Here is a 57,671-nt window from a genome sequence, read left to right on the forward strand (position 1 = left end):
GGCCCAATACTTTGGCAGTATCTTCAGTAGATTCTTTTTTACCTAATTGGATATCATTTGCTCCAAGATATTCAGGATGTGCACCTAAATCAATTGCAGCTGTAGTAAATGCAGCGCGGGTACGAGTAGAAGTTTTTTCAAATAATAGAGCAATATTTTTGCCTTCTAAATAGTGATGTGGAATACCGCGTTTTTTAAGATCTTTCAAATGTTCAGAAAAATCGATTAAATATTGAATTTCTTCTTTTGTAAAATCTTTTTCTGCTAATAAGCTTCTGCCTTGGAATACTGATTCTTTCATAAGTTGAGCTCTCCTTTAGTTAAATTTCACTTGGTCCGCTAAGGCAGCTTAAAGCTGCCCGCAGAACCAATTCATACCTTTATTTTTTTAAATCTTCACGTACTAATGGTTGACTCATGCAACGAGGACCACCACGACCGCGTGATAATTCTCCTGAATGGATTTCTAACACTTTGATACCATAGCTACGCAAAATTTCGTTTGATACATAGTTACGATTATACGTTACCACTACACCTGGTGCAATTGCTAAAGTATTTGAACCATCATTCCATTGTTCACGAGGTGCAACGATTGCATCGCCATCACCCGTTGGAATTAATACTAAATCATCTAAGTGTAATAAATCTTTTAATGTGCCGTGTAAGTCATTTGTTTGTGTGATTGTAATATCATCACCATTTGGTTCTAAGATAAAGCAATCGATTTTACCGTCAGCATCTTGAATAGCTGGATGAATAGTAAATTTGTCATAATCAACCATTGTAAATACAGTATCCAAGTGCATCATAGCGCGATTATTTGGAATTTTAATAGCTAGAACTTTTTCAAAGCCAGCGTTTTTAGCAAACATATTACGAGCCAATTTTTCCAAAGTTTTAGCACTTGTTCGTTGTGAAATACCAACAGCCAATACTTCATGACTAAGAACTAATTCGTCCCCGCCTTCGATATGTCCTTCAGCTTCGCGATCTAACCAAACATCAACTTTACCAGCAAAACGTGGATGATGTTTTAAGATATATTCTGTGAATAGTGATTCACGACGACGCGCTTCAAAAGTCATTTTGTTAACAGTCATCCCGTTACCAATTGAAGCAGAAGGGTCGCGTGTGAAGTATAAGTTAGGCATTGGATCCATATAAAATGGATATTCATCATCAGCAGATAAATCTAGTAATGAACGAGATTTAACGTCGATTTCTTTTGTGCGAACACCTGCCATGATTTTATCAACCATGTCTTGTGTATCCATGCTTAGTAAATATTCAAACAAGCCTTGACGTACTGTTGCAGAATCAATATGAGATTCATCTAAAATGCGATTTAAAAATTCTTCTTTCACATTCCCAGCATCAATTGCTTCTGTTGATAATTTTTCTAAATAAAGTGTTTCTGCCCCATTGTCTTGTAATACTTTGGCGAACTCGTCATGCTCAGCTTGGGCATTTGGCAAATATGGAATATCATCAAATAGTAAACGATCCATAATGTCTGGAGTTAAGTTTTCAACTTCTACGCCAGGTCTTTTCAATAGAACAGTGTTCAGTTTTCCAATTTCGGAAAACACGTGAATTGGTTTGTCCATTTTTTATTGCCTCCTTGTTATTGATTACATTAATAGATTAACCCTTAAAAGAAAGGGTTTTCAAATTTATTCGGCATTACAAACGAGAAATATTTCACATTATATTGGTTGTTATTTATATTTACCCGTATAACGGATAAAACAATCATAACAAGGACTATATTTATTCATTTTTAACAAAAAAAAAATATTTATTCATTTGTATTTTTTTTTTGCATATAAAATTATTTTCTTTATTATCAATGATTATTAAAGTTGAAAACGCATACTTTTTTATCGTTTTGTATATTTTCGATATACACCAAGACCTTTTATTCATTTTTATCAATTTCTTTCAATAAAAATTCGAATTAGAATTCTTCATTATTTTTTTGTAGTCAAACCCCCTTTTACAACGAGTTCGCTCTTTACAAAGCCTTAGAAAAAGGCAACAATATAAAATAGAGAAAAAAAGAGCAAAAAGGAGTTAGTCAGTTATGTATGCGGATAAAGTAGATTACCAATTTTCTCGTCTAAGATACCAAGCAGATTTTGAACATCTCACTGAGGAAGAATTCCAACTTTTAAAAGCAAATGTATTATTGCGTTCTTATAAAAAGGGACAAGTTCTTTTTGATGAAGGAGATGCCAGAGATCGCCTTTATTATGTAATAGAAGGTCTAGTTAGAATTGAACGATATGATGAAAGTGCTACTTATTACTATTATGATTATGTTTCAAACAACAGCGTTTTTCCCTTAGGCGGCGTATTTGAAGCAGAAGTCTATACACACAGTGCACAAGCCATGACCGATATTGAAACTTTCTATTTTCCGACCCAAATCTATGAACAAATTTGTCAAAAAAATAATGAGCAATTACTTTATCTTATTAAAAAGCAAAATAAAATTATCGAAAGCCATCAATTAAGGCTACAAACCGGTCTAACTTCAAATGCCCATGACCGCGTGACGCAAAATCTCTACATATTAAAGCGAGAATTAGGACAACAAGAATCTAAAACAAAAGTCACGATTCCTTTTCCAATTACCTTAAAAGAGCTTGCCGTCAATAGTGGTACAACGCGCGAAACAGCCGGTCAAGTGATTAAAAAATTAAAAGAAAAAGGATTCATTGACTACGATAAAAAGATTTTTACTTTTTATGAAGATGCAATCAAGTAAATTTTAAACAAAAAAACGGACACCTAGCATGGGCTAAGTGTCCGTTTTTAAAGAAATAAAGTCAGAAAGAGTCATCTTACAATTATTTGATTTCATTTCCCCCAAAAATCCATCACCTTCAAGAAAATCACTCTTTCTTGACTACACTGGTATTGTATCTCTTTTTTCATTATTATTTTTTCAAAGTCAAGCACGCTTAAAAACATATTTTGAAAAAATATTAGGCTAATGCCAAACCAGGCTTAGCATTTAATCGATAATCACTAATATTTTGTTTTCTTAGCTCCACATGAGCCGCTGCTCCAATCATCGCTGCATTGTCCCCACATAAACGCAAAGGCGGTACAATCAGTTCGACCCCAGGAACTTTTTTTGGTAACTCTTCACTTAATTGTTCCCGCAAGCCTTGATTAGCCGCTACCCCGCCAGCAACTACTAATTGTTTAACCGGCCAATTTTGGCATGCTTTAATAGTTTTTGTAGTCAAAACATCAATGACACTAGCTTGAAAACTAGCCGCTAAATCTTCTTTACTTAATTCTGTCCCTTTTTGATTGGCATTGTGAACTAAATTAATAAAGGAACTTTTTAAACCACTAAAACTAAAATCATAATTATCGTCATGAATCATCGCTCTAGGAAAATTAAATGTATCATTGCCCAGATGTGCAAGAGCATCAATTTCTTTGCCACTGGGATAAGTTAAGCCCAATACGCGACCAACTTTATCATAAGCTTCTCCTGCTGCATCATCCCGTGTTTCTCCGATAATTTCATAAGCTCCATCATCTGCCATATAGACAAGCTCTGTATGCCCACCACTCACTAGTAAAGCCATCAAAGGAAATTGCAATGGTTTTACTAAACGGGCAGCATAAATATGTCCTGCCATATGATTCACTGGGATTAAGGGTAATTGATGTGCCCAAGCAAAAGCTTTAGCAGCTGCTATTCCAATTAGTAGTGAACCTACTAAACCCGGCCCATAAGTTACTGCAACTGCAGTTAAGTCTGCTGGTTTTACTTGGGCCTGTGCTAAAGCATCCTCTAGGCAAAGCGTAATTTGTTCCACATGATGACGGCTAGCAACTTCTGGCACCACACCGCCAAAACGTTGGTGACTTTTAATTTGAGAAGCGACAATATTACTTAATATTTCATGGCCATCTTTAATCACAGCCACACTTGTCTCATCACAGCTGCTTTCCACAGCCAAAATTAATTCAGCATTCATATTATTGCATTGGCCCCACTTTCTTTAACATAATCAAGGCATCTTCTACCGGATTTTGATAATAATCAGCCCGTCGACTAATAACTTCATAGCCATGAGCTAAATATAAATTTTTAGCAGAAAAGTTTCTAACCCGCACTTCCAAAAAAATCTGGTTAATCTTGGGAACTTTATCCACTAATTTCATTAAAATACCACCATATCCTTTATTTTGTGCTGTAGGATGGACTGCCAGGTTAGCAATTTCAATTTCATCAACAACTTTTTGATAAGCTAAAAAAGCGACAATCTTTTCCTTTTCTTCTATTACAAAGTAATGGGTCAAATCATTTTTTAAATCCGTTAAGTACTGCTCTTTTTTCCAAGGACTTCCCGTTTGATAGGCAGCCTCTGCCAAGTTATACAATGAATCGGCCAATTCCGTCAAGTTGTAGTCATTTTTTTCTTTAATCTTAAAATCACTCAATGTATTTCACCATATCTAAAGCATCTTCGTTTGTTTGATCGTAGTAAGCTGTCTTGATAGCCCGGGAAACATAACCTAATTTCCGATAAAGACGCTGAGCATCTCGATTGCTCAAACGCACTTCTAAAGACATCGTTACACATCCATGCTTATGGGCAAAGGATTCTAATTCTTGTAATAAAAAAGTGCCAATACCCACGCCTTGAAAATCTGGGTCAACAGCAATATTGGTGATATGCGCATCATTACCAATAATGCGACAGCCCCCAAAAGCAATTAAAGTTTCATTTTCCACACACAAATATAAATGAGGTAAAGGTGAAATTAACTCCGTCAAAAAAGCCGATTTAGTCCAAGGTAATTTTCCATGATAAACTTTTCTTTCCACAGCTAAAAGTGCTTTAATATCTTCATTTGTCACTTCGCGAACAAGCCACTCCGCATGGTCGGGATAAGACTGTGAGGAATAACCGGCTGATTTAAAAGGCGGTTTAGGAAAAAGTGCTTTAAATTTTTTCAACATAATTCTCGTCCCCAGTCCAATCTTGATGGGCTGCTATCCACTTTTCTTCTGCTTCTACACGTTTCAAATACAACGGCAAAAAAGCATGAATGTTGGCAACAGGTTCTTTTTTTGATCCCAATTCTGCTAATACGGCCCCGCTAGGAAGTTGCCAATGAGGAATATGATTTATCTTGGCTTGGGGTAACATTTCATTGATCTGATCCAAAAATTTTGCAGTATCTTCCCCCACAAATAAAATATCACTTTCATCAGCTAATTGTTGCACTAAATCAGTGAGAGCAATATGAGTGTCTGCTTTGATATTTTGCAGTTCATTTTTATGCCACTTATAAAGCCCAGTGTATACATTATTTCTTCTTGCATCAAACAAAGGAACAATAACGCCAGAATAGTTGCGGCAGTTTGCCGCTAATAAAGCAAGACTAGAAACACCAACTAACTCGCAATGTAGCGTGTCTGCCAATGTTTTTGCGGTAGTCACCCCGATACGCAGTCCGGTGTAGGAACCAGGTCCTTGGGCTACGACAATGCGATCAATGTCCTGTGGTGTTAATGCTACTTTTTCCATTAAGTCAGCAATCGCGGGCATTAAAGTTACGCTATGGTTTTTATTAACATTGGTCGTGATTTCTCCTAACAAATTATTTTTGTCCATCACGCTGACAGTTAATGTTTTATTTGATGTATCAAATGCCAATATTTTCACAGGGCTATCCTCTCCTTTAACTCTAATGTATTTTACCACAATTTTAAAAAAGTTAAACACAAGCTTATAAAAAGTAAGCAAAAAAATGTTAGCGTAGAAAATAAGATTCTGCGCTAACATTTTACTATTTTGATATTAATGTCGATTCTCTTAAAATCAATTTAGTCCCAATGGTAATTTTTCGCGGTACAGGGGCTTCATCTTTTTCAATTTGCGTCATTGTTTCTAAAGCCAATTCTCCCATCCATTCAGTTGGAACTTGAATAGTAGATAATGCTGGTGTGACATATTTTGCCACACTAACATCGTTAAAACCAATAACCGAAATATCTGCCGGTACAGTTAAACCCGCTTCATGAATTGCTTTTAAAGCGCCAACTGCCATTGCGTCACTTGCGGCAAACAAGGCACTGGGGCGTTCTTTGGTCGTTTGCAAGAACTCTTTTACTGCCTGATATCCCCCCTCAACGGTAAAATCACCGGTAATTTCAAATTGCGGCTTTAAAAGTCTTAATTGCTGTAATCGTTCCTTAAATAAGGCCAAGCGAGGATCTTTAATTTCATTATGAAAATCTTTTGTGAACTCGACTCCTGCTAAAATCGCAATTTTCTCATGTCCTTCTTTGATGAAGTGATCAATAACTAAATCTACGGCCTGGCGAAAATCAACGACTAAAGAATCAAAACCAGCAGACATTGCATCATAATCGACAAATAAAAGCGGCTGTGCCATTTTCTTTAACATTTTAATGTGTTTTGCATCAAATTTACCTAATGCAATAATACCGTCTGTTTTTAAGCCTGAAAGTTCTGATAATGACTCTTTTACCAAGTGAATGTTTAATTCTTCGGCTTTTCTTTCAATTCCCAAACGAATGGCCAAATAATATAGATCTGCTAACTCTTCTTCATCGTTATACCATTGCACTAACCGGATAACTTGTTCCGCCTTTTTTTGTTTATTTTTATATTTCGTATAGTTTAAAGCTTCAGCAGCTTCAAATATTTTTCGTTTGGTATCTTGTCCAACTGCTAGACCCGTATCATAATTTAAAACCCGAGAAACAGTGGCGGAAGAAACATTAGCTTTTTTTGCAATATCTTTAATTGTCGCCATTTTACACCTCCTTAGATTTTTCAAAGTGTTTCGTAAAATCAACTAAACCTGCTAAGCTTTCATCTTATTTATCTTTATCGGGAATATTCAAATATTGTCAATTTTTAAAGAGTAGCAGCAAAACGTAAAAAGGCATTTTGTCCAACAACATCCCGTTTAAAGACACCGGCGTCTTCTAAGACACGGGCAAAAATTTGACCTACTTCTTCACGAATGACTGCCATGGCATTTTCTTTTTTAAATTCGTGGCGCAACATCATTTCATCTGCCCATACTTTATGATATGCCGCTATTTCATTTGGCATATTTAATACATATTTTTCGACTTCTAACAACTCAGGTAATAAGCGGGGGGGTAATACTGCTAGCCCCATCACTTCAATCAGTCCAATATTTTCTTTTTTAATATGTTGCACATCCGGATGGGGATGAAAAATTCCGTCTGGAAATTCCGCTGAAACATTATTATCCCGTAAAACTAAATCCACTTCATACAATTCACCATTTTTTCTCGCAATCGGTGTAACTGTGTGATGGGCGGTTCCGTCTTCACTATATGCTTTTATCGATACACTTTCATCTGAATACTGCTTCCAAGCTTGCAAGATATACTCACAGGCATTAATCATTTCATTTTTATCCATTCCTTGCAGACGTATGACTGATAATGGCCATTTAACAATTCCCGCTTTAATATTTTTGAAAACACTCAAGCTAATTTCTTTTTCAATTGGGGCTTTGGCCATAGCAAAAGTATGCTTTCCACCTTGATAATGGTCATGGGATAAGATGGATCCGCCGACAATTGGCAAATCTGCATTGGAACCCACAAAATAATGTGGGAAAACCTCAATGATACTTAACAGCCGTTCAAAAGTTGCTCGACTAATTTTCATAGGACGATGCTCTTCTGACAAGATAATGCAATGTTCATTATAGTAAGCATAAGGTGAATACTGAAATCCCCAACTCTCCCCATTTAAATTCATTCGAATAATGCGATGATTGGTACGGGCTGGATAATCCACGCGGCCTTTGTAGCCTTCATTTTCCATACACAGCATACATTTAGGATAGTTAACTGTTGCCACACTGCGCATAGCAGCAATTTCTTTGGGATCTTTTTCTGGTTTTGAAAGATTGATAGTAATTTCCAAATTACCATATTCTGTTTCTGCAGGGAAAACGACATTCTTAGCAATGGCTCGTGTTTTGATATAGTCATTTTCTTGACACAATTGAAAGAAATAATTGGTTGCATCTTCTGGCTGCTTCGCATAATGCTGGGCAAAAAAAGCATTGACTACCGATGGAGGTGGCGTTAAAAAGTCCATTAATTGCGCTTCTAATATTTCTTTTTGCGCTAGACTATCATCAATCACGCCATTTTCTTTTGCTTTAGCAATTAATTTATCTAATAATACCAGTGAACTTTCCGGCTGATTTTCAAAAACAACTTTATCCAGACTATCTTCACCAATTAATGCGATAATACGGTTTTGGAGATAGAGGCGATCTAATTCCATATAACCACCGGCTTGAATTGCTAAAGTTGTAAAATCTACCACTGCTTGGCTGATATCCATCATTTTACCCCCTAGTCTTCATAGCCATGAGGATGACTAACGTGCCAATCCCAAGCAGTTTTAATAATATCTTTAATATCTGTATAGGCGGGTTGCCATCCTAAAATTTCTTTTGCTTTATCACTAGAAGCTACCAACGTCGCCGGGTCTCCCGCACGACGTGGCGCAACTTTAGCGGGGATTTCTTTTCCTGTTACGAGTCTTGCTGCTTCCAACATTTCCTTCACAGAGTAACCATTATTACTACCTAAGTTAAAGACATTACTATCGTTTCCTGCTTTTAAATATTCCAAAGCTAAAATATGAGCAGCAATTAAGTCTTCTACTTGAACATAATCACGAATACAGGTACCGTCTGGGGTTTTATAGTCATCACCAAAAATTTGCAGGGCTTCTCTTTGGCCTAAAGCAACTTGTAAAATAATCGGGACTAAATGTGTTTCTGGATTGTGATCTTCTCCAATAGAAGCATCTGATTTTGCTCCGGCAACATTGAAATAACGTAATGCCACATATTTCATACCATACGCGTTATCGCACCATTTCATCATTTTTTCCATCATTAATTTACTTTCACCGTAAGGATTTTTAGGAGCTGTTTCAGCAGTTTCTTTAATCGGCACAACTTTTGGTTCACCATATGTTGCTGCAGTAGACGAAAAGACAATATTATTTACATTATTTTCCTGCATCACTTCAAGTAAAATTTGCATGCCATAAACATTATTATTAAAGTATTTCAAAGGTTTTTCGACCGATTCACCGACTAAAGAACTAGCAGCAAAGTGAATGACCCCTTCAATTTCTTCTTTTTGAAAAACATTTTCTAAAAAAGACTTATCCCGCACGTCCCCTTCATAAAAACGAGCCGCTTGGTGAATTGCTTGTCTATGACCTGTTAATAAGTTGTCAACCACGACAACATCATATCCTTTTGTAATTAACTGGTCCACAGCGTGGGAACCAATGTAACCTGCTCCCCCTAATACTAAAATTGACATAATAAAACCTCCAGCTTTTTATTTTAATTTACGGGCACCGTCATCAATACTCGCTTTGTAAATATCCGTATCGTATCCAATCTTTGCTTTGTATGTTGTTTTTACATTTTCAGTAAAATTCGCAAATGCACTTGCTTTAACTAATGCAATCGCACAGCCACCAAAACCTGCTCCTGTCATCCGCGCACCTAATACACCTGTTTGCGCTTGAGCGGCCGCAACCAAAGTATCCAATTCGCTGCCTGTTACTTCATAATCATACTGCAATGATTTGTGAGATGCATTCAATAATTTGCCAAATGTGGCTAAATCACCTTTGACTAAGGCAGCTTTTGCCTTCTTTGTCCGTTCATTTTCAGTTACAGCGTGTTTTGCTCGTTTAATTAAAGTTTCATCCCCAATTAGATTTGTATTACTCAAAAATTCTTCTTCTGATAATTCACCTAATGATTGGATCGATAATTTAGTTTGCAAACGGCTTAAAGCATCTTCACATTCACTACGTCGTTCGTTATATTTTGAGTCGGCTAGTTCACGGCGCTTATTGGTATTCATAATAGCGACCACATAATCTCCAAATTCTGCTGGCACCATTTCATATTCCAATGTATTGGTGTCCAATAAAATAGCATGATCTTTTTGTCCCATCCCTATTGCAAATTGATCCATAATCCCGGAATTCACACCAATAAATTTATTTTCTACGCGTTTACCCGTTTGAACCAATTCAATCATTTTAACATCAAGTTGGAATAAATCTTTCAAAATAACACCAGTTAGCAGTTCAATCGATGCCGAAGATGAAAGTCCCGCCCCATTTGGAATAGTACCATAAAAAAGAATTTCCATGCCACTTTCAATGGCAAAGCCATCACTTTTTAAAAAGCGCACCATCCCTTTTGGATAGTTAGTCCAGTCGTGTTCCTTTTTAAATTCTAAATCATCAATAGAAAATTCAATAATTCCTTTTTCAGAAAAATTTTCTGAATATAGCCGCACTTTTTTATCATCTCGTTTACGCGCTAAACCATATGTTCCAATTGTAATTGAAGCAGGGAAAACATAACCACCATTATAATCTGTATGTTCGCCAATTAGATTAATTCGCCCAGGAGCAAAGTACTCCCCACTTGCTTGTCCGCCAAATTTTTCATTAAAAATTGTTTGCAACTCTTTCTCCATCAAAAACACCTCGTCTATTTATTTAGTAAATTTATTATAATTTATTTACTAAACTTTTTCAAACTTTTTTTATATAAAGTCAAGAGTAATACGTTGGAAAAAAAGAAGCAAAAAGGCTTATAACTTTTATTTTTAGATAACTTGTTACATAATATAATAAAAGCATGAACGGAGTGATTGAGATGAAAAAATTTGTATCTGGTGTTTTAGTGGGTACGTTAGCTACTGTTGCAGCTGCCGGTGCTTTTGTTACCGCGGTTAAAAAACAAGTTATCGATCCAATTGATGAAAAAGAAGCAATGATTGAAGAAAATCGAAAAAAAGCGATGCGTAAACGCGTTGCACGTTAAAAAAGCACACCCAATGGGTGTGCTTTTTTAACAGGTAAAGGGACGATACAATTTTTAGCAAGGAATAATGCCGTTATACCACGGTTGTTGCGATTTAGCCTCACAAATTAGCTCTCTACGGCAATAAGTCGTCTAGATAAGATGCTAAAATGATTGCTTGATTATGGGATGAATCTTTTGCTCCATATAATAAAGTAACAGACTCTTTTTCTTCTATCAGATTTAACAGCTTCTTCACCACGTTTTTATTTGGCTCTGCTTGTAATTCCGCTAAATACCGCTTCTTAAATTCCTCAAATTTTAACGGATCATGATGAAACCACTTTCTTAAATCGGTGCTAGGAGCAATCTCTTTTAACCAAAGGTCTATATGCGCATCAACTTTCTTTATTCCCCGCGGCCAAATGCGATCTACTAAAATTCGAAAACCATCACTTTTTTCATAATCGGCATAAATTCGTTTAACTTTGATCAACAGTTTCCCTTCTTTCTAATTCTCTACATGTGACACATATACTTATACTAATATTATACCCGTTTTCTTTTAATAAAAAATGTTTCCTGTCCTTTCCTTAACTGTAAAAGATGTGCTTTTCTACATCAAATTAGACTGTTTTTTAATTTTAACATCAATAAAAAACCTTCTTAGGAAAAGGAACGCTAAAAATAGCCAGTAGCTTTTTGCTACTGGCTATAATTAAGAGGAAGATTACGTAGCGCTGCTTATTTCACAGCCCCTTCTGCAACACCTTTGATGATTTGTTTTTGCATAATAAAGTAGAAAATTACAACTGGCAAGACTGCAATTACTAAGCCTGCCAATGCTAAATGCCATTGTTTTGTATATTGTCCGAAAAAGAAGAACATCTTCAATGGAATCGTTTGAGTTTCAGGCGAATTAATTACTAATGATGGTAATAGATAGTCATTCCAAATCCACATCGTATTCAATACAGCCACAGTCACCGTTGTCGGTTTTAGCATTGGGAAAATCACATGCCAAAACACTTGGAATCGAGAAGCGCCATCGATAATCGCTGCTTCATCCAATGCCTTAGGAATTGATTTTAAAGCACCATGATATAAGAAAATAGACATGCTACCACCAAATCCAAGATACATAAAGATAATTCCGACTTGATTTAACATTTGTGCTTTACCAAAAAGCGAGACTAATGGAATCATAACAGATTGAAATGGTACTAACATGGCTGCAACAAAAGCCATGAAGATAATTCCACTCAATTTACTTTTCGTCCGCTCTAGCGCATAGGCACACATTGCAGAAAAAATAATGATGACAATCACGCTGACAACCGTAATCAATAATGAATTAAATAGTGTTTTTAAAAAGTCTAATTGTTGAAACGCTTCTGGATAATTATCCCAAGTAAAGTTTTCTGGAATTTTTAAAGGATTCGTAAAAATTTCTTGTTTCGATTTGAAAGAGTTCGAAATCATTAGATAAAAAGGTACAAGCCAAACTAGTCCTAAAAGCAGTCCTAAAACGGCACGTAAAAGTTGACTTTTTGTCATATTTTTCATTATGCTTCGACCTCTTTTCTTTTTGTAACATAAACTTGTGTTAATGAAATAATCGCAACAAATAAGAAGAATACAACTGCTTTAGATTGCGCATACCCCATTTTATTTTCCACAAATGCAGTATTGTAGATATTCATAGCTACCATTTGCGTTGAATTGTAGGGCCCACCATTTGTTAAAGATAAGTTTTGGTCATACAATTTGAAACAGTTAGAAAGTGTCATAAATAAACTAACTGTGAAACCAGGCATAATTAAAGGAAAGCGTACATTCCAAAATTTTTGCCAAGGTGTGGCGCCATCCAAATCTGCTGCTTCTAACAACGATTCGTCTACCCCTTGTAAATAGGAGATGTAAATGACCATAATATAACCTGACATTTGCCAGCACATGACAATAACCATTGCCCAAAAACCAGTTTGAGTAGTTGACAGCCATGTCTTTAAGCCCGGATTACCAAAGAAGTCCCCCATGGCAGAAAATGCATTAATGAAAATAAATTGCCAAATAAAACCTAAAATCAAGCCACCAATCAAATTAGGCATAAAGAAAATTGTCCGTAATAGATTAGCACCTTTAAATTTGCTTGTCACCAGTAGTGCCAAGCCTAACCCAATGATGTTAATTAACACAATCGAAACAACAGCAAATTTTACGGTAAACCAAATTGCATTGCGAAAACCTTCATCATGGATCAATTTTTGATAATTTTCAATGCCAACAAAATTTCCTCTGGCAACGGCATCCCAATCGGTAAATGAATAATAAATACCATATAAAAATGGTACCACGACAACTAAAATAAGTGCGATTACAACTGGTGCTGCAAATAAATAAAACCACATCTTCCTTTGATGTTTCATACGCTAACTCCCCCTTATAAGAGAAAACACGAGAGAGCTTCAGATTCTCCCGTGTTTTCAATGTAAGCTTAATTATTTCCGTTCGTCTGCCCATTTATCTTGCGCAGATTTAACAACTTCATCCCAAGATGCATCACCAGCAACATATTTTTGAATTTCGGCGCCTAAAGTTTGTTCGCCCCATCCAGCTGGATAGCCCATGAATACCCAACCAGTTGTGTTACCGTCTGTATAATAAGTATAAACATCTTTTGAAAGTGGATCAGAAATTTTATCAGTATCGTAGCCTTTATACGCAGGTACAAATTTGAAGTCTTCTAAAACAATCTTCTTACCTTCATCAGAAGTATATAGATAGTCTAAGAAATCTTTAGAAGCTTTGATTTCTTCATCACTTGCATTTGGATTAACACCCCAATACATTGGTACGCCAACTGGAATTGTTCCTTCTGTTACACCATCAATTGGAATTGGTAATAAACCGATATTTTTATTCGCAAGATCTTTATTAATACCTTCAATTGTTGGATATACCCAGTTACCTTGTTGTGTCATTGCAACTTTTCCATTTGAGAATAATTGCTCAATTTGTTGTGAATAATCTAAACTGTTAGTAGGTTGAACAGAGTATTTATTGCTAATATCAAGATATTTTTTAAATTGATCACCATATTTAAATTCTACAGTTTTAGATTCATACGCTTTCATTACATCGTTATCAAACTCTGCATTTAAGAAAGCATTTGATCCATGTAAACCTGTAATCCATTGTTCTTTTGCAGCTAATGCAAATGGTGCATCAATCCCTAACTCACTTTTTTTGCTATCTAAAGTTTTAGCCGCAGTTTCTAAATCGTCTAATGATTTAATTGTTGACGCATCAATACCAGCTTTTTCAAAAATTTCTTTGTTGTAAAGGACACCATAACCTTCAATGTTGTATGGTAAACCTAGAACTTTTCCATCTTTTGTAGCACCTGTTAAAGTACCATCTAATGCTTGTTTAGCAGATTCTGTATCACTTAAATCAGTTAAGCTATCTACCCACATGTTCACATCTTCTGGTCCACCAATATTATAAATATTTGGTTCGTTACCAGATGAGAATTTTGATTTTAGGGCTGCGCCATAATCTGAACCGCCACCAACTGTTTCAACATTAATCTTAATGTCTGGATTTTTTTCTTCATACTCTTTGGCTAGCTTTTCAAACTGATCTTTGAATTCTACTTTAAACTGAAAAATATCGATTTCAGTTTGGTCTGATGAGCCACCACTGTTGCCACTTACACTGTCGCCTGAATTTCCACACGCAGCAATAGTTAATGCTACACCAGATAGTAACAATCCTGCGCCCACTTTTTTCCAAAATCCCTTCATTTCTGAATCCTCCTTCATATTGTCCCTTATTTCTTATTACATTTATATTATGCAATCGTTTTCTTTTTAAATCAATAGTTTATCTGTTTGTTACCGGTAACAAAATATAAATAACATTATTTGATTTTTTAAAATGCGATAAAAACAACGATATCAACAATGCAACCGATTGCTTTAAGTATGTATTTATTTGCGCTGTGTCCTAGTTTTTCCATTATTTTTCATCCACAATAAAAATCAGAATGCAACAACTAAATATTTAGGTTGAAGCTATAAATTTTCAAACATTCTTTTTGTACAGAAACCATCTTAATTGAACAAAAAGCAACCCCATGATTAGCTTTTTAACTAAGGAAGTGGAGTTGCTTTACTTAAACCTTTATTTTGACTTTTGATTTCAAAATTTTCTTAACGAGTAGACTCTCGAACAACTAATTCAGGTAAAAAACGACGATATCCTTGCGTTTGTCCATTTTCCTCAATTTTTTTAACAAGCATCTCACCACAAGCTTCCCCCATTTTTATAATGTCTTGTTTCATTGTCGTCAGTTTAGGGGAACTGACCTGATCAAGAAAGACACCGTCAAAGCCAATAATACCAAAATCTTCTGGCACTGCTCCTCCACAATTTATTAAAGCGCGCTCAATCCCGATTGCCAGACGATCAGAAGAACAAATGAAACAAGTATTTTCTTTAAAAGACCCCCAGTGTTCTTCGATAAAAATTTCACTTTGGGTGGAACGATTTTGCAGTCGAAAAATTTTGGGGGACAAATTATTTTCTGCCATAACATCTAAATAACCTTCTTCTCGCTCATGGGCAAAAGGTTCCGCAACATCAATACCTACAAAAATCAAATTTTCATAACCGGCTTTTAACGCATATTTCGTTGCCGTCGCCGTTCCGTAACGGTTATCACTATCAACAAAGTCAATATCTTGATTATTTTCTCCAAATAATATGACTGGTTTTGTTAAGGTATGGATCCAGTCAAAGTCTTGACTTCGTACACCAGTCAAAATATAACCATCACAAGAGCCATGATCGATACCGTTACTAGTAACTAATTGTAAAGAATAATGTGCTTTGCCCACAGCACGGGCAATTCCCATCAACAAATTCATATAATAAGGTTCTGTTGTATCTAGTTCTTCTAAAATATATAATTTTATAATTTGAGAGCGATTTGAGACTAACGCTTTTGCAGCAATATTAGGATGATAGTTCAACTCTCCCATTGCCTGATAAACTAATTTTTTAAGCTCATTTGTTACTTGCTCGGGATGATTTATTACGCGAGAAACAGTCATTTTCGATACATTTGCAAGTTTTGCAACATCAGATAGAGTAGCCATTTTATCTCCTTTAAGTTAACGCTTAGCAGTAAAGCTATATTTTATTATTTTTTATATGTACTATTTACAGTTTAACAAAAAAAACTGCACCGGAGAATGCCCCGCTGCAGCTTAAAATTAATTTTTCTTTTTTACTTTACCTTCCCAACCTTGGTAGCCACCTTTAAGCAGATAAAGGTTCGTATATCCCGCTTTTCGTAATTTGTTTGCGGCCCGCACTGCAATAGCACGTTTTTGATCGTAAATATAAACAGGTTGGTCTTTACGAATACTACCAATTGAGTTTTTTAAAACAGAATAAGGAATATTTCGAGCCCCTAAAATATGACCAGCATCAAACTCATCTTTTTCACGCACATCAATTATTTGAGCTTTTCGCATCCCGTCACGAAATGTTTCTTGATCAATGGTCGTGGCAGATTTTTTTGCCATTATCCGGATATATAGTTCATTAATCCCGATTCCTAATAAAATGGCAATTAAAACAATATCAATAATAATAATGGGAGACATTTTTTGCTTTCCTTCCTACTTTACAAAATCTAATGCTAATGAAGCAGCTCCAATAACGCCCGCTTCATTACCTAATTGTGCTAATTTAATACTTGTACTTTCAGTTACTTGTGGGAAAGTGAACTCAGCAAAGTATTTTTCTACACGACTGCGCAAAAATTCACCTGCAGCAGAAACACCACCACCTAAAACAATTGCTGATGGATTTAAAGTGTTGCCTAAATTACCACAGGCCAAACCTAAGTAAAAGCAAACTTTGTCCACTACCATTAAAGCAAACTGATCTCCGGCTTCAGCGTATTCAAAAACGTCTTTAGAAGAGATATCATAACCTTCATCCAGCTGCGCTTTTAATTTAGAATCTCCCGCATATTCTTCTGCTAAATGACGCGCAACGCGTACAACACCTGTAGCAGAAGAAACTGTTTCTAAACAACCTTTTTTACCACAGGTACACATGAAACCATCAGGATCAACCGTTACATGTCCGATTTCACCGGCACAGCCGGCTACACCATGCAATAGATGTCCTTCGGCGATAATACCACCACCTACGCCAGTACCAAGGGTAATAAAGACTACATCTGGGTTATTCTCCCCTGCTCCTAACCATCGTTCTCCAAGCGCAGCAACATTGGCATCATTATCAATAGCAAAAGGAATAGTTGTTCCGGCTTCGATTTGTTCTTTAATAGGTTGTAAAGTTGTCCAGTTTAAATTATAGGCCCCAATTACTGTACCAGCTTTACGATCTACACTGCCAGGAGTTCCCATTCCAATTCCGACAAAATCTTCTGGTTTCATATTGTATAAAGCTAAATGATGATTAATAGATTCCACAATTTCTGGTACGATATGGCTACCTTCATCTAAAATGTTGGTTTCGATACTCCACTTTTGTTGAATTTCTCCTTCAGTGGTTAAGATCGCAAACTTTACAGTTGTCCCCCCAAGATCAATTCCAATAATTTTTTTGTCCATGTACAATTATCCTTTCTGTCGACTTTCTTCAATGCGATGTTCTCGTTTTAATATGCGCCAACAAGTTAAATATGTATCGTGGTCGATTAAGCGGCCATCGTACAATTTTTTTAATTCAATTAACATCAATTCGATATCATAGATACGCTTGCCAACATAAATATAAATACCAAAACGTTTAAACAACTGTTGAACATCGTAAAGAGTTTCCATTTAACACACTTCCTCGCATATTATACAGGCAATCCATATTTTTTTAAACCATATAAAAGACAAATCACTAAAAGAAATCCAAAAACAACACCTGAAATAATTCTAGTATGAATTGAAAAACGACCGTGATTTTGGGGTAAAGCTACAACATTCCCTAATAAAAGTCCGCCGATAATCCCGCCAATGTGTCCCCAAATATCAATAGAACGATCAAAAATTCCAAATAATAAGCTTAAGCCTACAAAAAGTGCAAATTGTCTGACCATGCCTTGAATGGCAGGATTATTCCGGAAATAATAACCCAGTAATAAGAAAGCTCCAAAGACACCAAAAATAGAAGTACTACTGCCAGCAGAACGAATTCCAGCATCATTAAAAGCGAAACTCACAAAGTTGCCCATCATACCACTTAGTATATATAAAATGAAGAATCGTAAGTGTCCATAAATAGCTTCAACCTGCTGGCCAATAAAATACAAAACAATAGAATTGACTGCAAAATGTGTAAGAGAAAAATGGATGAAAATCGGCGTAATAAAGCGCCAGTATTGATGGAAATAAGCGACAAAAGGCCCAAACATTACCCCACGAGCTTCAATTTGTAAGCTGGGAATAAACATCAATAAGTAAACAATAGTTTGAATAGCTAAAAAGCTATAGGTTACAATAGGACGATTCAACCAACGTTTCAACGTCAACTTCCATTCCTTATTCATAAAAAACCTCATTTCTAAAATCCGTAATTATTTTTGCTACCGGTATATCAAAATTTTCCGGCTGCCAATCATCGCGTATTTGTTCACCAAAAGCTAAACTCACCGTTGGTCCTTGAAAATCTTTTAAAAAGCGATCATAATAGCCGCCTCCAAAACCAATGCGATAACCTTCACTGGAGAAAATGAGACCTGGTACAATTAATAAATCAATTTCATCTTTGACAACTTTTTCAAATACTAAGGGCTCTTCTACCCCAAAACTAGAAAGCAAGTATTCTGTTTTTTCTGTGACAGGATGAAAAGTTAATATACGATCTTGCGGAGCTTTAGGTACTACTATTTTTTTTCCTTCTGCAAACGCCCGTTTAAAAATCGGCTGTGTATCTAATTCAATGCCAGTCGCCCGAATAACACCAATGCAAGTTGCCTTTTGCCATATCCGGCTAGAAAATAATAATTGTAAAATAATAGTTTCTTTTTTTTGTTTTCGTTGTTTATGCGAGGCAAGTTCTTGCAGTTTGGCAATTCCTTCTTTACGCAATATTTTTTTATCCAAGTGAATCGCTCCTTAATTTAGAAAACTTCTGCAAAAATAAGATTTGAAGTACCCAAACACTCATTTCTTCCAAAAGACTCTACTTGCATGGTATCGAAAAAGCAAAAAAATAGCAAACGCCGGATCAAAATTGACATTTATCTATTGCTGTTAAACAAAACAAGACCAGCAGTAAGTACAAAATAAGACTTACTATTTGGTCTTGTATTACCTGACTATTCAGTTTATGTGCGGGGCTTTTGCACCAGCAGAACCAAGAAATACGGTGCGCCACAAATTGCTATCATAACACCAGCAGGTAACTCACCACTAGTTAAGAGTATACGCCCGATTGTGTCAGCAGTTAAGACAATCAGAGAGCCGATAAGTAAACTTAATGGGAAACGTTGCGATGCTTGCCCTTTCAATAGTCTTTTTGTAATATGAGGCGCTAAAAGACCTACAAAAGCCAAATTACCACAAAAAGCAACGCAACTAGCTGCAATAGCCGCCCCTAAAAATAAAAAGCGAAGGCGAACTTTACGAACTTCAATCCCTATACTTAAGGCCTGTTCATCATTTAATTGCAACAAGTCCAAATAAGGTAATTGCACAAGCGTAATTCCAATTAAAAGCATTAACCAGCCGCATAAAATCAGAACATAACTCCAGTTTGCCCCCCACAAAGAGCCTGCTAGCCAATTGGTTACAAAACGATAGCGATCAGGCGCAACCTTAATTGTGCCCAATAAAGTTAAGGCACCAAAACCAGCATTTACAGCCACACCGGCTAAAAGTAGTTTGTCTAAAGCTAAAAAGGGGCCACTTTGATAAGCGATGCCATAAACTGCTAAAACCGCAACTAATCCGCCAATTAAAGCTAACAATGGCAATAAGAACCCATTTCCTTGGGCGAAAAAGCCGAGATAAATGAGAACAAAAAAACCAGCCCCACTATTAATTCCCAGTAAAGAAGCATCTGCCAAATCATTGCGCGTTACCCCTTGCAGCAAATAGCCTGCGGCACCTAGTCCTGCCCCTCCTAAAATTGCTAAAATTGTTCGCGGTAATCTTAACTCAAAAATAGTTAATTGCAAGGCATTCCCAGCTTCGCCAGTCACCACTACCAATATGTCAGATAAGTTCAAATTGTTGCGTCCAACTAAAATACTAGTGAAGAATAAAATAACTAATAAAATTGCAGCAAAACTATAAATATATTTCTTTTTCATGATTGGCTCCTCCAAATCCGAAAGAGTAGGAAAGGAACCCCGATAATTGTGATTAAAAGTCCTAAGGGCGTTTCAAACGGTGGATTTAATAAGCGGGCTAATAAATCTGCTAAAACCACAAATAACCCTCCGCCAAACCAAACTAATGGCAGTAGTCTATGGTAATTATCGCCTGTAAAATGACGCAACACATGAGGGACCATCAGGCCAATGAAACTAATTGGACCAACCAATGCGACCGCGATACCGGCTAAAAAAACAACTAAGATTAATGTGAATAATCGGATGCGTTCAGGTTTTTTCCCCAATGCCAAAGCAGTATCATCACCTAAAACCAATAAATTAATACCATTAGCTAAAAATAATAATCCACCAACAGCCATAAAATAAAGTAGCCAAACCTGGTGTAGTTGTTCCCAAGTAATGTTGGCAACTCCTCCCACAAACCAAAAAGCAATATCTTGTTGCAAATCAAATATCAGTCCTAATGCCTGACTAACAGCAGTAAACAAACTACTAATGGCAACTCCAGCTAAAACGAGGCGAGTTGGTGTGAATGACGTCACAGACTGGCGACTAACCAAAAATATTAAAAAAGCCGCTAAAAATGCACCAGCAAAAGAAAACCATATAGTTTGACTAATCGAAGCTTTTGGCAAAAAAACAAACACCAATGCTAATCCTAATGAAGCACCACTATTAATGCCTAATAGCCCCGCATCAGCCAACGGATTACGTGTAACTCCTTGCATGACTGCCCCACTTAAGGCAAATGCACTGCCAACCAAAAAAGCACCGATGATGCGAGGTAAACGTAAATTCACAATAATTTGTTGTCCTTGGTTCTGACTGTCAAAATGTAAAAAAGCATTCTTAATTTCCACAATCGAAATAGCGGCAGCTCCATTTGTTAAGGAAAAAAATAAAAGTAAAACAGACGCTAAAATCAAAAACAACCACACTATGCCCAAATGTCTAGACTTCATCTTCGCTCACCTGTAATTCATAGTTCATTAAGAGCGGTTTTTCAGTCTTAATATCCACCGTTAATTCTGCTTTGATTGCAAATAAGCGCGCCAAATTTTCTGTCGTCATAACATTTTGTGGTGTGCCCTTTGCGATAATTTCACCTTGTTTTAACCCAATTAAAATATCCGAAAAACGCGAAGCCAAATTTAAATCATGAATAGACATAACGATTGTTTTTTGATATTTTTGATTAATTTTTTGCAGTAACTGCAAGATTTCCAGCTGATGCGCTGGATCCAAAAAAGTTGTAGGCTCATCTAAAATGAGAATATCTGTATCTTGCGCTAACGCCATTGCCAACCAAACCCGTTGTCTTTGTCCTCCGGAAAGAGCTTGCAACGAGCGTTCAGTCAGCTTGGTCAATCCGGTTGCAGACAAGGCCCACTCAATGGCTTCCACGTCTTTTTGATCTAATTGACGCAATCCTTTTTGATAGGGAAAACGTCCATAAGAAACTAATTCTTTGACGGTTAATTCTAGATTTTGTTCGCTATTTTGGGCTAATAAAGCAATTTGCTGGGCGACTTCTTTTGTGGGGATTGTTTCAATACTGACACCGTTTAAGTTTACTACCCCTTTTTGTGGTTGCATAATGCGCGCCAATGTCTTTAATAATGTCGACTTTCCGCTGCCATTGGGTCCAATTAAACCAATTATTTTTCCTACTGGTAATTGAAGCGACAAAGAATCAATAATAATTTGTTTTTGATAACCCACCGTTATTTCTTTTGCTTCCAAGGTAGTCATAATAATTCTCTACTTTCATTGATAATGATTATCAATTATCGCTTTAATTTTTCAATTCGTCAATAGAAGTAAAAATTGATTTCATCGTATTTCTTAAAAAACCCAATTGACAAAAAGAAGAACTATGCTAATATTTTTAAATGATAATCATTCTCAATTAAATCGAGGAGAATTTTATTTTGGGGAAAAAGAAAGGATGTAATTATGAAAAAGTATCACAAAATTACCACGGGGTTATTGGTGTTAACGAGTCTTTTTTTATTTGCGGCATGTGGAACTAAAAAAAATGAGACTGTTAAAGAAGAAAATCGAACCCTTACAGATCAATTAGATCATAAAGTTGAAATTTCACAGCAACCAAAGCGAATTATTGGAAGTTATTTAGAAGACTACCTAGTGGCTTTAGACGAAAAACCAGTAGCACAATGGACTGTTGGTGGCGGGACACACCAAGATTATCTGAATAAGGAACTAAAAGATGTTCCCCTCATCAGTTATGACTTGCCATATGAAGATGTGTTGTCTTATGCGCCTGATTTATTATTAATTGAATCAAATGGGTTAGTGGAAGGCGGAAAATATGATAAATACGCCAAAATTGCCCCCACATATGTTGTAAAAAATGGAGAAAATATTACTTGGCAAGATAAATTAACAGATATTGCAAACGTCTTAAACAAAGAAAAAGATGGCAAAAAAGTTATTCGTGATTACGAAAAATTAGTAAAAGAAACAAAGGAAACATATACAGATAAAATAAAAAATAAATCGGTAGCTGTTTTATGGGTAACTAATAACTCTGCATTTATGGTGTCTGATACACGTTCGAGTGGCGACTTATTGTACCAACAATTAGGCTTTGAAGTACCTAATCTGACCAAAGAGATTAGCGAAAAAGCAACCTCTGATTGGTCTGCTGTTTCATTAGAAAAATTGGCTCAAATTGATTGTGACTATTTAATTCTTGTAAACAGTGATAAAAGTGCTGCAATGTTTAAGGATCCCTTGTGGCAAAATATTCCGGCAGTAAAAAATGGTAACTTATGGGAATTCGGACCTGAAAAAAGTTGGTTGTATAATGGTCCAATTGCTTATCGCGAGATGATTGAAGACATCAAAATAAAATTAAAATAAACCAAACGGGGCACTTACTTCTAAAGAAGTAAGTGCCCCGTTTATTAATTGGATTTAGGATAAAAATCAAAGATTATCTTCCCTTGGGTTTGCTTCTGGCTTGCAATTGCTTTGGCGTAATGGGTAATGGCATAATGCGCTGCCGGCTGTGGTAATTGCTACAGTCCTTTTTTCATATAGTAAAAAATAGTTTCAAAGACCCGTTGCCAATGCTCCACTGAGATTTGATCAAACCAATGCCGCAAATGGAAAATGGCGACTGAAATATCTAGCTCTGTTGTCAAAAACTGCCAGTCTACCTGCTTGCCTGAAAGCAAACCAATGGTTCGAAAATTTCCGCCTTTTTTTACACAAGTAGCAAGAATTGTTCCTTGTACCCCACCCACAGAATCAACCGCCGCCGTGACGCCTTTTCCGTCTGTTATCTGCATGATTTTTTCTTTGACATTTTCAGAAGTAGAATTAATAACAAAAAAGGCGCCAAGCTTTTCCAACTCTTTACGTGCACATTCATGACGGACAATGGCAATCAAATGAAAACCCAATAATTTTGCCAACTGAACAAAAGATTTGCCAATTGATGAGTTGGCAGCATTTATGACTAAAATGTCTCCTCTTTTCAATTGAAATTCTTCAACACACAATACCCAAGCAGTTACGGGATTAATATATGCTTGACTTGCTGTCAGCAGATCAATCTCATCAGGAACTACAATCGCATAGTCTGCTTGTGTGACCACAAATCGCTGCCACGTTCCTTCTCCTCTTAACGGAAGAACCATCTTATTTAATAAATACTGATCAGCCACATTTTTGACACTTCTCACAATGCCTACTCCTTCGTAACCAAGTAAACTTGGTAGAGGAGTTCGAGGGGAATAAGCTCCCGTTACTGGAATTAAATCAGAAGGATTAATCGGAGCATAAAGCATTTCGACTAAAATTTCTCCTTTCATCAATGGTGCGATCTGTCTATTTTTTATTTTTCAATTTAATAACTTTTTCCGGTTTGCCAAATGTTTCAAAATAAAGTTGCTGATTGTCCATGTTCACTTTTCCCGCCTTATTTCATTTTTCTATAAATAGGATTGATCTACTTTTATCTTAAAATCCTATTTTCACATAAAATCAACTTGTTTCTATTTTTAGTTTCTTACTTCATTTGCTACGCTCCATGTACTACTAAAAATGTCTCACCAATGACTAACATTTTTGTTCGTTGAGGCAAAGATAGTAGGTTTGCCCAGCAAAAACGACTATACTAAAGAAAACTTTTATAAAAACGAGGGATATCTTAGTGAAACTTTATGAAAATTTTGTTGCCAACATTAAGTTAAGATGCTATTGCGTTTTATTGAGTATTGTTTTCTTATTATACTTAGCTCGGAGTCTTATGACTCCAATTTTATTAACTTTCATCTTTACTTATTTAGCTATTCATTTTGTACAATTGGTCCAACGCTTTATCAAATTAAAACCCCTTATCATTGTCATTGCATTATATGGCGGCATGATTTTACTTTTATACATTGCACTCACCAAATACATTCCTATTTTATTTCATCAGACTTGGAATATGGTCGATACAGTTATTGATTTTTATGATAACCAACCCACCAGCTCCAATCAGATGCTTGATTGGATATTAAAATATGTGCAACGCAGTGAATTTCTTGATCAATTAAAAGGAGGGGCTAGTTTTATCATTGGCTATCTCCACGACTTTGGTAATTTAGCGGTTTCTTTAGCATTATCTTTTTTACTCAGCTTCTTTTTTACGGTTGAATTAAAAAAGGTAAAAGACTTTTCAAAATTATTTTTAACGAGTGATTTTGGCTGGTATTTTCAAGATATATTTTATTTCGCTCAAAAATTTATCAATACTTTTGGAGTCGTTTTAGAAGCCCAGTTTTTTATTGCCATTGTCAACACGGTAATTACGGTTATTTGCTTAGCAATTATGGGCTTCCATCAACTTCCAAGCCTCGGTTTGATGGTCTTTTTATTTAGTCTCATTCCAGTGGCCGGTGCAATAATTTCTAGTATTCCGCTATCATTTATTGCCTATTCTCAAGGTGGGATGTGGGACTTACTTTTTATTTTATTAATAATTCTTGGAATCCATATCTTGGAAGCTTACGTCTTAAATCCCAAATTCATGTCCAGTCGTACCGAGTTACCTATTTTTTACACATTCGTGATTCTTTTAGTTGCAGAGCGACTTTTTGGTATTTGGGGATTAATTGTTGGTATTCCTATTTTCACTTTCTTCTTAGATGTTATGAAGGTAAAAAAAATCCCTCATTCTAACGAATAAAGAGAGTTTTCTTTAATAGATCTATAATTCAAATTTGCTCATTTAAGTCTATTGAAAGTAGTAAAGCTTGCAATAATTGCTTATTGCACGGACACAAAAAATTAGAAATTTTTTTCAAAACAAAAAGAAAAACCCTCTAAAACACTGGTCTTAAAGGGTTTTTCAAACGATTATTTAGTTTCGCGGTGTAAAGTAACTTTTCTTTCGCGTGGGCAATATTTATTTTTTTCCAAGCGGTCAGGGTTGTTACGTTTGTTTTTGCTTGTTAAATAGTTGCGTTCTTTACAAGAAGTGCACTCTAATGTGATGTTTACGCGCATGTTTTTCCCTCCCATATCCTCATTGATACTCTAAGATTTCTCTCAGACTTGAATATGATAGCATGTTTTTTCTTTGAAAGCTAGTCTTTTAAGTGAATTTTGTTAAGTAGTTTTACTTGACGATAAAAATGGAAAAAACCTCCTAGCATTACCCTTTTAATTTAAAATTTATTATAATTAATGGAAAAAGAATCCTCTATTCATAAAAACAGCTGAACCATCCTGTTTAGCTCTCACGCAATAAATCAAAACCTTGATAAATTGTTCTTTCATTATTCAAGATTTCTTTATTGTTGTACCAAGCCAGTTGGTGGATTCAACTTTCCACATCAATGGTACGCCATCTTTATTCTTTGTAACAAAGATATAACATCTTTACCTGTAAAAAAACCACCGCACAAAAATCAATATTGTGCGGTGGTTCGTATTACGTTTTATTCGAAATGTTCGCCGTAAACATCGTCTACCGTTTGTTCAGGATTGATTACGATGTAAAGACTTTTTGTTTCTTCACTGACTTTAGTTGTTTGGTAAACATTATCCAAACCTTCACTATCTTTATCTTTGTATGGGAAATATACCATATCTGGTTTACCTGTTTTAAACAAGATTTCCATCCGTTCAATATCTTGATATTTCAACGCACGAGCAAACATGCCTAATTCCAAACCGCCTAAGTTAATATCATGTGTGGCAACATGATCTCCTTCTGGATAAATTTCAATTTTAAAGCCCGCACAGGGATGAATTTCGACAAATTCACTACCATTAATTCGTCCGTAACTTGTGGTAATTTGTTTAATCCACAAGTCACCAATAAAGCGACGGTTGATCGTCCATGTTTCCCCATTACGGAAATAAAATTTCAATGCTGTCATCTCTCTAGCCATCTGATTTCCTCCTTATATGTCAACAATTCATTTTATCTTTTGATACCATGATTGCGACATTAACAATTTAATTCGCTCCATCCATAAGTTTAGCACAACTTTGAAATGGGAGTTAAGAAAATGCTTACAGATTAATCCAATTGACTTAAAAATTTTTCGCAATTTACCTGTACGCGCGTATGTGTTCCTGTCGCGATAAGATTTTCATTATCACGACAAGAAAAAGCAAAAGTAGCTTTTTTAAAGTCTTGTTTTAAAAGTGATACTTCAACTGTAATAACAGCCCCCATTTTTGAGGGTTTGACATGTCTCAATTCAATTTTTGTGCCAACTGTTGTCTGCTGTTCATTGAGTTTTTGTTGTAAATATTCATAACAAGTATTCTCTACCATCTGGACAACAGCCGGTGTTGCCAAAACAGCAAGTCCGCCAGACCCTATAGTGGCTGCTGTAAGCTCTTTGGTGACGATAAAATCTTTTTGTATCAATTCTGTTCACCTGCCCGTAAAATCTCCTGAGCTGCATCTAATAATGCTTTAGCATCATTTTTTAAAGAGCCAGTCACAACTTGATACTCCAATTGACTTAAAATATCTTTTAGCCATTTCCCTGGTTTTAAAGTAAATTTTTGTAAAAGGTCATTCCCGTTAATTTCTAGTTCTCGCAAATGTTTAATTGGCAAAGCAGCATAAATTTTTGCCACTTCATCCCGAGCCGGCGCCAAATTGTAAAAAGGCATTAACGCTTCTACGGCTAAACTATTTTCTAACCCTAATTGATAAATTTCCCATGGTCGTAAAAGATGCTCTTGGCGTACTCTTAGTCCCCAGGAAAGAGCTTGAACTTCTTGAATCAAATCATTGGAAGCTTTCCACTCTTTTAAAAAGGGCCGAATTAACTTTTGACCAATACCCATTTGTTCAAACAACACTGTCCAAGCTTGTGCGACAGTGGTAAACATTATTGGCTTTAAATCTGCAAAACGCAATAAAGCTTCGCCATAATAACGCAGTCCCGGACAATACAAATAGCATTCCGTTTCGACTAAAAAGCGAATTGCCTGATTACGAAATTTTCCCAGCAACAGTTTGCTAAATTCCACATAAATACGCTCCACCGAAATTTTTTCTAGTAATGTATGATTTTCGCTGATGGCATCAAAGGTCTCTATTTCAAAAGAAAAACCAAGTTGGCTAACAAAGCGGAGGCCTCGCATCATGCGCAAAGCATCTTCATGAAAACGTTCATGAGGATTTCCCACTGCCCGTAAAACATGTTCTTTTAAATCGATTAAACCATCAAATAGATCGATTACTTCACCGTCGTCTTTTAAAGCAAAAGCGTTGATGGTAAAATCGCGACGTTTCAAATCTTCGGTTAATGAGCGGACAAATTCGACATGATCAGGACGTCTAAAATCCTGATAAGTCGACTCCGTGCGAAATGTTGTCACTTCATATTGCTCATCTTGATGTAAAACTAAAACCGTGCCATGCTCAATGCCAATATCAATTGTTCTGGGAAAAATCGCTTTTATTTCAGCGGGAAAAGCACTTGTGGCTATATCTACATCGTGTATTTTGTGTCCAAGTAGAATATCTCGTACACTACCTCCCACAAAATAAGCTTCAAAACCCGCCTGCTCAATTTGCCCCATCACAGGTAAAGCCAGTTTAAATTCTTCAGGTAAATTAACTAATTGCATCTTCATCCTCCGGCGCACGTTGACCATCTTTTCGTTCAAAGCGGTAGCGATCGCGCTGATTAAATTTCGCCATATTTTTATCAAAGACTTCGGTCAAGTCAATTTCTAAAGAATTAGCCATTAATAACAAAACAAAAAATACATCTCCTAATTCTTCTGAGACTGTATTTGGTGCTTCGTCTGCCTTTTTTTGTTTTTCACCATAATAATGGTTTACTTCTCTAGCCAATTCTCCGATTTCCTCTGTCATACGCGCCATTTGAGCTAAGGGAGAAAAATATCCTACTTTAAATTGTGCAATATAGGCATCAACTTCTTGTTGCATCTGCTGTAATGTCTTTTCTGTCATGTGATCACTCCTGTCTTTATCTTATCAAAATAATGCAGCAAATCAAAGTCTGCACCAATTGTCTCTGCCAATTTTTCGTGCTACATTTGAGAAGGCAGAAAACAAACGTTATCTTGCAATATTTTTCAAGTGAAACGAAAGATGGTGAAATTATGAATACGACTAAGTATACCTTTTTACTGCGAGATTTGATTTTGATTTTGATTGGTACTTGTCTTTATGCATTTGGTTTAATCTATATCAATATTCCAAATAGCCTCGCAGAAGGCGGCGTGACGGGAATTACTTTAATTTTACGAGCGCTATTTGGTATTAATCCTGCCTATAGTACTTTCATTTTAAACATTCCGATTATCATTTTAGGTGGGCAAATTTTAGGGAAGCGATCTTTTTACTATACTATTTTTGGTACTACCAGCTTATCGGTATGGTTATTTATTTGGCAAAAAGTTCCACTCGCAATTAATCTGGAACATGATTTACTGATTTCGGCTTTGTTAGCGGGTATTGTGGCTGGTTTTGGTAGCGGTATTGTTTATCGCGTCGGCGGAACGACAGGCGGCAGTGATGTCATTGCCCGCATTTTGGAGAAAAAACAAGGTATCTCCGTTGGACGTTCATTATTTTTCTTTGATATTTTAATCCTGTTGGCCTCTTTAACTTATATTGACTTAAAGAAAATGATGTATACCCTGATTTTTTCTTATGTGTTTGCCAATATTGTCGATACCATTTTAGATGGTGGGTATTCGGCTAAAGGAATTTTAGTAATTTCTAATGAGACAAAACAAATGGCGCCGGTTTTAATGGCAACAACGGGGCGGGGTACAAGCTTTCTAAAAGGCGAAGGCGCTTATTCTGGTACCGATAAAAACATTCTATATATGGTAGTCACTTCTCGTGAAGTCATGGAAGTAAAGCGGATTATTGCAGAGTTTGATCAACAAGCTTTTATTTCTGTCATTAATGTTCATGAAGTTTCAGGTGAAGGATTTACGTACAAACGACCCAAGAAAAATTTCTTTAAAAAGTTGAAGAATACCGCTAATCAGCGCTAGTAGAACGCAAAATAAAACGACGATGAAAATCACAGCCTAAAATATAATTTCAGGACTCCAATTTTCATCGTCATTTTACTCGCTTATTCGGCAGTTTTTTGTTCTTTGTGCTGTTGTAGCTTTTTATTAACAGCTTCAGAGAGACAGAGGAATGTTTCTTCATCGCCTTTTTCCAAAGCCCTGTCAATTTCTTGGTATAATTGCTTAATTTGTGCCATTTGTTCCTCTTCTGCTAAAAAGTGATTAATACTTGCTAGTACATCTGCATCAATATTTTCATTCCATTTTAAAAAAGGATTATCTTCTAATATCGACAAATAACCAGGATTATCCCAGGCGTTCTCAAATAGACACTCGATGTAAAGCGCTTCTTTCCAATTCAAACGAATTTCATGAAAAATTTGATCACTATCATCAAAAACCTTGCCTTGCAAAAATAACTTAATTGGCTCTCCTTGTACGGTTAGATCGCGAATTTGCAAACCGCGCATAGTGACATCTGCATTTTCTACAAAGTGAACATTGTTTAAAATAGCTTCGTGATTAGCCAAATAATTTAAAATCCAGCAAACCTCTCGGCGACTAAAAGAAGCATGGGTAACAAACCAGTTGAGAAAATTTTTCTTTTCTTTGACGTCGATAAACATCGTCCTCACCTTCTTTTCTTTAGGATAAAGCCTCCACAATCGATTGCACTTCTAAGTCTCCTGGTTCATGAGCGAGATAGTGCTCTAGTAATTCTTTTGCTGCTTGAATTTTCCCTTCTTCACGTAAGAAAATACCGTATTCTTTCATAAATTCTGGTTCATGGTGTAACGCAATATTAGCTTTTTCAAAATGAATGGCCGCTTCTGTAAAATCTTCCAATTGATTATAAGCATGAGCTAAATTCCATTGGGCATAGGCATCATCAGAATTATCCATTTCATTGATTGTTGCAATAACTTCCTCATAATCTTCTTGTTTCAAATATAAATTACTTAACATAAAAAGGGTCTGATCCAATTTATCGCCAGTTTCCAAAGCTTTTTGTAAATACTCTTCAGCTTTTTTATCATCATGTAGGCGATAAACATTTTCAGAAGCAAACTGATAAAAATCCACATTGAAAGGATTTTCTTTAATGCCAGCCTCAATGACTTCTTGCGCTTCTTCTAATTGTTCTTCATCTTGTAAAGCTTCTGCTAAATACAAGTAAAGCGACTGATATTGCGGATTTAAATTGCGTAATTGCTCCAAAAATTGAATAACTTGTTCATTTTCTTTTAATTGCCGGTAAACAAAAGCGATTTGGAAAAGACGTTCATCAGTTACTTCTGTCTCTAACGCATTACGCAAATGAATAACAGCCTCTTCAAATTGTCCTTCCATACTTAATGCTGTTCCGAAACGTTCTTCTAACAAAATATCAGCCATTTCAGTAATTCCTGAATTTAATAATATTTGATAAATCGTCGCGGCTTCACCAAAGCGTTCGGTATTGAAGAACAATTCTGCTAAAGCAAATTGAATGAGTGGCTCGTCTGGTAAAATTTTTGCGGCTTCTGTTAATTTTGCTTCACTTACTTCTGGAATACCAATCATTTGATAAAGATCAGCTGATAACAATAACGCTTGGACATAATAGTCACTATCTTTAGGAACTTTTTCAATAAAATTCAAAGCTTGATCGCTATTATCATTTTCAATTGCTACTTCAGCGAGTCCCAAATAAAGTTCTTCATTATTTGGATACTTTTCTAACAAATGTAAAAATGTTTGTTCTGCTTCTTCTAAAAAGCCAATTTGTAATAAGTACTGGGCTAATTCATGCAATTCACTATCTTCATCTTGAATTAGTGCTTGGTTAAAAGCCAAATTTGCACTGACTAAATCTTCATTTTCTAATGCTTGTAACATTTGTTCACTATAGGATTTTTCCATTAACTTTCACTGATCTCCTTTAAAATAACTTGGTAATTTGTAATTGCTTGTTGCAGCGTTTGAAGCGTTACTTCTTTATGAGTGCTTATTTTTCCTATTTCGGCTAATACGGTCAAAGGCTCTTGCTTTTGCCCTTGTGCCAATACTTGAAGTTGATAATCTGTTAAAGAAATTTGCGCTGGCAAAGTAATCGGATAGCCTAGGTGATTGAACCATATTAAAAAATTTTTTAAATTAAAATGAAGAGCATTATTGGCGTCACTCCAAAATAGATGAAATAGAATACCAAATAGGCGTTTCATGTTAGCAGAGAGTAAATGACCGTTTTCCGTCTGGTAAAAAGCTGTTTCAAACAATTTACCAAATGTTTCAATTTCTGAAGAATGGGCATAATAATGAATTAATTCCGGTATTAAAGCCGCAAAGGAGCGACGATAAACACGGTGTTGATCAGGAAAATTTAAATATAAATTTTGTAAAAAATGATAATCACAAACAATCCCTACACGAATAAAAATCAGTAAATCCACTAATTTCCCGTCTTGCTGGGCTTCTGTCAATGTCTGATCAAAATAAATAGCTTGCGGCAAATTTTTGACTTGCAACAAAACTTGGTTATTTTGTTTCATGATTGCTTGCTCTACTAAGAGCGCCTTAGCCAAAGAACGTACCGAAACCGGTAAGCACCAATAATGACTGGGTAAAATCGTTGTCTGTGCCAAAAACCCAGTGAGTTGCATCACGCCTTCATTCCCATAAGCACAAAACAAGTACTGACGATTTTGTGGGAAACGTTCTAAAAAATGCAGTAAGTTCATCAACTCTTCCAAATTGTTACAATAAGTTTGATTTCGGCAAACATACCAATCGATTTCTTCGGCAGACTTAAAAAGTTGGTTTATTTTTTCAAAAGAGCGATCATAATACTTTTGATTTGTTAGTATGATTACATGCTGCTTGGGACTGGCAGAAAAATTAATACTTTTTTTTAACGTTTCCCCATAAAAAATATCTGTAATAAATTGGTCCTTCTGATAGCTTTTTTCCATAAGCTCCTCCTATTACAAGTTTATCATTAAAAGGCAGAGAACCAAAAGATTTCGCCGTTTTTTTCCTTTCAAAAAAAGGAAAAAAACTTCCCATTTTTAATGAGAAGTTTTAAGAAACGAATTTGATTTACCAACTAGCTTTTTTAACACCCGGAATCTTACCTTGATGGGCCAATTCTCTAAATTTTATCCGTGACATTCCAAATTTACGCATATAACCTCTTGGCCGTCCATCAATCCGATCCCTATTTTTCAATCGGTTGGGATTAGAATCTTTGGGCAATTTAGCTAAAGCTTCATAATCACGTTCTTGTTTTAATTGATAGCGGATGTTAGCATAACGAGCAATCATCGCTTCTTGTCTTTTTGCTTTTGCAATTTTTGATTTTTTTGCCATTTGTGCTGTCCTTTCTTATTTAAGCCAGCGAACAATTTCTTGAGCATTTAAAACGTAATACTTACGCTTTATAAACATAGCATATTTTTATTTTTACTGCAAATATCCAACCTTATTTGCCATTTTACTCATAGATTCAACTTTTAGCTACTAAATAAAACTTTCTTCAAAATAAAGCGCGATAAAAAAGCAAATACCCAATGGAGTAACTGCTAAAAATCAGACTAATAGTCTCCTCTTTAACATTGCCTTCCAAACGGTATTTGCCATTTTATACTAATAAAGAATAAAGCGATGGTTCTTTTTGCAAGTTAATAAATGCAGCATCAAATTCAGCCAATCGAGTTAACAAAGCCGCTAAATCACCAGGTTGTTTAAGTAAAACGCCTAATACTACTGGTCCTGTACCACGATTTACTTTTTTTGTATATTCAAAACGGGTAATATCATCAGTTGGACCTAAAACTTCACTAACAAATTCTTTCAACGCCCCTGGGCGCTGAGGAAAATTCACCACAAAATAATGTTGCAGTCCTTCATACACCAAGGAGCGCTCCTCGATTTCTGCCATGCGACTGATATCATTATTTCCTCCGCTTACCACACAGATGACTGTCTTGCCTTCAATCTCATCTTTTAAAACTTCTAAAGCCGCTACACTGAGGGCGCCAGCTGGTTCTGCCACAATCGCTTGTTTTGTATATAATTCTAAAATAGTCGAACAAATAACGCCTTCATCAACCATTATTAAACGATCCAAATAATTTTTAGCATGAAAATACGTAATTGTACCGACCTCTTTAACTGCCGCACCATCCACAAACTTATCAATCTGCTTTAAAGCTATTGGACCACCATTTTCAAAGGCGGCCTGCATTGAAGGTGCACCTTTTGGTTCAACGCCAATTATCGTAGTAGCAGGACTTATATTTTTTACATAAGCGGCAACACCGCTAATTAGTCCCCCTCCTCCAATAGCTGTCAAGATAAAATTCGGTTGCAATCCTTCTTTTTTAGCATCTTCCATCATTTCCAATGCCAATGTGCCTTGGCCAGCAATAATGTTGGGATCATTAAAAGGATCAATAAAGGCCATTTCCTGTTTAACCGCAAATTCTTTTGCCGCTTTAGCTGAAGCATCAAAGGTGTCGCCTACCAATTTAATGGTAACTTTTTTACCACCGAAAAATTCGACTTGCGAAATTTTTTGGTGCGGCGTAGTGGTAGGCATAAAAATGACAGCCGGAATGTCCATTTCATGACTCGTATATGCAACACCTTGGGCATGATTACCAGCACTGGCACAAACTACACCGTTTACTAATTGTTCAGGCGGCAGTTGCTTAATGGCATAATAAGCCCCACGTAGCTTAAAAGAACGAACTTTTTGTAAGTCTTCTCGTTTTAACAAAATAGTTGCTTTATACTTTTCTGATAAGTAGCGATCATATTGTAAAGGTGTATGAGTAACTGATTTTTTTAATACTTGGTAAGCACTTTTGACTTCAGCATCTGTAATCAATTCCAAGGCCGTCACCTCCTAAAACTAATCTTTTTTTGTTACAAAAGGCATCATTTTCCGCAATTGCGTGCCAACTTCTTCAATTTGATGTCCTGCATTTTCTTTTCGCATTTTTTTAAATTCAGGAAAACCAGCTTTATTATCATCAATAAAACCTTTAGCAAATTTACCATTTTGAATATCAGTTAAAACTGCTTTCATATGTTTTTTGGTTTCTGCAGTAATAACCCGCGGGCCAGAAACATAGTCCCCATATTCGGCAGTATTGGAAATAGAATGACGCATCTTACTAAACCCGCCTTCATAAATCAAGTCAATAATCAATTTCATTTCGTGACAAACTTCAAAATAAGCGAGTTCAGGTTGATAACCAGCTTCCACTAGCGTCTCAAAGCCCGCTTCAATCATCGAAGTTAAGCCGCCGCATAAAACTGCTTGTTCCCCAAATAAATCTGTTTCTGTTTCTTCTTTAAACGTTGTCTCTAAAACACCAACTCGCGTTGCACCAATTCCTTTAGCATAAGATAAGGCAATTTCTTGGGCGTGACCAGTCGCATCTTGATAAACTGCAAACAACGCAGGAACCGCAAAACCTTCTGTAAAAGTGCGACGTACTAAGTGTCCTGGTCCTTTTGGCGCTACTAAAAAGACATCAATATCTTTAGGAGGCGTGATTACATCAAAATGGATATTAAAACCATGGGCAAAAGCCAACGCATTACCGGCACTAAGGTTGGGGGCAATTTCATTATCATAAAGCTCCCCTTGAATTTCATCTGGTGCTAAAATCATGACAACATCACTGTCTTTTGTCGCATCTTTAACAGTTTTTACTGTGAAACCATCCTCACGAGCTGCTTGAGCAGATTTGCCTTCACGAATACCAATAATGACATTATGTCCAGTATCCCGTAGATTTTGTGCATGGGCATGTCCTTGTGAACCGTAACCTACAATTGTGATCGTTTTGTCATGTAATGCATCTTGTTCTACACTATTTTCGTAATAAACTTTTACCATATTCATATCCCTCCAAGTATTAAAATTTTATTAACAGCAATCTCTTGCAATCAACCTCTAGTAAAACCAGTTATACCAGTACGTGCCATTTCTTTAATGCCATAAGGGCGTAAGATATCAATACAAGCATCTACTTTTTCTGATGAACCCGCAATTTGAACGGCAATAGTTTTTAAACCCACATCCACAATATCAGCCCGAAACGGTTCAATCATCGTTTTAATCTCTGTGCGAGTAGATGCCGGCGCATTGACTTTAACTAACGCCAACTCACGTTCTAAATGAGGATCATCGGTAATATCAGAAACTTTTACTACTGCAATTTGTTTATTCAATTGTTTGGTTACTTGCTCAACCTCAGCTAAGTTTGTGACGCTAATAACAAAAGTCATCCGTGAAATTTCTTTATCTTCTGTTTGGCCGACTGAAATACTTTCAATGTTTACTTGCCGACGATATAAAACACTGCTGATACGGCTTAATACGCCAACTTGATTGTAGACCATCGCGGTAATCATACGTTTCATTTTAGTCCACTCCTATCATTTGATCATTGGCATTACCTGGCGGAATCATTGGCAAAACATGTTCTGTCGGAGAAACAATTACTTCAATTAGTCCGGGACCAGGTTTATTGAAAGCCGCGGTAAAATCCGCTTCCATTGTTTTTGGATTAGAAATCCGATCTGCTTCAATACCATAAGCCTTTGCCAGCATAACAAAATCAGGGGAGTGTTTAAAAACAGACTGCGAACGGCGATTGTCAAAGAATACTTCTTGCCATTGTCTTACCATGCCCAAAGAACTGTTATTAAGTAAAATGAATTTGATATCCAATTGATGTTCATTTAAAATGGCAAGCTCTTGATTGGTCATTTGAAAACCCCCATCCCCGACAAAAACCACAATTTGTTTAGAGGGGTTACCAAATTTGGCACCAATACCGGCGGGAATACCATATCCCATCGTTCCTAGCCCACCACTTGTAATCAACTGATTAGCAAATTTAAAGGGATAATATTGGGCAACCCACATTTGATGTTGCCCTACATCTGTTGCCACAATAGCATTGCCTTTTGTTAAATCTCCAACGAGCTCAATCACTTTTTGCGGTTTAATCTCTGAGTTATCCTGGCGATTATATGTGAATGGCTTTTCCTGTTTACGTTTTTGGCAGAGTGCCTGCCATTCTGTAGTATCTTTTGTGACAATTTCTTTGTTTAACATTGCCAAAAGTGTTTGTTTCGCATCGGCGACAATTGGAATTGCAGTCGGAATAATTTTTCCAATTTCTGCCGGGTCAATATCCACATGCACGACCGTGGTATCTTGAGCAAAAGATGTTGGTGAGGTAGCCAAACGATCTGAAAAACGACAACCAATGTTAATGAGCAAATCACAATCAACTAAAGCCATATTGGCGGCATAAGAACCATGCATACCAGCCATCCCTAAGAACAAATCATGATCAGACGAAACAACCCCTAATCCCAATAAACTTGCAACAGTAGGAATTTGATATTTTTCTGCAAAGTCGGTAAGTTCTGCTGCGGCTTGTGCAGCCATTACACCGCCGCCGGCTAATATTACGGGACGTTTTGCTTCAGCTAATTTTTCTAGCAAGTGCTTAATTTGGATTGGTGAAGGTTGCGTATTGGGATGGTAACTTTCCAAACAAATTTCACGAGCTGGTGGTACACTTGCCTGATAAACCGTCATATCTTTTGGTAAATCAATAACAACAGGTCCTTTTCTTCCAGTAGTCGCAATATGAAAAGCTTCATTCAAAATTTTGGGCAAATCATGAACATTACGAACTTGATAATTATTTTTTGTAATTGGTAGTGTAATCCCAAGAATATCGGCTTCTTGAAAAGCATCTTTGCCGATGCCTTCTGTTACTACTTGACCTGTAATGACTACTAATGGTACGGAATCACTCATGGCATCCGCAATTCCGGTCACAACATTGGTGGCACCAGGTCCACTGGTAACAATGACTACACCTGGCTTTCCGGTCGATTTGGCATATCCTTGGGCTGCATGAACTGCACCTTGTTCATGACGGGTCAAAATATTGGGAATATTAGCGTGATAAAGTGCATCGTATAATGGCAAGACAGCGCCGCCAGGATAACCAAAAATAATTTCAACGTCTTGTTTTGCCAAACAGTCTAATAATAACTTTGCACCTGAAAATTTTTCTGCGACGATTGCATTTTTTTGCGGACTTGCCATAGATTTCACTCCATTTCTTCTGGTAATTTCATAATACCGCCAGTATGTGCTGAGGTCACTAATGCCGAATAACGGGCTAACCACCCTTTTTGAACTTTCCGTTTAAAAGGTGATAACATATCCCGGCGAGAAGCCATTTCTTCTTCTGATAAGGCGACGTCAATTCTTCTTCTTATTAAATCAATCGTAATTTCATCACCATCTTTAATTAAAGCTAACGGCCCACCGCTAGCTGCTTCAGGTGAAATGTGGCCCACTGCAATTCCTCTAGTAGCACCAGAAAATCGGCCATCGGTAATCAATGCAACTTTTTTTCCTAAACCCCGACCCACAATACTGGAAGTTGGGGCTAACATTTCAGGCATTCCAGGGCCACCTTTTGGACCTTCGTAACGAATCACGACTACATGTCCTTTTTGAACGGTATGATCATCAATTGCTGCTACAGCTTCATCGTGAGAATTAAAACAGATCGCCTTACCCGTAAAGACCTTCACACTTGGATCCACTCCACCAACTTTTATGACACCGCCTGCTGGTGCAAGATTACCATACAAAATAGATAGCCCCCCTACTGGACTGTATGGATTTTCTTTAGGATGGATAACTTCTTTGTTTTGAATGGTTGCCAAGGCAACATTTTGTCTAATTGTTCGCCCTGTTACTGTTATGCGCTCAGCATGAATGGCACCTTCAATGTGAACTAATTCATTAATAATGGCCGAAACGCCACCAGCTTCGTGCACATCATGCATCGAATAAGCTGAAGATGGGGCAATTTTTGCTAAATAAGGAACTCGTTTAGCAATAGCATTTACTTCTTCTAGGTTGTAATCAATCTCGGCTTCATTAGCGATCGCTAAGGTATGTAACACCGTATTAGTGGAACCTCCCATTGCCATATCCAATGCAAACGCGTCATCAATCGCATCTTTTGTAACAATATCGCGGGGCTTTATTTGTTTTTTCACAAGTTTCATTAAATGATAAGCAGATTTTTTTACTAGTTCTTTGCGTTCATTTGAAACTGCTAAAACTGTCCCATTACCTGGTAAAGCTAATCCTAAAATTTCCAACAAACAATTCATTGAATTGGCCGTAAACATTCCCGCGCAAGAACCACAAGTCGGACAAGCATTTTTTTCTAAAAAATTGAAATCATCTTCTGACATTTGGCCGTCTTTATATGCTCCGACTGCCTCAAACATCGTAGAAAGCGTTACTTGGTGCCCTTTTGGATCAATACCAGCTTTCATCGGACCTCCTGAACAAAAAATTGAGGGAACATTCGTCCGCACAGAAGCCATAATCATTCCTGGAGTAATTTTGTCGCAGTTAGGCATATAAAAGACACCATCAAACCAATGTGCATTAATTACTGTTTCCGCCGCATCTGCAATTAATTCACGACTAGGTAAGGAATAACGCATGCCAATGTGGCCCATAGCAATACCATCGTCTACGCCGATTGTATTAAATTCAAAAGGAATACCACCCGCTTCTCGAATAGCTTCTTTGGCGACTTCAGCGAGCTCTTTTAGATGAACGTGACCTGGAACAATGTCAATATAAGAATTACAGATCGCAATAAAAGGTTTGTTCATATCTTGAATATTTTTTACTTGACCCGTGGCATATAACAGACTGCGAGCCGGTGCCGCATCAATTCCTTTTTTGATTTGATCACTTCTCATTTTATCAGCTCCCATTTTTAACATTTAAGAAAAAAAGCATCCCAAGTTTTTGGGATGCTTTTGTAAGAATCCCTCTCGCTAACGCAAATAGGACTCAAACAATCGGATTTTTACTCATCTTCCGTGTTTTAAGTCCTGGACTTGATAATTAAAATGACGCTTTCATGGTTCAAGTCATATTTGCACATAAAGGATTCTCCTATTCTTAAAGTAGCTTATTTTCAATTAATTTTTTTAAATATATCGTGTTCACTTGTTAATGTCAATGAATTTTCAGAATTTTTTTTATTTTCTTTCTTTAATGTTCGAAAAATTGTACTCCTCTGAACGAAGTAAAAGAAACATAAAAAAGAAACCTTCCCTATAATTATGCTATACTAACCACACTTCTTTGTCATATATAATAAATACCATTAATATTTATACCGTTATTTGACATTTTACAAAGTATTTTAAATTCAATTTTATTGAGACACTTAGGGCGTTTCAGACTCAGATTACTTTTTTGCCAGAATATTTTTTCAAATAGCTCGTTCATTTTTTCTCTTCCAATGTCATAATTTTTTATTACAATATCTTTGAATAACAAAAAAGACTCTCCAATCTGAACAAACAGATTGAAGAGCGAATTACCCACAATACTACTTTGAGTTGGCCATTCAAAAATTCTGAGTTATCAACTTCCAGCTACTGTCAGATTCCTGAAAAGCCTAAAAAATTCCGGTTCATTTTCATGGAATTAATATTTACATTAATTCCATCCCAGGTATTACAACGGATCAAGAATCTTCGAAATATTCTTTACTTTATCAACATCCGTTCAATTAAAATAACATCTTTCAATTTTTTTGAACTAAATAAAGAGATTGAGAGCCCATTTTTTCGTAAATACTTTTTAAAACATCCCGGTTAATCTCTTCGTTTTTTTCTCCATAAGGATTATTAACATAGACATTTGTCTCACTAACGCCGGTAATAACTACTGCATGGCACAACGCAGTGACCGATACACTACCAGATTTAGTCTGCCACAGCATAAAATCGTCTTCACTTGGAACTGCAAAATCTACCGTGCTGACTATCCAGACAGGCGTCCCCGTCTTTACTTGTTGTAATAATGCTTCAAAATCAGCCTTACGAGACTGAACAACTTGATATTCATTTTGAACAATTTCAGAAGCAACGTCTGCAATTGGCTCCACAAATGCCCCCATTGCCATATAGCCTTCATAAATATTACCCACAAAACCTTCCTGTGGGTCGCCATGAATATTATTTTCTTCGTCTTCATATACTGGTACATAGGCCAATTTATCTGCTAAATCATTTTTATTTGTTTGAAACCCATAATATTGTAACAACATCGAAAGAGCTGTTATTTCACAACCATTTTCTAATGGGATATCTCCTTCAAATTGATTTTCTAAAGGGACATCAAGGATTGTATCTTTCACTTCTATTTGATCTACATCGTTTTTTTGTTTGACTATCTATCGAAGTAACGACTGGTTTTTCATCAGTTTTTAAAAGAGTAGTATGAAGTAAAAGAGTTCCCGAAACTACAATTAGAATTAATAAAGTCTTTTTTATCGTCACCATAATATTCCTCTTCTCTCTTATACTCCACTTCAGAATAACGGATATAGCTTAAGTGAAACTAAAACAAAAGGTTGGATCTTACTAGACGAACTCAAAAAACTTTTTTAATTCTTAAAATAAAGCGGACTGAGTCAATTTTAATACTATTTTTTTATAAGAAAGGTTGAACCAACTCGTTTAACTCTTATTATTGTAGGTTTTTTAGACAACCAAATCTCAATATCCTTATATACCAACTTTATTTTGTGTAAAAAAGATATAGTCCCTTGAGCTTCAAAACAAAAAACCGTCAGAGCTCTAGAGCCCCAACGGTCTTTTCACTGCAATTATTTCACAGCATCTTTTAAATTAACCAACTCGAAGCGTTCCGCTTTGGTATGGAAGCGGATAAAAACAGGACTAATTGAGCGATATATAATAGTAGGTAGTCCACATAAATCTGGACTATTTCGGACATATTGCCCCTTTATTGCCCCCTAACTTTATATTCTGTTCGCTTTACAAAACAAACGTATGTTCGTATAATAAAAGCATCAAAAACTTGGAAGTGATTTTATGCGTATCCCACCACCTTATCAAGATCGCAAATTATTAAAGTGGAATGGTTTCTTTTTATCTGAACATACTAAACAGCTATCCGAAGAAAAAACAGAAGCAAATTTTATTGTTCCGGAAAAAGAGCTAATGACGTCCGATGAAATAGATCGCACACTATATGAAGCTCGATTAAAAGATCGCAGTATTGCAATTCAAAAAGAAGAAATGAACGAAGAAGGACAATATCAGAGAGATATTGTTGGAAAAGTGCAAGGATATGACGAATTGGGAATATACATTGATGATCAGAAAATTGATTACGATGAAATCCGCAACGTAGAATTCGTGAGTGTCGCTAAGTGGTCTGCATTGGAGGAATGATGATGATTCATTTAAACGGAACTGTTAAACATGTTAAGATTTTGAAGTCTAATGAGCGTCCCCTAGTATTTTTCAAATTAGATGATACAAATTGTCTCATTGCTTCTCATTCGCTAAACTTTTTAGCTGACGCAGCAGAAGGAACTAAGATAGCCGTCGCTGGTGAATATAATAGTAGAAAACAATTCATTGTGAAGAAATATGCAGTGGTAGGCATGACGAAGATTATGATGGAGTTTGAAATGATGAGAATATAAATACCCACTCTCTAGTAGGATAAAGAGTGGGCAAAAGAAAGCGAGAGTGGACTACTCTCTAATTAGTAGTTTATCATTTTTAGGTTTCAACGCAATAAAAAAACAGGCACCTATCGCCAGGGTGCCTGCCCTCCCTAAAAGGGAGTAGAAATGGATAGTTTCTGAATGTCAGTTTAGCATAAAACGGTTTCAGCAACAAGAATTATACTATTTTAACACAAAAAGAGCTCCCGATTACTCGAATGCTCCTTGCAGAAAATAAAGATTTTCTTGGATTGGTTTTATTATACAATGTAACGCTTACATGTGCAATAGAAAAGATCTTAGCGTAGGTAGGCTAAGATCTTTTTTAATTTATTTATGTTGGTCGACTAATTGTTGGGACTTGTTCGCTATGTCTTTTACATCTTGGTTAGCTTTGTTTAATTTATCAATATACGCTTTTAAATCAGAATTTTCTTTAGTTGCATTTGCTAACTGCTGTTTAGTAGAATCGAGCTCTGCTTGTAAAGAATTCTTTTCACTGTTTAATGTGTTGATTTGGTTATTTAGTGAATTAATGGTATTTCGCAGATCATTCGCTTGATTTAATGCTTCTTGCAGTTTAGAATTCCATTCTTGATTTTTCTGATTGATCTCTTGATTTTTTTGATCAATTTCTTTCAATTTGTCCGCAATTTCTTGCTGTTTAGATTGTAACTCTCCATTTTTACTATTTAATTGAGATTCTAAACTAGTTTTTTCTCCAGCTAGTTGATTATTTTCATTTTTTAAATTCTCTAACTGTTGCCGATAACCGTCAATATCTTTTTGAAACTGATTTAATTGGTTCTGTGTACTAGTTGATTCATTGGATAATTGTGCGATTTTCTGTTCCTTGACTGATAGTGAGTTACTCAACTTGTCTAAGTTACTATTGATGGTAGAAATATTATCTTCCCCACCCCATTTTAAAATGCTATCTGCATAATTTTTACCAGCTAAACCAAAAAATGTTAGTACAACGATGAGTGTTCCGATTACATATTTTTTCTTTTTCATTATTCCATTTTCTCCTTACATATATAAAAGCGACATAGCAACTCTTATATAATAGAGTTTTATCTATTATTTTTCAATATCGTTGTTTATTTATAATTAAATTTTAATGTATACTTACATATTATAAAAAAGTTGTGTTTAAAAAATCAGTAACCGATACCATAAAAAATACTATGCAAGTGTGAGCACGTGACCAAAAAAGACCTTAGCTTTCGCTAGGGTCTTTAAATTCTATATCAATGAAGTAGACAACTTTGAGGCGACTACCACACAGGCAGCTTACTGATTATATATTATTCGCATAATATAATTTCGCGCTATTCAAAGAATTACAATCTAACTTCAAATAAATCATAGCATAGAAATAAACTACAAGCAATAAAAACGCAAAAATTATTTGCAAATATCGATGTTACAATATTTTCGAGGGAAATAATGCGGGCAGCCTATATTACAAATTTCAAGCAATCTTCTGTTTCTTACATCAGTGTTGCTTCCTTGAGCGTGATTCCTTGCTATCCTAAATACTGTATTAGCAAATAAATCTACAACTTGAATTAAATCCTTTGATTTAGAATCTTTGTAAGTTGTTTTTAGTTCACTGACTGTTGAGGTTTCAATCATAAATTTTATTCGTAAATAATCTTCTAAACTATTTAATGATTCAATAGATGTATTTCTATCATCTAACATGACATTTAAAATATTTTTTGACGAACTGGTAGAAATTCTATGAATATTGGCTAGTGTCAGATAGGTAAAATAGTTAAAAGCTAATGCTGTGTTTGATCTCAAGTTGTCAATAATATTAAAATTATCAATTATTTTAAAATGAAACTTAACATCAGTTTTTTCAGCTAAACTTTCGAAAATAGATTTTTTCATCCCATAAGGCATTTCTGATCCTTTTATTTCATCTTTTATATCAAAATCAATGTTGTTATTCCTAATGTACTTTGCTTTAGCTTTTCTAAATTGGCGAATAACATTATATGGTTCGTCTGTTTCCAGAAATGCTATCACAAAAAAACGCGTACCTAGCGATTTACTCTTGGTTATACATCCAGACTCATCTGCAAAAATCCTCATCTTTATCTCCTAAAACTGCTTTTGAAATTATTTTACATCCCTCTTTATAATTTTTCAATGTAATTATAGTAAAACCAAATATAAAACAAATACACTTGAAAATTTAATCGCAGAACGTAAAAAAGCCCTCCTACTCAGCGAGTAAGAGGGTCTTTGATTACTTAAATGTTCCCCACGCAGCCTTTCCGACAGGTCGAACTGGAATATAACGTTTGTCCTTTGTGTAAATCCATGTGTAACCTTCTGAGACCTTCCAGCCAAGGTACGCCACTTTTTCATGCGCTTTTAGTGCTTTGCCTGTTGTTCCTTTCAGAGATGGTTTATTCGTTCGTGTCGTGATTTGGGTGTCACCATTGACAAATGTTGCAACCTCCTTCGTAAAACCTGCAGGCAATTTAACAGTAGCCGCCCCGCCGGTCACTCGTTTCACCAATTGCAAATCATTCGGATGAGCCCAGCCCCAATCTTCGACTAAGTATTTTTTGCTGTTGCCAGCAATCCGCTTGATACGCCCTTGCTTACCACGCTTAGTGGTTGAGCGGCCAGCGCCAGTAGAATCGCGATATAGTGCATCATAAACTTTGACAGTATCTCCAACCTTACCATCATTAAGTGGTTTAGGATTCTTAGCCAAGCCAGAACCTGTTGAGGAACTTCCACTTGAACTGCCTAATCCGTTCTCAACATCTTTCTTAAATTGCGCACGACTAATTCCCCACTTAGCTAAATACGGATATGGGTCAACGTGATCGCTACCATTATTAGGTTGATGTTTTGTGCAATAATCATGACTCAAAATGCCCACGTTCCCCGCATCAACTTTTAACGGAATATTTGCTTCTTTTGCTAATTGTCGAAGTAGTTCTACATATAGATTGTAGTCTTTTGTGAATTCTGCTTTTGTTTTGTGACTCTCAATCAACTCCACTTGCGCATATCCCCAAGCATTCCAACCACCACCGACATCATAAGCACCACGATTAACTGACGCAGTTTGAATAATACGACCATTCCCGACTACGTGACTAAAAAATCCACTTTCAATTGGGCGTCTCATGTGATAGTCTGCTTCATTTTGAGCTGTCGAGCTAGGATTACCAGTTGAATGAGCATGAACTTGTCCATACGGTTTAATTCCAACCTGTGGAAGTCCTTGGCGAATTTGTTTTTCAATTTTTAACGCCATCTTATTTTCCCTCCTTATTATATTGGTAACTAGACACTCCAAGAATCATTCCTAAAAAGGCCGTAAAAGCAGTCCAAATAGTCAGCACATCTTCTGTGAAGGGCCAATTTAACGTTTTTCCAATCACTGCAAATAACGTTCCTAAGCCGGGCATAACTAGTCCAACAGCCCATTTAATTACTGCATATTGTTCATCAGTTAGTTTAAATTTTGGCATTCTTATTTCTCTCCTTTATTAAAAAGCGTTTTAATTTGTGCGCTGTGTTCTACTAATTTTTCACTGTGATTATCTAACCTTCTATCATGAGCTTTTAGTTCATCGTGGATAGATTGCCGATCACTTTTAGACGATTCTAAATCCTTATTAATCAAATCCAAGTTATGACTAATCTTTGTTAAATTCTCTGTAATTTTTGTAAAGCTACTCATTACCGGTCTGATTACTAAAAGAATTAGAGCTAAAATGGAAGAAATCCATCCCGCCCACGTTGCTAATTCACCTACATTTACCATTTACATTCCCTCTTTGCTTCAAAATAAAAAGACTAGCAGCAATTAAGCTGCGTAGTCTTTTCCAGTAATTTATTACAAAATAATAACTTTACGTAACGCCCACTGATTTTTATCATAATTAGCATTCATGTTATTCGCATCGCCACTCACTCGATTTTCAAACACTTTAAAAATCTTATTTGTAGTTTTTGAAGAGTCAGGCATAGCAGCGTAATATGTTTTACCGTTGTACATTGAAATCATTTCTTTAGGTATAAACGTAGGAGAATACCCATAGTCCATAGGCCCTGTTCCCGGTGTATATCTACTCCAAACAAGTAAAAGTCCACGATTCATTTTATTAATATCAAACGAATATGAATGTGTGTCCAAAAAATACGTAGCACCATCGAAAACTAATACACCACCATTTACATCTGAATAAGAATATATATCTTTTGTGACTGATACTGTTGTACCGTTTGCAACATATTTAGCTAATGGGAATGTATATACTTGCCCATCACCAAACAAGTCTTGTTGAGTAAGCTCTGAAACTAATTCAAGTCGAACTTGATTGTTAATAACTTCATAATCAGGATTGCCTGGAGTACCCGTTGCTTTATTTACTTCTGTTAAATCAATAGTCAGACAAACAAAACCTTCTGTATTTGCCATCGCTGTCAAAGCTTCACGTTCGGTAACTTCGATATGTCTCCCACAAACAATAGCACTTCCAGTATCGATATAGATATTTAAACCTGAAGAAGTAACATTCATTTGATTACGATATTTTTTGACAACGTAGTTTCGTTTTAAGTTTAGTGCATTGTAAAGACCCGAATCTGCTTCAGGCGTTACCTTCATTTTGTCGAATTGATATCCTTGTATCGTCATTTTCCACTCTCCTATTCCAAAACTTCTGATAATCGACTTCTAATATGCCCAAACTTTAAGCCCACAAATTCACTGTTGCTAGTGATCTGATAGCCAGTTAGAACCGATTGAAACAGTTTTTCATTGTAGTAAATATTGGCCAAAGTCCCGATTCGCAAATTCTCGAAACTAATAATTTCCGAATTGTCTTTGATATCAAAACTAATTTCATGGCTATAGTAATTCCCTTTTAGCTCACTATTTGCCACATCACTGTAGCTCGGTGCGTCTGTTGCGGTAGTGTCATAGATATACACCTTCGTTTTTGTTGGTTTAAAAATAGATGCATCATTGGCATTTTGAGTGACTTCATTTTGCGTCGTCAAATAGTAAGTTGCGAGAATGTTCGGACCTTCCGAGTTGTTCGTATTTTTATTGACGATCAAAAGCATATTTTCGGTATTTTTACCGACTTCTGTTGTGGACACTTCCCAATTTACAAAGTCATATACGTTATTTTTAAGTTGGATAGTATCAGTGACATTTTCAAGATATGTTTTAATACGTCCATTCTCAAATCTATCAAATTCCCAAATGATGTTGTACTTTTTAAAAGCATTGATGGCATATTTGACGAGGCTTGTCGGCGTCGGCGGTTCAGATGGTTGATAGATATGGCTTGTATTCGTGCGGATCTCTACATCTAAAATACCGATTGTTTTCGTAGTATCTTGCAGCAGATAGCGATTGATCAGATTGTAGAAATGCGATTCGAAGCTATTCCCACTGATTCGTGTTGCTGGAAATTCAAAATTGACGAGGTTGTAAATATCTGTTGCCACGATTTTGCTGTCCTCATAGCTATCAATCACACCAAAAAAGACGTTCTTATCTCCGCCTGAAAACTTTGCAAAGATAAAATCGCCTTTTTCAAATTGGACTGTACTAGCCAATGTAAATTCACTTTTTTCTTGAGTGATATAATCCCGATTGATATCGTATTTTTCAACGATCGTCGGCTCTTGTGTGATTTCGCCTTTTCGGTTGATAAACCAAACATTTAGCTGTTTCATCAAACTGTCACCCACTCCTCTCTATACCTAAACTCGACTTTATCTACATTATGAAAAATCAAACGTGACTGCCCTTCCGGAATCGTGACGAAGTTGCTACGCGCGAGATCCTGTTGCTGATAGACATTTGACACTGTGCCATCTGGTGATATCAGACGCGCTCGCTGTTCGTTAGCCACACTTGAAACTACCAACCGATAGCCTTCCGCAATCGTCAGATTAAAGCCATCTGACTGATCCACGGTTGATCCCAGCAAGACTTCCCAATAGGGATTCGTGCACGGTCCGTATATCGTAATCTCAATCGGCGAACCCACACTGGCACCAATGTAGACTGATTCGTTTTTGAGCGTAAACACACCATTTTTTCCGTTGTAATCAGATTCATAAACGTAAGGATAGACATAGTAATGCTCGCTTTCGCCATTATCAAGATAGATTTTTCCATCGCCAGCTGTGTCAGGTGTTGGCTCGTACTCATTCGGAACCCACCTGTAAAACGGCGTTGTAAAATCCAAAACAAAGCTTTCCTGCAAGACAAAATACTCGTTTAGCTCTGATTTAGTGATTTCACTCAGAATACAGTCACGATAGAAAGCACCCGCAGTCGTTTCGTAATACAAACGGTATGGCGGTTTATTTAAAAACTTAATAAATTCGTTGTACCGCAGATAAGGATCCCCGCCGTCTGCGCCAAACAGGACTTGCAAGCCGAATTGATTGCCGTTCAAGGCTTTTCCGCCTGATAAAAAGTTGGCATTTGATCCATACAAGTCATTGTCAAAAGAAACACCTAGACCCTCCGGACTGATTCCGAAAAAGTCTAGGTTGTTTAGGAAGTCGATCATGTCGTTTTTTGAGTTATAAAGCCGAATTTGACGTATCACGATTGAATCCTCCTAACGATTATTTTTTCTACTTCATTTGCGATTTCTTTCGCGCCACTACCTTTTGTATTAACAGTGATACTCAAATTCGTTCCGGCACTGGCTGGGCTTGCAGCTACCAAAGCCATTTGCGGCGCTGCCATCATAATTGATTGACCTTTTGAATTGACAACTTTCCCGCTAAAGCTGAAGCTGCCTTGATTTTTCAGCGCGTTCCATTTGTCCGCAACCCAAGACTTCGCCGAATTAAACGCAGAAGATATTTTGTCATAAATCGCATCGCCGAGACCCGTAATCCCCGAAACGATTCCATTCACGATTGAACGACCAACGCTTCCCCAATCGACATTTTTTGCTTTTGATACTGCCGTATCAAATGCACCGCGCAGCGCATTCCAAATCGCTCCGCCAATGGTACTTATTGCTTGGCCAATCATCCGAATGATCTTCGAACCAATACTTGCCCAATCAATCGATCCGGTAGAGTTGTTTTTGGCAGTAGTGAAAATAGATTTTAGTACGTTCCAAACCATCCCACCGATTGCACTAATCGCATTGATAATCAGTTTTATCAGTGTTGATCCGACATTATACCAGTCGATTGATTTAATAAGATTCATTGCTGTTTTAAACAGTGTTTGGACTGTATTCCACAGAAACGATCCAAGAGCTTTTAAGCCGGTTGTGATCGTCCTCAACACCCATGAGCCCACAGCGCCCCAGTCGATTGTTTTAATGAAGTTAATCGCTGTATTAAACAACACTTTAAAAGCGTCCCACAGGAAGGAACCTAAAGTTTTCAAACCGGCAACAACCTTAGTAATCGCGGTTTTAGCTAAACTCCCCCAGTCGATGCCCGATATATATGAAAACACTCTGTCTTTAAAACCGACGATAGCTTGAACGATCTGATCAAACCCTTTTTTGACCTGTTCGCTGTTTCCAGAAAATGCACCAGCGATGATATTTGACAGACCCTCAAAAATTTTCGTGATACTTTCTACTGCCGATCCGATAACAACTGCGGCAACACCGACGATTTCTTGGAATAACAGCCACGCTGGCTCAATATACGCCCAAACTTTTTGCCAAGCCGCTTGGATTCCCGCGAACCCTTTTCCGCCTGTGATATTATTGATCGCATTCATGACATTTTCTTTGATGTTGTTCCAAATATCCGTCATTGCTTTCCGAAAGCCTTCCGACCGATCCCATAGCTGTTTGAGCGCAACAACGACTGCCACGATTGCAGCAACGATACCAAGGATCACACCACCTGAAATTCCGCCAAACGCTTTAGCGATCAAACCGGCAAACTTGGTATCTTTCAAGAATAGCATTGCTTTGGACATAGCTCCCAATGCACCTTGCACCACGCCGAGTATCTTGGCGACACCCAAGAGCGTTGGCGCGACTGCCGCTAGTACAACCATGCCTTTCACAACTTTTTCAAGCTCTTCCGGACTGAGTTTACGGAGTTTTTCAGTAAACGTATTTAATTTCTTCAAGAATGGTTCCAACGCAGGCATTAAGACGTTTCCGATATTCTTTGCTATTTCGAGGATCTGTTCTTTAAACAGTCGAAGTTGTCCGTTAAAGGAATCCTGTTCACGTTTGGCTGCTCCTAGTGCGCCTTGCTCTCCCATCTTTTCCATCACATAGTTGTATCTTAAAGCTACCTTTTCTGCTTCGCTCATTTCTTTGGTACTCTTACCGTATCCTTTTGAAAGAGCGTACTGGTCAAGAACGTTTTGAGTCATCACTATTGACATTTCTTTAAGGCTTTCTGATTCTCCGGTATAAATACCTTTAAGAGCAGTTTGAGCTCTTTCTGTACTAACATCATTAAATGCAGACATGTCAGCAGTCATTGAGGTTATTTGCTTAGCAAATTCTGCATTGTCTTTTTTTGCTACCCCCAAGCCTGCTCCCATGCCACCATATGTGTTCATTAGTGTTCTTGCTGTATTTTCGGACATATTGATATTATCAATTGATGCCTCTGCGAATTTATCCATCTCGCCAGCATTGTCTTTAAATACGGCTTTCGTTTTTGAGACTTGCTCTTGCAGATCACCAGCCGCTTTTGCCCCAGCGATCAAACCTCCAGCTGCCGCTGCAGAAAAGGGAGCAGCGGCATTTCCGGCTTTTTCGAAACCATCTTTCACTTTGCCGACTTTAGCCGCGGCTTTATCCAACTTGTCAGACATGACATCTAACTGCCGATTGACGTATTCAATATTGCCCGGTGTTAGTGCCTTTAGTTTGCTCTGCGTGTTATCAATTGCACGTTGGACCACTTGCATCTGCGCTTCTGTTTTCTGTATCTCCGATTCAAGTTTCTGCCATTCCGCTGTGCCGATTTTCTCATCGCCAAGCGCTGCCTGTTCTTTACGGAGTTCTTCGACTTTCTTACGCCCAAGATCCATTTGCTGTTGGAAATTCTGCATTTTCCGATTGATCAAGTCCACATTATTCGGATCTAGCTTGAGTTGCTGATTGATCGATTGGAGGTCTTTTTTAAGCAGGGAAAGAGCCGAATTGATGCCTTTTACCGAGTTGTCAAACTCTACTGTGTTTGCTCCAAATTTTACTGTCAAACCGACAAATTCTTGTGCCACTTTTCCCCCTCCTATCCAGGCACCATCGCTGAAATGATTTGCGAGTTAGACGCTTTCTCCTGTTTCGTGTCTTCGTCGCGGTTAATTTCCTCGATTAGCCGTAGTAAGTAGTTTAAATCCTGTTGCTCCGCCCAAAACACATCGATTTTGGACAAGAAAGTACCTCGGTATATTTCAACCGAGGTCAGCTTTTTTTTGATTTTTTACTTGTTGTTTTGCGTTTTGAGAAATCTTTGGAAGAGATCTCGTTGAAAATATTCAAGAAGAATTCTACGTTGACCAGTGACATTAGCCAAAGCGAATCTCTCGCCGTTTCGATCGTTCCTTCACTCTGTACCAACACTCCGTTGTTGACTTCGGCATAAAAACACGGAATAAAATCCATCAAAAAGCGATTAATCAATGGATCTGTCAGCATTGGCAACAGTTTGATTGCTTCCTCTTCCGAAATCGCATTGATTTTTTCAAAATTTATTCCCGATTCGAACAAATACGAAGTCAGCCGATTAAAGGCTTTGTTGTACTCGTCAAAAAAATCACGACCGGAAACTTGCTCATACAGCTTGATCGTTTTTAGCGTATATAAAAAGCGAAGTGTGTGTGTTTTCGAAACTTCTTGCGGTTCTTCAAGTCCGCTCTTTTCATTTTTGACAAATTCAATATCATCATAAGTTACGTCTTTTTTTAACATCTATTAAATACCTCCAGTCGGAATTTGCGTTGTCGGTAGAATCACCTCAGTGTACGCTAATTCGAACAAAGCCGCATTAGCTTCCGTTTTTCTGATCACAGCTTCAGTAACTGGTTTATCATCAGCATCTAACACCGCCGGATTCGGACTAGCCGTCACAGGAATTTCGAATTCTTTTGGTTCTGCACTGTCCTCATCGGTTTGTGATTCCGATGTTGGATTAGACGCTTTGACGTTGTAGAAAATGTGTAATTCTTCGTATTCTTCGCCAAATTCATCTGTGATCGTTTCGATATACTGCCAAACAAAGTTTTTCTTCGTGCCCGTATTCGTCAGCATACCGTTTGCGGCTTTTTTCTTGCCTAAATGATTTATGACGAAACTTTCCGGAAACTGATAAACTGTGATAGATCCTTCTGTGGTTTCAGCACCGCTTAAACGGACATGTTCCACGTTGTCCGCGTAATAAGGATTGGATTCTTGCGTCGTTTCGAAGTTATTGCCGCGCAATCCGGTGAAAATCGCAGGTGTCCCAAATTCCACCTGTCCTTCTGCGTTTTTCGTAATGCTTGCAAATGCGCCAAACGCATTTCCGTGCGTGACTTCGCGTGTTTCGTAAGCTGGTCTTGCCATAGTTAATTCCTCCTATTTTGGTGTTAATTTGATTTCTTTCAGCATTTCTAAATATCGCTTTTTCGCAACATTGTAAGCCGGCCGGATATGCGGTTGCGCCGGTACCCACTTACCGCTTTTATCCAAATGCCCTTTTTCTAGCAAGTGAGTGAGCGACTTATGTCTACCGCTGTTATAGACTGTGACGGACTTTCCACCATCAGTCAGCGTTTCCGTCCAACCGTCCGCATACTGCTCGGTATAGCCCACAGGTGCGTTCCAACTGATCTCTTTGGCGGTAAACTCGCCGATTTGTGGTAAGACTTTTCGGACTTCTGCTTGGAGATCGACCTCAAGTTTAAATATTTCTACATCTACTTTTCCCATCACCAAGCTCCCTTCGTCCAGCATTCAAACTCGTAATAGTCCGCCCAATAGTCCGTTTCCGGCTGTTTTGAGCTGTTGCCTGCAAGCGGAACGGAATTAAATGTCTCTGCCATCAACTCACTGATTGAATCGAGTTTCTTCTTGTGAAAATGAACGACTGTGACTAGAATTTTTCGCATGTGGATCTTATCATCAGCCGTTGTTTGACTACTTGGGCGATCAGGGTAGTAAATGATAAAATTCTCTGGGCTTGCGGTGTCCTGTCGGTCTTTGTAGCTAACTTCCGCTTTGAGCGGATTAGTTGCTAAAATCGTTTGCAATTCGGCTCTTGTGTAAAATTTCTTCGCCATTAGATCAACTCCCCAATCTCGATAATGGTAAAGTGATCGTCTGTGTTTTCGATTGCTTGATTGACTTTGTATTTCCGACCTTTCCAGACGACATAGTCTAATTCAGTCGTGATCAAGTGACTTCTCACAGAAAAACGTGCGGTCAGTGTCTGTTTATCTGCCAACGCACGATCTCGTCTTGATTGATAGATTGCTTGTTGCTCAGCCTTCACTTTGTTTTCGACTAACTCGTTCTCCCACACACCAGCTTCGACCTCAACGCGCCGATTGTAAGCGATCGTGATAGCAGTCCGACTAGACTTCATTCAGATCACTCCTGTCGTATTTGACTTTTAGTTGATACAGCAGATTCGTCATTTCAGAATCGATCCAATTGAGTGTTGTCTGACTGCCTTGTGTCATCAGTGTGCGGTCAAATCGTTGCAAACAATACAAATGCAGCCATGAGAGCAATACGGCATAGTCAGATTCGGCCATGAACACAAAACTTTCTTTCGTAGCATTTTCATCGATTCGAGAAACAGGTATCCCGTTATTAGCGAGATACCCGATTCCGGAATTTACATACAAAAGAAGCTGACTATCAAAGATCGTCTCTTCAACGTCAACTTCTAATAGCGTTTTCAGTTCGTCTAAAATTTTCATGTGTCACCCCTCAATCTGGGCTGATTAAGCTCCTGCACCTGTTGGAGTTGTAAATTTAACAGCCGCTTTGTAGGCTGATAAACGTCCGCCCATAACGCTAGCAAGCTCGATGTCTCGGCGGTTGATCGTCACGTCGTATTCGTCGAAACGATCCGCAGAAACTTGGTCACCAATCAGCGTATACGCGCCGCTTGCTAAACCAATGATTGGGTTCGTAGCAGTTTCCATCCAGTCGTAGCAGTAAACAGTGAATCCTTGAATACTGTTGCCAGTGTTTGAAATTGGCGCAAATGGTTGTGGATCTGTGTACTTGCCGTCAGCATCTTTAGCTAGTTTCAACTTCCGAGCGATTGCTTTAGTAGTAACTAAGACTGGCGTTCCGGAAGCTAACAGTTTATCGGTACCGGACACCAAAGCTTCTAATTGCGCATCTGTGAAGCTAGTAGCAGTTGTATCGATCTCTTGTGTATCAAACAAATCGGCTTTGGTTTCTTCGGCGATTGATTTAATTTCTGTGATCTTGTCATCATCGTCCGCTGCAAGACCGTCGCCAATGACTACTGCGCGTTCAACTGCGCGGATAAACGCTTTTGCCAATTCTTTCATTGCATAGTTAAAGTAAGTACCGTTCGTATCTTTTTTCAGATCTGCATAGTCAAACGCGTATTTGGTGTATACAGTCGCAGAGTTGATAACCAATTCTTCGAACGCGAATTCAGCATTTTTCTTGGCTTTTCCAGCAGTGTGCCCTTTACCAAAGTTTTTGATTTTTTGTAACACGAAACGTGCAGCGTAACGCGGATCTTTTGATACGTGATTCAAGATCCCATCATAATCTTCAAACGCTTCGCTGATTGCTAATAGAATTGGTTTAGGCATGATCGTCGCCAAACCTGCCGCTTGTTTTTCGACTAATTTCGCTTCCCAAGCTTTCTTAAATTCTTTAGCGCTGCCTGCGTCTGCCATCAACGTTGCGTAGTCGATAGCCGCTTGTTTCGTTTTTAAGTAATCGTTCATTTGAGTACCCTCTTTCTTTTTGTTTTGTTTGATCCCCTCAGCGACCGTTTTCAATGCCGCTTCGTCTGCGTCGATTTCTTTTTGCAGATCGCTGATATTTTTTTCAGTTTCTTCGATTTCAGATTTAGTAACAGAGAGTTTTTTCTCAAGCTCTTTTACTTCTTCCTCGCTCGCAGCATCAATTGATTTGCTGATTGATCCAAGCTGTTTCTTCTTACCCGCCAGCAATTCTTTTAGTTTTGCTAAGTTTTCCAATTTTTGAACAAAATTCATATTAGTTCCCTCCATATTTCAGTTTTAAGTTTTCTTTGCGTAGAGCGAGATTTTCCCGCTTTAATGCCTTGATTACGTCTTCGGTATCATCTTTTACACTTGTGACGACTGCTTGATCGTTTGCTGGAATCGTGACAACAGACCCCTCCAGAACCTCTGCCGACTTAATCAGCCAAGCGCCCCACGGATCAGCTTTGTCTATCGGCTCATACTCATTCGCGCGCATACCGATCGACATAGAATCCAACGCGCCGAATTTTAACAGCTCGTACACTTCTTGCGCTTTTTGGATATTTTCGGCAAGGTATGCCGTGACATACAGACCAACGGAGTTAACAGATAGCTCCATTTTCCCGATGATCGAATTGCGATCGTGATTAAACAGCATCGGCACGACAGCTTTCTTTTTCAAACTGTCGTCAAACGCACCATGTTCGATCACATCCCCAACGCGGTCAGCATTGCCAAATGTAGATAGATAGCCTTCGAATGTAAATGCTTCATCAGCTGAAGCTTTGACGACAAATTCTTTTATCCGTTCATTATTCAACTTCCTCACCCCCTCCAATTCCGATCTGCACAGCGTTTTTGTTCGTTTCAAAAATTTCGCCGCCTTCGTAAGCACCGTAGCCAAAGATTTCGCGAATTTCATTGCTGTTCATATTGCCGGAGTATTTTTGCTTGAAGGCAAACTCGTTCAAATCTTTCAAGCTCGCAATATCAAACAGATCCACATAAAACAGCAGTTTCTGTCCTTGCGTGCGGGCTGTTTTCGTAAAATATTTCCGATTGATTTCTTCTGCGATCACGCGGATGTACAGCTTCAAAACCGATTGGTAGTAGGCTCGATACTGGTCTTCATTGTAGTCACAAGTAAACAAGTCCTCATTGATACCAAACGAGTTGTAAAGCTGTTGCTTCAAAAACTCCATTTCTTCTTTCGAAGCTGTACCATACGTATTGTTTAGCTCCTGAAATTCTTCATCTTTTTGCAAATAGCCGATTTCACCGTCTGCCGCTGTTTCCATGATATTTTTAACGCGATCCTGTGCTTTTTTCTTCAACTCGCCGTCTTCGGCTTTAGTAGGTAACTTCAAGAAACCTCTCAGCGTTGACGGTTTTTCATTGACTTTGTATGAGAGCGCTCGTAGTGCGTCGTCGATCAATGTAGTAACTTGGTTTAATTGGACGCTAAGGTTCTGTTTCGGATTTTCAAAAATCCACACATTGCCGATTGGCAACACATATCTTTCCGAGTTGATATATAGCGTGACGGTTGCATTGTTGATCACTGCCGAATCGGCGATCTCTAACTCTGCCAGTTCGCCGTTTTCGTAAAAAGGTACGACTACCACGTACTGATCCTGTAGCATTTTTCTGACAACGTTCGACCAAAATACGATTGGTGTGTCTAGCTCATTCGGGCTATACGTCAAAACGTTCGAAAGGTTGGAAAATTGGAGCCATTCCATCTGATCAGGCTTATCTTTGATCCTCGTGATTTTGACGTGCTTAAACTTTGCCATCGCTACGTCTGTTGCGATTTTGTTGTAAATGTTGTCTAAATAGATCGAGTTTTTCTGCCAATAAAGCCGGCTACTACGCCGTTGATTAGAATCGGATCGACTATTCTTTTTTGACGGAAACCAACTCTTGATCCTGTCGATTAATCCCATTCCCTCACCCCTTTCTCAAGGCATAATAAAAAGCCTAGCAATCGCTAGACTTCTACTTCGCTATTTTCTTCTTCACCAACAATTTCTCTTCGCTCCGCCTCCGTCAAATAGCCGGCTTCAAAGAAAAAATCGATGTCTTCAACCGTGTAGATATTTAAATCATAAAAAAACTGAATATCTGATTTACTCGGAAACATTCTCAGAACTCCCTTCTAACGGTGTGTCGATTTTGTGGAATTCCTCTAATCTAGCAAACCGTTTTTCGTATTCTACGTTCTGTTTGATAAGTTGAGACACCATGCCTAGAATCGGTT

General features: G+C 37.2%; 66 protein-coding genes (2 of these 66 only partly in view). 7 read left to right on the forward strand and 59 right to left on the reverse strand.

All coding sequences use genetic code 11. The features are described 5' to 3' along the window. Together argF and arcA are read right to left on the reverse strand one after the other, a co-directional pair. Positions 1-301, reverse strand: partial view of an ornithine carbamoyltransferase gene (gene argF, locus RK01_RS05185; RefSeq protein WP_016172228.1) — the 5' portion only. The gene continues 719 nt to the left of window position 1, outside the view; only the first 301 of its 1,020 coding nucleotides appear in the window; its start codon is at positions 299-301; the stop codon falls past the left edge of the window. A gap of 79 nt (positions 302-380) precedes the next feature. Then, positions 381-1,610 carry an arginine deiminase gene (arcA, locus tag RK01_RS05190; RefSeq protein WP_016172229.1) on the reverse strand — a complete coding sequence of 410 codons (1,230 nt, stop codon included), beginning with the start codon at positions 1,608-1,610 and terminating at the stop codon, positions 381-383. Between the two features lie 476 nt (positions 1,611-2,086). On the opposite strand from arcA, the gene RK01_RS05195 reads away from it, so the two are divergent. Next, the gene (locus tag RK01_RS05195; RefSeq protein ID WP_016172230.1) at positions 2,087-2,773 is read left to right on the forward strand and encodes a Crp/Fnr family transcriptional regulator; all 687 of its coding nucleotides are present in this window, start codon (positions 2,087-2,089) and stop codon (positions 2,771-2,773) included. A 220-nt stretch (positions 2,774-2,993) separates the two neighbouring features. On the opposite strand, the gene tsaD is transcribed toward RK01_RS05195, so the two are convergent. From tsaD to RK01_RS05235, 8 genes are all read right to left on the reverse strand, one after another. Beyond that, a complete protein-coding gene (tsaD, locus tag RK01_RS05200) occupies positions 2,994-4,007 on the reverse strand; it encodes a tRNA (adenosine(37)-N6)-threonylcarbamoyltransferase complex transferase subunit TsaD (RefSeq protein WP_016172231.1) in 1,014 nt (337 codons plus the stop codon). Between the two features lies 1 nt (position 4,008). After that, positions 4,009-4,473 (reverse strand): ribosomal protein S18-alanine N-acetyltransferase, encoded by a 465-nt coding sequence (gene rimI, locus RK01_RS05205; protein WP_016172232.1) that lies wholly within the window; start codon positions 4,471-4,473, stop codon positions 4,009-4,011. Next, positions 4,466-4,996, reverse strand: coding sequence for a ribosomal protein S18-alanine N-acetyltransferase (rimI, locus tag RK01_RS05210; RefSeq protein ID WP_016172233.1), 531 nt, complete (start codon positions 4,994-4,996; stop codon positions 4,466-4,468). The genes rimI (RK01_RS05205) and rimI (RK01_RS05210) overlap by 8 nt, the downstream gene beginning before the upstream one ends. Next, positions 4,980-5,705: a tRNA (adenosine(37)-N6)-threonylcarbamoyltransferase complex dimerization subunit type 1 TsaB gene (gene tsaB, locus RK01_RS05215; RefSeq protein ID WP_016172234.1), complete on the reverse strand. Its 726-nt coding sequence runs from the start codon at positions 5,703-5,705 to the stop codon at positions 4,980-4,982. Before tsaB ends, rimI (RK01_RS05210) begins: the two co-directional genes overlap by 17 nt. 124 nt (positions 5,706-5,829) lie before the next feature. Further along, positions 5,830-6,822, reverse strand: a complete 993-nt coding sequence (locus RK01_RS05220; RefSeq protein WP_016172235.1) for a LacI family DNA-binding transcriptional regulator — start codon at positions 6,820-6,822, stop codon at positions 5,830-5,832. 104 nt (positions 6,823-6,926) lie between these two features. Beyond that, complete coding sequence (galT, locus tag RK01_RS05225; RefSeq protein WP_016172236.1) at positions 6,927-8,408, reverse strand: UDP-glucose--hexose-1-phosphate uridylyltransferase; 1,482 nt, start codon at positions 8,406-8,408, stop codon at positions 6,927-6,929. A gap of 11 nt (positions 8,409-8,419) precedes the next feature. Next, positions 8,420-9,409: a UDP-glucose 4-epimerase GalE gene (galE, locus tag RK01_RS05230; RefSeq protein WP_016172237.1), complete on the reverse strand. Its 990-nt coding sequence runs from the start codon at positions 9,407-9,409 to the stop codon at positions 8,420-8,422. Between the two features lie 18 nt (positions 9,410-9,427). Next, complete coding sequence (locus RK01_RS05235; protein WP_016172238.1) at positions 9,428-10,591, reverse strand: galactokinase; 1,164 nt, start codon at positions 10,589-10,591, stop codon at positions 9,428-9,430. 182 nt (positions 10,592-10,773) lie between these two features. Here RK01_RS05235 and RK01_RS13475 point away from each other — a divergent pair, with 182 nt between their 5' ends. Further along, a complete protein-coding gene (locus tag RK01_RS13475) occupies positions 10,774-10,941 on the forward strand; it encodes a DUF3042 family protein (protein ID WP_016172239.1) in 168 nt (55 codons plus the stop codon). Between the two features lie 115 nt (positions 10,942-11,056). On the opposite strand, the gene RK01_RS05240 is transcribed toward RK01_RS13475, so the two are convergent. From RK01_RS05240 to RK01_RS05300, 13 genes are all read right to left on the reverse strand, one after another. Beyond that, a complete protein-coding gene (locus RK01_RS05240) occupies positions 11,057-11,416 on the reverse strand; it encodes a DUF488 domain-containing protein (RefSeq protein WP_016172240.1) in 360 nt (119 codons plus the stop codon). A 248-nt stretch (positions 11,417-11,664) separates the two neighbouring features. After that, positions 11,665-12,486: a carbohydrate ABC transporter permease gene (locus RK01_RS05245; protein WP_016172241.1), complete on the reverse strand. Its 822-nt coding sequence runs from the start codon at positions 12,484-12,486 to the stop codon at positions 11,665-11,667. Beyond that, complete coding sequence (locus RK01_RS05250; protein ID WP_016172242.1) at positions 12,486-13,349, reverse strand: carbohydrate ABC transporter permease; 864 nt, start codon at positions 13,347-13,349, stop codon at positions 12,486-12,488. Before RK01_RS05250 ends, RK01_RS05245 begins: the two co-directional genes overlap by 1 nt. A gap of 72 nt (positions 13,350-13,421) precedes the next feature. Further along, entirely contained in the window at positions 13,422-14,729 is a 1,308-nt protein-coding gene (locus RK01_RS05255) for an ABC transporter substrate-binding protein (RefSeq protein WP_016172243.1), read from the reverse strand. Between the two features lie 408 nt (positions 14,730-15,137). After that, positions 15,138-16,085 (reverse strand): LacI family DNA-binding transcriptional regulator, encoded by a 948-nt coding sequence (locus RK01_RS05260; protein WP_016172244.1) that lies wholly within the window; start codon positions 16,083-16,085, stop codon positions 15,138-15,140. Between the two features lie 117 nt (positions 16,086-16,202). Beyond that, positions 16,203-16,598: a rhodanese-like domain-containing protein gene (locus tag RK01_RS05265; protein WP_016172245.1), complete on the reverse strand. Its 396-nt coding sequence runs from the start codon at positions 16,596-16,598 to the stop codon at positions 16,203-16,205. Between the two features lie 15 nt (positions 16,599-16,613). Further along, on the reverse strand, positions 16,614-17,579 hold the full coding sequence (locus tag RK01_RS05270; RefSeq protein WP_016172246.1) for an ROK family glucokinase: 966 nt from the start codon (positions 17,577-17,579) through the stop codon (positions 16,614-16,616). Between the two features lie 6 nt (positions 17,580-17,585). Continuing rightward, positions 17,586-17,792 (reverse strand): YqgQ family protein, encoded by a 207-nt coding sequence (locus RK01_RS05275; RefSeq protein ID WP_016172247.1) that lies wholly within the window; start codon positions 17,790-17,792, stop codon positions 17,586-17,588. Between the two features lie 20 nt (positions 17,793-17,812). Continuing rightward, complete coding sequence (locus RK01_RS05280) at positions 17,813-18,508, reverse strand: rhomboid family intramembrane serine protease (RefSeq protein WP_016172248.1); 696 nt, start codon at positions 18,506-18,508, stop codon at positions 17,813-17,815. Next, a complete protein-coding gene (locus RK01_RS05285; RefSeq protein ID WP_016172249.1) occupies positions 18,501-19,064 on the reverse strand; it encodes a 5-formyltetrahydrofolate cyclo-ligase in 564 nt (187 codons plus the stop codon). Before RK01_RS05285 ends, RK01_RS05280 begins: the two co-directional genes overlap by 8 nt. A 224-nt stretch (positions 19,065-19,288) precedes the next feature. After that, complete coding sequence (locus tag RK01_RS05290; protein ID WP_016172250.1) at positions 19,289-20,275, reverse strand: FecCD family ABC transporter permease; 987 nt, start codon at positions 20,273-20,275, stop codon at positions 19,289-19,291. Next, entirely contained in the window at positions 20,272-21,261 is a 990-nt protein-coding gene (locus RK01_RS05295) for a FecCD family ABC transporter permease (protein ID WP_016172251.1), read from the reverse strand. The genes RK01_RS05290 and RK01_RS05295 overlap by 4 nt, the downstream gene beginning before the upstream one ends. Next, complete coding sequence (locus RK01_RS05300) at positions 21,251-22,051, reverse strand: ABC transporter ATP-binding protein (protein WP_016172252.1); 801 nt, start codon at positions 22,049-22,051, stop codon at positions 21,251-21,253. The genes RK01_RS05295 and RK01_RS05300 overlap by 11 nt, the downstream gene beginning before the upstream one ends. 204 nt (positions 22,052-22,255) lie before the next feature. On the opposite strand from RK01_RS05300, the gene RK01_RS05305 reads away from it, so the two are divergent. After that, positions 22,256-23,185 (forward strand): ABC transporter substrate-binding protein, encoded by a 930-nt coding sequence (locus tag RK01_RS05305; protein ID WP_016172253.1) that lies wholly within the window; start codon positions 22,256-22,258, stop codon positions 23,183-23,185. A gap of 158 nt (positions 23,186-23,343) precedes the next feature. On the opposite strand, the gene RK01_RS05310 is transcribed toward RK01_RS05305, so the two are convergent. After that, positions 23,344-24,141, reverse strand: a complete 798-nt coding sequence (locus RK01_RS05310; protein ID WP_016172254.1) for a zinc-dependent alcohol dehydrogenase family protein — start codon at positions 24,139-24,141, stop codon at positions 23,344-23,346. A 341-nt stretch (positions 24,142-24,482) separates the two neighbouring features. Between RK01_RS05310 and RK01_RS05315 the strand changes: the two genes are divergently transcribed. Continuing rightward, positions 24,483-25,502, forward strand: coding sequence for an AI-2E family transporter (locus tag RK01_RS05315; protein WP_016172255.1), 1,020 nt, complete (start codon positions 24,483-24,485; stop codon positions 25,500-25,502). 170 nt (positions 25,503-25,672) lie between these two features. Here the strand turns inward: RK01_RS05315 and rpmG are convergent, their stop codons facing one another. From rpmG to RK01_RS05340, 5 genes are all read right to left on the reverse strand, one after another. Further along, entirely contained in the window at positions 25,673-25,822 is a 150-nt protein-coding gene (gene rpmG, locus RK01_RS05320) for a 50S ribosomal protein L33 (protein ID WP_016172256.1), read from the reverse strand. Positions 25,823-26,256: 434 nt separating this feature from the next. After that, positions 26,257-26,712: a hypothetical protein gene (locus RK01_RS05325; protein ID WP_016172257.1), complete on the reverse strand. Its 456-nt coding sequence runs from the start codon at positions 26,710-26,712 to the stop codon at positions 26,257-26,259. 131 nt (positions 26,713-26,843) lie between these two features. Then, positions 26,844-27,200, reverse strand: coding sequence for a thioesterase family protein (locus RK01_RS05330; RefSeq protein WP_016172258.1), 357 nt, complete (start codon positions 27,198-27,200; stop codon positions 26,844-26,846). Continuing rightward, entirely contained in the window at positions 27,197-28,417 is a 1,221-nt protein-coding gene (locus RK01_RS05335) for a CCA tRNA nucleotidyltransferase (protein WP_016172259.1), read from the reverse strand. The genes RK01_RS05330 and RK01_RS05335 overlap by 4 nt, the downstream gene beginning before the upstream one ends. After that, a complete protein-coding gene (locus tag RK01_RS05340; protein WP_016172260.1) occupies positions 28,404-28,766 on the reverse strand; it encodes a nucleotide pyrophosphohydrolase in 363 nt (120 codons plus the stop codon). Before RK01_RS05340 ends, RK01_RS05335 begins: the two co-directional genes overlap by 14 nt. 152 nt (positions 28,767-28,918) lie before the next feature. Here RK01_RS05340 and RK01_RS05345 point away from each other — a divergent pair, with 152 nt between their 5' ends. Next, positions 28,919-29,824, forward strand: a complete 906-nt coding sequence (locus tag RK01_RS05345; protein ID WP_195515500.1) for a YitT family protein — start codon at positions 28,919-28,921, stop codon at positions 29,822-29,824. 83 nt (positions 29,825-29,907) lie between these two features. On the opposite strand, the gene RK01_RS05350 is transcribed toward RK01_RS05345, so the two are convergent. The 10 genes from RK01_RS05350 to RK01_RS05400 form a co-directional block, all read right to left on the reverse strand. Further along, positions 29,908-30,471, reverse strand: coding sequence for a YpiB family protein (locus RK01_RS05350; protein ID WP_016172262.1), 564 nt, complete (start codon positions 30,469-30,471; stop codon positions 29,908-29,910). 19 nt (positions 30,472-30,490) lie between these two features. After that, positions 30,491-31,747 (reverse strand): tetratricopeptide repeat protein, encoded by a 1,257-nt coding sequence (locus RK01_RS05355; protein WP_016172263.1) that lies wholly within the window; start codon positions 31,745-31,747, stop codon positions 30,491-30,493. Beyond that, complete coding sequence (locus RK01_RS05360; protein ID WP_016172264.1) at positions 31,747-32,796, reverse strand: hypothetical protein; 1,050 nt, start codon at positions 32,794-32,796, stop codon at positions 31,747-31,749. The genes RK01_RS05355 and RK01_RS05360 overlap by 1 nt, the downstream gene beginning before the upstream one ends. Positions 32,797-32,923: 127 nt before the next feature. Further along, positions 32,924-33,193: a 30S ribosomal protein S14 gene (gene rpsN / locus RK01_RS05365; RefSeq protein ID WP_016172265.1), complete on the reverse strand. Its 270-nt coding sequence runs from the start codon at positions 33,191-33,193 to the stop codon at positions 32,924-32,926. Between the two features lie 271 nt (positions 33,194-33,464). Continuing rightward, positions 33,465-34,721 carry a threonine ammonia-lyase IlvA gene (gene ilvA, locus RK01_RS05370; RefSeq protein WP_016172266.1) on the reverse strand — a complete coding sequence of 419 codons (1,257 nt, stop codon included), beginning with the start codon at positions 34,719-34,721 and terminating at the stop codon, positions 33,465-33,467. Positions 34,722-34,739: 18 nt separating this feature from the next. Further along, positions 34,740-35,735: a ketol-acid reductoisomerase gene (ilvC, locus tag RK01_RS05375; protein WP_016172267.1), complete on the reverse strand. Its 996-nt coding sequence runs from the start codon at positions 35,733-35,735 to the stop codon at positions 34,740-34,742. 50 nt (positions 35,736-35,785) lie between these two features. After that, positions 35,786-36,262, reverse strand: a complete 477-nt coding sequence (gene ilvN, locus RK01_RS05380) for an acetolactate synthase small subunit (RefSeq protein WP_016172268.1) — start codon at positions 36,260-36,262, stop codon at positions 35,786-35,788. Between the two features lies 1 nt (position 36,263). After that, positions 36,264-37,973 (reverse strand): biosynthetic-type acetolactate synthase large subunit, encoded by a 1,710-nt coding sequence (ilvB, locus tag RK01_RS05385; protein ID WP_016172269.1) that lies wholly within the window; start codon positions 37,971-37,973, stop codon positions 36,264-36,266. Positions 37,974-37,978: 5 nt separating this feature from the next. After that, entirely contained in the window at positions 37,979-39,667 is a 1,689-nt protein-coding gene (gene ilvD / locus RK01_RS05390; RefSeq protein ID WP_016172270.1) for a dihydroxy-acid dehydratase, read from the reverse strand. An 839-nt stretch (positions 39,668-40,506) separates the two neighbouring features. After that, positions 40,507-41,121, reverse strand: a complete 615-nt coding sequence (locus tag RK01_RS05400; RefSeq protein WP_016172271.1) for a C39 family peptidase — start codon at positions 41,119-41,121, stop codon at positions 40,507-40,509. 700 nt (positions 41,122-41,821) lie between these two features. On the opposite strand from RK01_RS05400, the gene RK01_RS05405 reads away from it, so the two are divergent. Together RK01_RS05405 and RK01_RS05410 are read left to right on the forward strand one after the other, a co-directional pair. Continuing rightward, positions 41,822-42,184, forward strand: a complete 363-nt coding sequence (locus RK01_RS05405; protein WP_016172273.1) for a hypothetical protein — start codon at positions 41,822-41,824, stop codon at positions 42,182-42,184. A 2-nt stretch (positions 42,185-42,186) separates the two neighbouring features. Continuing rightward, on the forward strand, positions 42,187-42,441 hold the full coding sequence (locus RK01_RS05410; protein WP_211212128.1) for a hypothetical protein: 255 nt from the start codon (positions 42,187-42,189) through the stop codon (positions 42,439-42,441). A 354-nt stretch (positions 42,442-42,795) separates the two neighbouring features. Here RK01_RS05410 and RK01_RS05415 read toward each other — a convergent pair whose 3' ends face one another. The 20 genes from RK01_RS05415 to RK01_RS05505 form a co-directional block, all read right to left on the reverse strand. Continuing rightward, positions 42,796-43,482 (reverse strand): hypothetical protein, encoded by a 687-nt coding sequence (locus RK01_RS05415; protein WP_016172275.1) that lies wholly within the window; start codon positions 43,480-43,482, stop codon positions 42,796-42,798. A gap of 393 nt (positions 43,483-43,875) precedes the next feature. Then, positions 43,876-44,571, reverse strand: a complete 696-nt coding sequence (locus RK01_RS05420) for a DUF3800 domain-containing protein (RefSeq protein WP_016172276.1) — start codon at positions 44,569-44,571, stop codon at positions 43,876-43,878. 157 nt (positions 44,572-44,728) lie between these two features. Continuing rightward, complete coding sequence (locus RK01_RS05425; protein WP_016172277.1) at positions 44,729-45,757, reverse strand: N-acetylmuramoyl-L-alanine amidase; 1,029 nt, start codon at positions 45,755-45,757, stop codon at positions 44,729-44,731. Position 45,758: 1 nt separating this feature from the next. Beyond that, complete coding sequence (locus RK01_RS05430) at positions 45,759-45,974, reverse strand: phage holin (RefSeq protein ID WP_016172278.1); 216 nt, start codon at positions 45,972-45,974, stop codon at positions 45,759-45,761. 2 nt (positions 45,975-45,976) lie between these two features. Next, positions 45,977-46,270, reverse strand: coding sequence for a hypothetical protein (locus RK01_RS05435; RefSeq protein ID WP_016172279.1), 294 nt, complete (start codon positions 46,268-46,270; stop codon positions 45,977-45,979). Positions 46,271-46,342: 72 nt separating this feature from the next. Next, on the reverse strand, positions 46,343-47,146 hold the full coding sequence (locus RK01_RS05440; RefSeq protein WP_016172280.1) for a hypothetical protein: 804 nt from the start codon (positions 47,144-47,146) through the stop codon (positions 46,343-46,345). 11 nt (positions 47,147-47,157) lie between these two features. Next, positions 47,158-48,198, reverse strand: coding sequence for a hypothetical protein (locus RK01_RS05445; protein ID WP_016172281.1), 1,041 nt, complete (start codon positions 48,196-48,198; stop codon positions 47,158-47,160). Beyond that, positions 48,198-49,085, reverse strand: a complete 888-nt coding sequence (locus RK01_RS05450; RefSeq protein WP_016172282.1) for a phage distal tail protein domain-containing protein — start codon at positions 49,083-49,085, stop codon at positions 48,198-48,200. Before RK01_RS05450 ends, RK01_RS05445 begins: the two co-directional genes overlap by 1 nt. Further along, the gene (locus RK01_RS05455; protein WP_016172283.1) at positions 49,082-51,706 is read right to left on the reverse strand and encodes a phage tail tape measure protein; all 2,625 of its coding nucleotides are present in this window, start codon (positions 51,704-51,706) and stop codon (positions 49,082-49,084) included. Before RK01_RS05455 ends, RK01_RS05450 begins: the two co-directional genes overlap by 4 nt. Positions 51,707-51,890: 184 nt before the next feature. Beyond that, positions 51,891-52,397 (reverse strand): hypothetical protein, encoded by a 507-nt coding sequence (locus tag RK01_RS05460; RefSeq protein ID WP_016172284.1) that lies wholly within the window; start codon positions 52,395-52,397, stop codon positions 51,891-51,893. A 3-nt stretch (positions 52,398-52,400) separates the two neighbouring features. Then, a complete protein-coding gene (locus tag RK01_RS05465) occupies positions 52,401-53,030 on the reverse strand; it encodes a major tail protein (protein WP_016172285.1) in 630 nt (209 codons plus the stop codon). A gap of 12 nt (positions 53,031-53,042) precedes the next feature. Beyond that, entirely contained in the window at positions 53,043-53,396 is a 354-nt protein-coding gene (locus RK01_RS05470) for an HK97 gp10 family phage protein (RefSeq protein ID WP_016172286.1), read from the reverse strand. Continuing rightward, positions 53,396-53,746: a hypothetical protein gene (locus RK01_RS05475; protein WP_016172287.1), complete on the reverse strand. Its 351-nt coding sequence runs from the start codon at positions 53,744-53,746 to the stop codon at positions 53,396-53,398. Before RK01_RS05475 ends, RK01_RS05470 begins: the two co-directional genes overlap by 1 nt. Beyond that, positions 53,746-54,051 (reverse strand): DUF7253 family protein, encoded by a 306-nt coding sequence (locus RK01_RS05480; RefSeq protein ID WP_016172288.1) that lies wholly within the window; start codon positions 54,049-54,051, stop codon positions 53,746-53,748. Before RK01_RS05480 ends, RK01_RS05475 begins: the two co-directional genes overlap by 1 nt. Further along, on the reverse strand, positions 54,041-54,391 hold the full coding sequence (locus RK01_RS05485; RefSeq protein WP_016172289.1) for a phage head-tail connector protein: 351 nt from the start codon (positions 54,389-54,391) through the stop codon (positions 54,041-54,043). Before RK01_RS05485 ends, RK01_RS05480 begins: the two co-directional genes overlap by 11 nt. Positions 54,392-54,415: 24 nt before the next feature. After that, on the reverse strand, positions 54,416-55,681 hold the full coding sequence (locus RK01_RS05490; RefSeq protein ID WP_016172290.1) for a phage major capsid protein: 1,266 nt from the start codon (positions 55,679-55,681) through the stop codon (positions 54,416-54,418). Position 55,682: 1 nt separating this feature from the next. Continuing rightward, a complete protein-coding gene (locus tag RK01_RS05495) occupies positions 55,683-56,231 on the reverse strand; it encodes an HK97 family phage prohead protease (RefSeq protein ID WP_016172291.1) in 549 nt (182 codons plus the stop codon). After that, positions 56,224-57,357: a phage portal protein gene (locus tag RK01_RS05500; RefSeq protein WP_071859384.1), complete on the reverse strand. Its 1,134-nt coding sequence runs from the start codon at positions 57,355-57,357 to the stop codon at positions 56,224-56,226. The genes RK01_RS05495 and RK01_RS05500 overlap by 8 nt, the downstream gene beginning before the upstream one ends. 44 nt (positions 57,358-57,401) lie before the next feature. Then, complete coding sequence (locus RK01_RS13480) at positions 57,402-57,554, reverse strand: XkdX family protein (RefSeq protein WP_016172293.1); 153 nt, start codon at positions 57,552-57,554, stop codon at positions 57,402-57,404. Further along, positions 57,541-57,671, reverse strand: partial view of a hypothetical protein gene (locus RK01_RS05505; protein WP_016172294.1) — the end only. The gene runs 190 nt beyond the window's last position; only the last 131 of its 321 coding nucleotides appear in the window; its start codon lies off the right edge, out of view; it ends in the stop codon at positions 57,541-57,543. The genes RK01_RS13480 and RK01_RS05505 overlap by 14 nt, the downstream gene beginning before the upstream one ends.

Source organism: Enterococcus dispar ATCC 51266, from assembly GCF_000406945.1.
Taxonomy (GTDB): Bacteria; Bacillota; Bacilli; order Lactobacillales; family Enterococcaceae; genus Enterococcus_C; species Enterococcus_C dispar.

Bases quoted from the DNA above. Each gene is read 5' to 3' on its own strand.
- RK01_RS05300 (WP_016172252.1), bottom strand. From the start codon at position 22,051: ATGACTACCTTGGAAGCAAAAGAAATAACGGTGGGTTATCAAAAACAA.
- RK01_RS05265 (WP_016172245.1), bottom strand. From the start codon at position 16,598: ATGTCTCCCATTATTATTATTGATATTGTTTTAATTGCCATTTTATTA.
- galT (WP_016172236.1), bottom strand. From the start codon at position 8,408: ATGGATATCAGCCAAGCAGTGGTAGATTTTACAACTTTAGCAATTCAA.
- RK01_RS05360 (WP_016172264.1), bottom strand. From the start codon at position 32,796: ATGGAAAAAAGCTATCAGAAGGACCAATTTATTACAGATATTTTTTAT.
- tsaD (WP_016172231.1), bottom strand. From the start codon at position 4,007: ATGAATGCTGAATTAATTTTGGCTGTGGAAAGCAGCTGTGATGAGACA.
- RK01_RS05310 (WP_016172254.1), bottom strand. From the start codon at position 24,141: ATGAAAGGAGAAATTTTAGTCGAAATGCTTTATGCTCCGATTAATCCT.
- RK01_RS05475 (WP_016172287.1), bottom strand. From the start codon at position 53,746: ATGGCGAAGAAATTTTACACAAGAGCCGAATTGCAAACGATTTTAGCA.
- ilvC (WP_016172267.1), bottom strand. From the start codon at position 35,735: ATGGTAAAAGTTTATTACGAAAATAGTGTAGAACAAGATGCATTACAT.
- RK01_RS05480 (WP_016172288.1), bottom strand. From the start codon at position 54,051: ATGAAGTCTAGTCGGACTGCTATCACGATCGCTTACAATCGGCGCGTT.
- ilvD (WP_016172270.1), bottom strand. From the start codon at position 39,667: ATGAGAAGTGATCAAATCAAAAAAGGAATTGATGCGGCACCGGCTCGC.
- rimI (WP_016172233.1), bottom strand. From the start codon at position 4,996: ATGTTGAAAAAATTTAAAGCACTTTTTCCTAAACCGCCTTTTAAATCA.
- RK01_RS05235 (WP_016172238.1), bottom strand. From the start codon at position 10,591: ATGGAGAAAGAGTTGCAAACAATTTTTAATGAAAAATTTGGCGGACAA.
- RK01_RS05415 (WP_016172275.1), bottom strand. From the start codon at position 43,482: ATGAAAAAGAAAAAATATGTAATCGGAACACTCATCGTTGTACTAACA.
- RK01_RS05465 (WP_016172285.1), bottom strand. From the start codon at position 53,030: ATGGCAAGACCAGCTTACGAAACACGCGAAGTCACGCACGGAAATGCG.
- RK01_RS05290 (WP_016172250.1), bottom strand. From the start codon at position 20,275: ATGAAAAAGAAATATATTTATAGTTTTGCTGCAATTTTATTAGTTATT.
- RK01_RS05255 (WP_016172243.1), bottom strand. From the start codon at position 14,729: ATGAAGGGATTTTGGAAAAAAGTGGGCGCAGGATTGTTACTATCTGGT.
- RK01_RS05460 (WP_016172284.1), bottom strand. From the start codon at position 52,397: ATGTTAAAAAAAGACGTAACTTATGATGATATTGAATTTGTCAAAAAT.
- RK01_RS05305 (WP_016172253.1), top strand. From the start codon at position 22,256: ATGAAAAAGTATCACAAAATTACCACGGGGTTATTGGTGTTAACGAGT.
- RK01_RS05500 (WP_071859384.1), bottom strand. From the start codon at position 57,357: ATGGGATTAATCGACAGGATCAAGAGTTGGTTTCCGTCAAAAAAGAAT.
- RK01_RS05435 (WP_016172279.1), bottom strand. From the start codon at position 46,270: ATGGTAAATGTAGGTGAATTAGCAACGTGGGCGGGATGGATTTCTTCC.
- RK01_RS05195 (WP_016172230.1), top strand. From the start codon at position 2,087: ATGTATGCGGATAAAGTAGATTACCAATTTTCTCGTCTAAGATACCAA.
- RK01_RS05340 (WP_016172260.1), bottom strand. From the start codon at position 28,766: ATGACAGAAAAGACATTACAGCAGATGCAACAAGAAGTTGATGCCTAT.
- RK01_RS05425 (WP_016172277.1), bottom strand. From the start codon at position 45,757: ATGGCGTTAAAAATTGAAAAACAAATTCGCCAAGGACTTCCACAGGTT.
- RK01_RS05260 (WP_016172244.1), bottom strand. From the start codon at position 16,085: ATGGCTACTCTATCTGATGTTGCAAAACTTGCAAATGTATCGAAAATG.
- RK01_RS05355 (WP_016172263.1), bottom strand. From the start codon at position 31,747: ATGGAAAAATCCTATAGTGAACAAATGTTACAAGCATTAGAAAATGAA.
- rpsN (WP_016172265.1), bottom strand. From the start codon at position 33,193: ATGGCAAAAAAATCAAAAATTGCAAAAGCAAAAAGACAAGAAGCGATG.
- RK01_RS05270 (WP_016172246.1), bottom strand. From the start codon at position 17,579: ATGGACAAAAAAATTATTGGAATTGATCTTGGGGGGACAACTGTAAAG.
- galE (WP_016172237.1), bottom strand. From the start codon at position 9,409: ATGTCAATTTTAGTATTAGGGGGAGCAGGTTACATTGGTTCCCACGCT.
- RK01_RS05420 (WP_016172276.1), bottom strand. From the start codon at position 44,571: ATGAGGATTTTTGCAGATGAGTCTGGATGTATAACCAAGAGTAAATCG.
- RK01_RS05295 (WP_016172251.1), bottom strand. From the start codon at position 21,261: ATGAAGTCTAGACATTTGGGCATAGTGTGGTTGTTTTTGATTTTAGCG.
- RK01_RS13475 (WP_016172239.1), top strand. From the start codon at position 10,774: ATGAAAAAATTTGTATCTGGTGTTTTAGTGGGTACGTTAGCTACTGTT.
- RK01_RS05490 (WP_016172290.1), bottom strand. From the start codon at position 55,681: ATGAATTTTGTTCAAAAATTGGAAAACTTAGCAAAACTAAAAGAATTG.
- RK01_RS05245 (WP_016172241.1), bottom strand. From the start codon at position 12,486: ATGAAAAATATGACAAAAAGTCAACTTTTACGTGCCGTTTTAGGACTG.
- RK01_RS05430 (WP_016172278.1), bottom strand. From the start codon at position 45,974: ATGCCAAAATTTAAACTAACTGATGAACAATATGCAGTAATTAAATGG.
- RK01_RS05345 (WP_195515500.1), top strand. From the start codon at position 28,919: ATGAATACGACTAAGTATACCTTTTTACTGCGAGATTTGATTTTGATT.
- RK01_RS05440 (WP_016172280.1), bottom strand. From the start codon at position 47,146: ATGACGATACAAGGATATCAATTCGACAAAATGAAGGTAACGCCTGAA.
- RK01_RS05275 (WP_016172247.1), bottom strand. From the start codon at position 17,792: ATGGAAACTCTTTACGATGTTCAACAGTTGTTTAAACGTTTTGGTATT.
- arcA (WP_016172229.1), bottom strand. From the start codon at position 1,610: ATGGACAAACCAATTCACGTGTTTTCCGAAATTGGAAAACTGAACACT.
- RK01_RS05220 (WP_016172235.1), bottom strand. From the start codon at position 6,822: ATGGCGACAATTAAAGATATTGCAAAAAAAGCTAATGTTTCTTCCGCC.
- RK01_RS05280 (WP_016172248.1), bottom strand. From the start codon at position 18,508: ATGAATAAGGAATGGAAGTTGACGTTGAAACGTTGGTTGAATCGTCCT.
- RK01_RS05250 (WP_016172242.1), bottom strand. From the start codon at position 13,349: ATGAAACATCAAAGGAAGATGTGGTTTTATTTATTTGCAGCACCAGTT.
- ilvN (WP_016172268.1), bottom strand. From the start codon at position 36,262: ATGAAACGTATGATTACCGCGATGGTCTACAATCAAGTTGGCGTATTA.
- RK01_RS05335 (WP_016172259.1), bottom strand. From the start codon at position 28,417: ATGCAATTAGTTAATTTACCTGAAGAATTTAAACTGGCTTTACCTGTG.
- ilvB (WP_016172269.1), bottom strand. From the start codon at position 37,973: ATGGCAAGTCCGCAAAAAAATGCAATCGTCGCAGAAAAATTTTCAGGT.
- RK01_RS05470 (WP_016172286.1), bottom strand. From the start codon at position 53,396: ATGGGAAAAGTAGATGTAGAAATATTTAAACTTGAGGTCGATCTCCAA.
- rpmG (WP_016172256.1), bottom strand. From the start codon at position 25,822: ATGCGCGTAAACATCACATTAGAGTGCACTTCTTGTAAAGAACGCAAC.
- RK01_RS05445 (WP_016172281.1), bottom strand. From the start codon at position 48,198: ATGAAACAGCTAAATGTTTGGTTTATCAACCGAAAAGGCGAAATCACA.
- RK01_RS05350 (WP_016172262.1), bottom strand. From the start codon at position 30,471: ATGTTTATCGACGTCAAAGAAAAGAAAAATTTTCTCAACTGGTTTGTT.
- RK01_RS05410 (WP_211212128.1), top strand. From the start codon at position 42,187: ATGATTCATTTAAACGGAACTGTTAAACATGTTAAGATTTTGAAGTCT.
- RK01_RS05325 (WP_016172257.1), bottom strand. From the start codon at position 26,712: ATGGCTAGAGAGATGACAGCATTGAAATTTTATTTCCGTAATGGGGAA.
- RK01_RS13480 (WP_016172293.1), bottom strand. From the start codon at position 57,554: ATGTTTCCGAGTAAATCAGATATTCAGTTTTTTTATGATTTAAATATC.
- RK01_RS05485 (WP_016172289.1), bottom strand. From the start codon at position 54,391: ATGAAAATTTTAGACGAACTGAAAACGCTATTAGAAGTTGACGTTGAA.
- RK01_RS05405 (WP_016172273.1), top strand. From the start codon at position 41,822: ATGCGTATCCCACCACCTTATCAAGATCGCAAATTATTAAAGTGGAAT.